The organism is Candidatus Amarolinea dominans, assembly GCA_016719785.1.
GTDB classification, from domain to species: Bacteria; Chloroflexota; Anaerolineae; order SSC4; family Amarolineaceae; genus Amarolinea; species Amarolinea dominans.
The window spans coordinates 1-57,671 of the sequence record JADJYJ010000017.1 but is presented as its reverse complement, the minus strand read 5'-3'; the positions used below and the strand labels follow the sequence as shown (position 1 = coordinate 57,671).

Below are 57,671 nucleotides of genomic sequence, written 5' to 3'. Positions count from 1 at the left end.
CGCGTGGGGAGGACCCACAGGCTGAGCAGCCCGGCTACCAGGCCGGCGATCAGGGGGCCGATGATCAGCAGGCGCCAGGATTGGCGCAAGAGTCGAATGAGTTCAGGAAAAGGCACTGGCGGTAATCCCTGTCATGACAAACGGTTAGCGTTTTTGCGGCGCTCAGGCAGCGGGTCGAAACGTTTGAGGCCGGTCTTTTGCAGCATCAGATTCCAAAGAAAGAGCGGGTTGAAGAGAAGATAGCGACGCCAGAGGCGGCGCGGCTCTTGAAAGAGGCGCCAACACCATTCCAGGCCGCTGCGTCGCATCCACAGCGGCGCCTGGCGCAGACGACCGGAGAGGATGTTGAAGGCGGCGCCGACGGCTACCAGCACAGGCGCCTCGAGTTGGTCGCGGTGTTCGGACAGCCAGCGGTCCTGCTTGGGCGTTCCCAGGGCCACCCAGACCACATCGGGGTGCGCGGCATTGATGCGCGCAATCTCTTCGTGCTCCCGCTCAGGTGTGGGGGGGGTGAACGGCGGCGAATAGGCGCCGACCACGCGCAGCCCCGGATAATCCTGGCTCAAGCGCAGAGCCAGGGCTTCAGGCACCCCGGGCGCGCCGCCGTAGAAGAAATGGCGGTAGCCGGCCGGCGCGGAGCGTTGACAGAAGGCCTGCATCAGGTCAGGCCCGTAAACGCGCCGCACATGGCGATACCCTGCCCAGCGCCCCAGCCAGACCAGGGGCATGCCGTCAGGCGTCGCCAGGTCGGCGTAGTTGACCATGTCGCGCAGCCCTGGGTTGTACTGGCATTCCATCACCGTATGCACGGTACAGACGCAGACGTAGGCGCGCTGCCTGGCGGCGATCCAATGTTCCATCAACGCCAGCGCGTTCTCCATGTCAATCATGCTGATGCCGACGCTCAGGACATTCAATCGTTCGATGAGCTGTTCATCAATGAGCCGTTCTGAAGAATCCATACTGCCTATGGTAAACCATAATTCGCAAAACGAAAAACGGGTGAGGCGCGCTGTGTGAGCCGGCCGCAAGCTCAAGCCGTTCGGTGCAAAACGGCCTGCATGGCCTGTTCTGTCTTGGCGGCCAGGGCGTCCCAGGTGAAATGCGCCTGTACTTTGGCGAAACCGGCCTGGCCCATGCGCGCTGCAAGACCCGGCTGCGCCAGCAGAAGGTTGAGATATTCGGCGATGAGCGCCGGGTCCTGCGCCACGACGAAGCCGTCGGCGCCGGGGGTGATGACCTCACGCACCGCGGGCGCCGGGCCGCCAATCACCGGTTTGTGCAAGGCCCAGGCTTCGGTGAAGACGCCGCCGAAGCTCTCCTGACTGGAAGGGACGCAGAGCACGGTGCAGTCGGCCAGCGCGGCCGTTTTTTCTGCCAGGCTGACTGCGCCCATCTCAACCAGGCGCGGGTCGGAGACCTGATGGAAGAGGCGTTCGGAAAACCGCGTACGCGGCCCCACGAAGGCGAACCAGGCCTCCGGGTGCTGCTGCCAGACCAGGGGCGCGGCCGCCAGCAGGGCTTCCAGCCCCTTGTAGCGGTACTTCTGCGCCAGGAAGAGGATCAAGGGGCCTGGCGCGCTCCGCGCTGGGGCATAGCGACCGGCAAAGGCGCCGGCTGGCGGCGGCGGCGTAGCCAGTACCGGCGCGTTGCCGGTGACAAAGATGCGCTGCGGCTGCACGCCCAGCTCGATCAGGGTTTGCTGTTCATGGTCGGTGAGGGTCATCACGGCATCGGCCTGGCGATAGAGATCAAGGTACTGGCGGTAGTTCCAGCCCACCCAGCGCGGGTGGTGATAGGGAACCAGGAGGAAGGGCACATCACGCTGCCGGGCCAGCGCCAGCGAGGCAAAGGCAAGGCTCTCGCGGCCGATGCGCGCATGGTAAACCAGGTCACAGGTGGGCGCCACAGCCGCCAGCTTGGGCAGCAGGCGTCTACTGATGACCGCGATAGCCTGCGTCTTGAGCGCATAGTAGACGCATAGCAGGGGCAGAAGACGCCAGCGCTCGTCTCGACGCCACGTCACCTGCTGAACCGAGACGCCGTCCAGGGTATAGGATCGAGGTTGCAGGGGCGCGGTCAATGTGGTGCCCAGCAGCCAATCGGTGCGATTGCGATCCCAAAATGAGGCGACCGTGACCCGGTGTCGTTGGGCCAGGCGGCGCATCAACTCATGGGTGTGACTCTGTGCGCCGCCGATGGCGGGAGGGTACGAGGTGATGGTGCAGAGAATGTTCCAGGACGTCATGCTCAGCCTGTTTTCGACATAGAACAGATGTTTCCATACAACAGCTTGTGGTCATTGGCAAATCGCGCACAACCTGTAGGAACAGTCCTGTTTTCGCTCAAACGTTCTACGCGACGGCTTGTGGCAAGTGCCTGATGACCTACTACCCATTGGGGTGTCGAAAACAGGCTCAGCGCGACTGCGCTTTGCGAACGGTCAGACGCCACACCGCGGTGTCATGTCCACCCAGGCGGTACTTGTAGATTTCGTTGCCCTGCATAAAATCAAAAACCCGGAAGCCAGTCTCGATGGCGTGTTCGATGCAGCGCGCCAGCAGCACGACGCCCGTGCTGAGTTCCTTGAAGTTGCGCGGATCATAGCCGGAGTTATACAGAAGCCACTGATCCTGCCAGGTGAAGCTGAACAAAGCCGCGGCCGGACGCTCATCAACGCTCAACAAGGCCAGTCCCAGCCAACCCCGGGCCGCCATGACCTGTGCAACGTCCCGGAAGAAGTCTTTCATCGCTTCGGTCATGAAATCGTCCTTGTCCGCGCTGCTCAGTTGATGCAGGGCGATGAAATCTTCGACGTCGCGGGCCAGGTTGTCCGGCGTACTGAACCACCAGCGCACTGTGGGGACCTGCTCGATCTTGCGCAGCTTACGGCGCACCTCGTGGCGCTGATGCTTGTCGAGCAGGTTGAGGTACGACTCCCAGTCGGCGGGCAGGCGGATCAAGGGGCAGACATCTTCCTGGCGGGCAACCGCCGACCACTGCGGCGGTAGATGCGTGGGAAAGGCAGCCAGTGTGGGCGAGGCGGCCGGCAGATTGACCAGTTCGAAGAGGTCCCAGGCCGGCGCCGCCGCACTGACCAGCCAGGCGGCCAGGCTGGCGTAGACGGCCGCGGCATGCACTGGCGTCACGATGATGTCAAGGTAATCGCTCACCTCGATGCCGCCCACCAACAGGAGGCGGCGTTGGCCGTCATCTGTTCTATCCAAAAACAAGGGCGCCAGGCCCAGCAGGCGCCCGGTCTCCTCGTCGTGCCAGTGCAGAAGATAGAGTTCGTCTGTCCCCCAGTGGCGCCACCAGGTGGTTTGCCATTCCCAACTGAGAAAGATGGTGTTGGTCTGGCTCTGCAGCAGCAGCTCGTTCCACGCGTCGCACAGAGTGTCGAACCCACTGGCATCTCGCTCGATGATTAGCTTCAAGCGATCCTCGATTTTCGATGTTCGTTTTTCGATTTTCGGTCTCCCGCTCTCCGCTCTCAGTTCTCCGACCCCTTCGCGCCCTTCGCGCTTCGTGTCTTCGCGCCCTTCGCGCTTCGTGTCTTCGCAACCTTCGCGTCTCCGTGCTCCGCTCTCCGCTCTCAGTCCATGGTCGGGTTCGTGGGAGGTGGTTGGCGTGACCTGAGCCAGAAGACCAGGGCAGCCACGAGCAGGATGGGCGCCAGCAGCAGCAGCGGATTCTTGAGCAGAAAACGCAGGATGCGTGCAGGGAGGTCGGTGGTGAGCGCCTCCGCGGCGCGTTCAGTCGGATCCTGCAGGTCGGGCAGAATCACCTCTGGCGCCGCGGGAATCAGCAGCGCGGTCGGGGTGATGGTGGCGGTGGGCGGCGCCGGCGGTACCGGCGTGTTGGTCGGTGCGGGCGTGGGTGTAGGCGGGATTGGCGTTGGCACGCAGACCATGAGCTTGACGTCGTCCAGGTACATCGAACGCCGCTTGCCGTTGCCATTGTTGTAAACGTTGAAGTAGATCACCACATGCGAGCCGGCATGGAGCTTGAGATCGGCCTTGCGTTCCTTCCAGGTATCGGTGACCTCACGATTGCGCGGCCACAGCTCGCGGATGATTTGATGGCGCAAGGGATGCTCCGACGGCGTCAGCAGCAGCAGCTGCTGATAGTCTCCCTGGTCGTTCGGGTCGTCCGCTTTGGCCCAGTAGAACCAGGTCAGTTCTACGCTGGTGGCGTTGATTGGAATGATGACATCCTGGCGCACGGAAGAAAAGGAGACCGCGTCTTTTTCATTCGTGCCCAGGCGCACCGACCAGTTGCCTTCGCGCTTGGGATCGGTAACGCGCTGCGGCGGCAGAGGCTCGCCGTAGTAGTACCAGGCTGGGTCTGCGCGCTGCAGCTCATCCTCGAAACTGGAATTCTCAAGCCAGTTCGTGCAGCCGCCCGGCAAGGGTGTGTAGGTGGGTGGCGGCGTTAGCGTGGGGGGCACCGGTGTAAACGTGCCGGTGGGCGGAATGGGCGTGGCCGTCGGCGTGAACGTGGGCGGGCCGGGCGGCGTCCAGGTGGGCGTCGCCGTGATGATGACCGGGCCTGGCGTGGGGGTGTTGGTGACGACGATCGGCGTCCAGGTGGGCGTGGCCGTCGGTGGTCCGGTCGGCGTGGGGGTGTTCGTCACCACGATCGGCGTCCAGGTGGGCGTAGCCGTGATGATATTGGGGGTAGGGGTGTTGGTGGCCACCACGATGGGGGTCAGGCCGAAGTTGACGACCTGATTGGTGGCATTGACGGTAATGGCAACGCTCGGCGGCGAGGTGACCGCGTAGCCCGGCGGCGGCGTGATGCTCACGGTGTAATTGCCCGCGGCCTGCGCGCCAAAGGTGTAGGCGCCGGCCCCGTCTGTCAGCACCGAACCGCCGGGAGCCAGGCTGACCGGCAGGCTGGGGTAACCGGTCTCACCCAAGTCGTACAGCCCGTTCAGGTTGTTATCAATGTAGACGCGGCCATCAACGACCGCGCCGGGGCCAGGCGTGGGCGTATCGGCCAGGCAGACCACCAGGGAAACATCGTCCAGATACATGCCGGCGTAACTGCCGACGCCGTCGTTGCGCACATTGACGAACAGGCGCAGGTTCTGCCCTTTGTACGCCAGCACGTCACGCGTCAGCGGCACCCAGGCGCGGTCGTTGCGCTGGTCACGCCAGAGGACAACCACCGTGCTGCTGGTGGCGGCATCCTGCAGGATGACCTCCTGGTAATCGTCCTCACCGCTGGTCGCCAGGAAAGGCCAGGCGGACCAAGTGAGCGTGGCGCTGGTCGCGGCGGCCGGGATGGTCAGCATTTGCTGGATGCCGGAGAAACCGAAGGCGTTGGCGCCGCTGATGATGCCCAGGCGCATACTGCGGGTGGGGCTGAGCGCCTGTGCGCTGTCATAGTCGGCCGCCGGCGGGCCGCCGGTGATCTGCCAACCGCCGGTGCTTTCCATGTTGCCGTTGGCAATCAGGTCGAAGCAACTGGCGGCCGCCACTCGCTCCGGCGTCGTCAGCAGAGCCGGCGTCAGGATCAAGCCGGTCAGCAGAAGAAGATGAAACCACCTGATTCGTTTCATGACCATTGTGCTTTCTCGCTTATCTTGCGCATCCTCATGTCCCCGAGCAACATAAGCGCAGTATACCACAAGTTTTGTTTGTACACAATGCTGTCAGGCGAGAAGACGCTGCTACCCTTTTTGCCCGCTTTGTGGCATAATGGGCCGCAGCCAGACGAAACCAGCTATAAAGGATCAGGGGATGCCTGAAAAGAATCTAGGCGCCAGCGCGGAGGCGATTGTCATTCTCGATTTCGGTTCGCAATACAGTCAGTTGATTGCGCGCCGGGTGCGCGAAGCGCATGTGTACTGCGAACTGCTGCCCTGGGATGCGCCAGCGGCCGCGTTCGAACGCCTGCAGCCAAAGGGCTTCATCTTGTCAGGCGGCCCGGCCAGCGTCTACGAAGCGGGCGCGCCCCGGCTGCCTGATTACGTGCTGGCGAGCGGTCGGCCCGTGCTCGGCATCTGCTATGGGATGCAACTGCTCACCCAGGCGTTGGGCGGACAGGTGGGGGCGGCGCGGCGACGCGAGTATGGCCCGGCCGAGGTTCGCACCGGCGAGGTCAGCAGCCCTCTGTTTGCCAACCTGCCGACGCGCCACACCGTGTGGATGTCGCACGGCGACCGTATCGAGGCGCTGCCGCCGGGCTTCGAGGCCATTGCCAGCAGCGACAACTCACCGCTGGCCGCCATGGGCCACGCGGCCCGTGGCATCTATGGTCTGCAATTTCACCCGGAAGTGTCACACACCCGCAACGGCCCGGCCATCCTGCGCAATTTCCTGGTGGACGTCTGCGGCTGCCATGGCACCTGGACACCGCTCAATTTCATCGAAGAGAGCCTGGCGGCCATTCGTGCCGAGGTCGGCAGCGGCCATGTGCTGTGTGGGCTGAGCGGCGGCGTTGATTCCGCGGTGGCCGCGGCGCTGCTGCACAAAGCCATTGGCGATCAATTGACCTGCGTGTTCGTGGATCACGGTCTGCTGCGCCGCGGGGAGGCGGAACAAGTGCTGGAGACCTTCCAGCGTGAGATGCAGGTGCGGCTTATTGCGGTCAATGCCAGCGAGGAGTTCCTGGCCGATCTGGCCGGGATCAGCGACCCGGAACACAAGCGCCGGTTGATCGGCAACCGTTTCGTGCGCGTGTTCGAACAGGAAGCGACGCGCCTGGCCTCGACGTGGGGCGAAGCGCGTTTCCTGGCGCAGGGCACCCTTTACCCGGACCGCATCGAGAGCGCGGGCGCAGGGCGCAGCGCGGCCACGATCAAGACGCATCACAACGTCGGTGGTTTGCCGGCCGACATGCAGTTCAAGCTGATCGAGCCGCTGCGCTGGCTGTTCAAGGACGAGGTGCGGGCGGTGGGCATTGCGTTGGGGCTGCCGGAGGAGATCGTCTGGCGGCATCCGTTCCCCGGGCCAGGCCTGGCGATTCGGGTGCTCGGCCCTGTCACCTGGGAGCGCCTGGAAATTCTACGCCACGCCGACGCCGTATTTCTGGAAGAATTGCGCGCGGCCGGCCTCTATCGCCCCACCGCGCAGGCCTTTGCCGTGCTGCTGCCGGTGCGTTCCGTCGGCGTCATGGGCGACGGCCGCACCTACGAAAATGTCGTGGCGCTGCGCGCGGTCAACAGCGAAGACTACATGACCGCCGACTGGTCACGATTGCCCTACGATCTGCTGGCCCAGATCAGCAGCCGCATCGTCAACGAAGTGCGCGGCGTCAACCGCGTGGTGTACGACGTGACATCGAAACCGCCGGGAACCATCGAGTGGGAATAGACTCGTTGATTCGAGAAGACCCTCTGTACACGACTGATTTTGGCGCGGCCTACCTTGGCGACTCTTTGAGCTACATGCGTCAGATTGAATCGAACTCTGTGGATTTGATTATGACATCGCCTCCGTTCGCCCTGAAGCGCAAGAAGGAGTATGGCAACGTCAGTGACGAGGAGTATGTGGCATGGTTCATGGACTTCGCGCGTGAGTTCAAACGCGTGCTGAAAGACCAGGGGAGTCTGGTAGTTGACATTGGCGGCACGTGGGTGAACGGACAGGCCACGCGTTCCTTGTACCATTTTGAGCTCGTGATTGCCCTGTGCAAAACGCTCGACTTCCACCTGGCGCAGGAGTTCTATTGGTATAATCCGTCCAAGTTGCCTTCTCCCGCCGAATGGGTGACGGTCCGGCGGACTCGTGTCAAAGACGCAATTGACCCGGTGTGGTGGTTGTCGAAGACCCCGGAGCCGAAAGCCAGCAACTGGCGCGTGCTGAAACCATACAGTGATTCCATGCGCAAGCTCCTTGACAATGGCTACAAGGCCAAGCTGCGTCCATCAGGGCACGAGATTTCGGAGAACTTCTCACGCGATAACCAAGGAGCCATTCCGCCCAATTTACTGACCCTGGCCAATACCGACTCTAACAGCACGTATCTGCGCCAATGCCGCGAACATGGCATCAAGCCACATCCGGCGCGTTTTCCGCACGGCTTACCCGAGTTCTTCATCAAGTTTCTAACCGAACCCGGGGACCTGGTTATTGACCCCTTCGCCGGTAGCAACATCACCGGCGAGGTGGCGGAGCGCTTGCAGAGACGGTGGTTGGCGTTTGAACTCGCGCCCCATTACCTGGAAGGATCGAAGTTCCGATTTCCGAGCCTCAGAGAGGCGTCCTTGTTCAGCAAGGGTTTCGGCGCGTCTACCGCTGAGGAAGATGTTCCTGAGCACTTGACCGCCAACTCCACGACCAACATGTCGCAGTTAGTATTATTAGAGGAACCGGCCTCTTTCGATACAGAGGGTTCTTGAGGTTCAGCAGGATGAAGCGCAGAATAAGGCAAATCATCGTTTTGCTGCTGCTGGCTGCGGCCGCGGCCTTTGTGGCGCCGCAAGCTTATTGGTACGCGGAGGCGCAGGGGCCGGTGCCGCCGGGCGTGCGCCTGGCTGGGTTGGACCTGGGCGCCAGCGATGCGGCGACGATTGACGCGTCGCTGCAATACGCGTTCAGCCAACCGGTCGCGGTCTACTATGACCAGAAGCGCCTGATCCTGCAGCCGCGTGAGATTGGGTTACGCGTCAAGACCGCAGACATGCTGGCCGCGGCCGACGCGCAAACGCGGGGCCTGGGGCGCTGGCGGGGATTCGTCTATCACCTGATGGGACGCGTCACACCGCCGATTACCGTGACCCTGCAATACGCGGTGGACAGCGGCGCGCTGGCAACCTGGCTGGATGACGTGGCCGCGCAGTATGACCGTCCGCCGGAACCGGCGCACGCGCTGCCGCTGGTCAGCGGCAAGATTCCGACCGACACCTTGCCCTTTGTGGCCGGCAAGCCTGGCCTCAGCCTGGCCGCGCAGGAGTCGGTGGCCGGCATCATGGTCGCGTTGAGTTCAGCGGACAAGCGTGAGACGCACCTGGTCCTGGTGGAAACGCCCGCGCCGCCGCCCGGCATCGGCGCGTTACAAGAACTGCTCAGCGCGCGCGCCGAGCACTGGCCGGGCATTGCCACCGTGTTTGTGCGCGATATCGGCCGCGGGCAGGAGGTCAACGTTAATTCCGATGTGGCCTTCGCGGGCATGAGCACTATGAAGCTGGCGATCCTGGTCGAGGTCTTTCGTCACCTGGACAGGCCGCCCAACATCGAGGAGACCAAGCTGCTGACGCAGACGCTGGGCCTGAGTGGCAATTTCAGCGCCAATCTGCTCCTGCGCGTGGTCGGCGATGGCAGCGCGCAGGCCGGGGTTGAGGTGCTGACCGCGTCCATGCGCAAGCTGGGCCTGGTCAACACCTTCATGGCGACGCCCTATGACGTGGAAGCGCAGAGTTTTCGCATCACCACGCCGGCCAACAGCCGCACCGATCTGACGACCAATCCCGATATTCACATGCAGACCACGGCCAGGGACATGGGCCTGCTGGCCGAAATGATTGTGCAGTGTTCCGAAGGCGGAGGCACCCTGCTGGCCGCGTACGCGCCGGACATCACGCAGGCCGAGTGCCAGAAGATGATCGAGATCATCGCGTTGAACAAACTGGAGGCGCTGATTCCCGGTGGCCTGCCCGCAGGCACACGCGTGGTGCATAAGCACGGTTACATCAACGACAGCCATGCGGACGTGGCGATCGTGTGGGGACCGTCGGGGCCTTACGTGCTGAGCATTTTTATCTTCATGCCGCGCTGGGTTTTGTGGGAATTCAGCGATGGCTTCATGGGCGAAGTGAGCCGCGCGACCTGGGACTACTTTACCTGGGCTGCCAGCGCGCCGCGGTGACCGTGCGCGTGTTACGATCGCACCATTCTGGCCGTCCAATGTGACAGGCGGGACGCACAAAAAGCAGGAAACCGCCAAGACGCGAAGATCGCCAAGTCCTATGCGGTATTCTTTGCGGCCTTTGCGCCTTGGCGGTTCCACATTTCTGTTTGGTTCCGGCTTGTCCCGGTTAGATTTCAGAAAGAAGTAAGAGGAAGAGTACAAGGAGAAGCAACATGAACAAGGACACCCTGCGTCAACTCGTCAACGTGATCGCCCTCGTCGGCGCGCTGATCGTCAACGGCCTGGCGAACGCCCTGCCCCTCAACGGCAAGCAGACCGGTGAAATTTCGGACAGCTTTGCTGTCTTTTTTGTACCGGCCGGCTATGTTTTCGCCATTTGGGGTATCATTTACATCGGATTGATCGCTTTCGGCATCTACCAGGCGCTGCCCAGCCAGCGTGAGAACCCGCGGCTGCGCAGCCTGGGTTACTGGTTTGCGCTGAGCTGCCTGGCAAACGGCATCTGGATCTTCCTCTGGCACTACGAGTTGTTCCCGCTGACCCTGGTCGTTATGCTGATCCTGCTCGTCTCGCTGCTGGTCATCTACCAGCGGCTGCGCATTGGACAGGCGCCGGTCAGCGCGGTGGAGCGCTGGGCGGTCCACGTGCCGTTCAGCATCTACCTGGGCTGGATCACCGTGGCGACCATTGCCAATGTGACCGATCTGCTGGAATACTGGGGGTGGAACGGCTTTGGCATCAGCGGACCGGTTTGGGCGGTCATCATGCTGGCCGTGGCCTCAGCCGTGGCCTACCTGATGGCGCAGACGCGCCGCGATGTCGCGTATCTGCTCGTACTCGTGTGGGCCTTCATCGGCATTGCCGTCAAACAGGCCGGCACGCCCCTGGTCAACATCAGCGCCTGGGTCGCGACCGCGCTGGTCGTCGGCTGCGTGGCGCTGGCGCTGCTGACGCGGCGTTCGGCAGGGGGCATGGCTGCGGCGTAGGGGGCGGTGTTTCGAGAGCCGATACGTTGCAGATCGGACATTCCGCTTCCGCAACACTCTCCTGCCTTGCCGGGCGAGTTTTGTGTAAATCGGATCCGACAGTGCTGTCTTTAGAATAGGCATGGGGAGCGCAATACGTGTTGCGCTCCCCATGTTTTTGCAAGCACTGGTTTCACACGATCAGATTAACGCAATTACTGATAGGTCACGCTGACGGCCACGTAATCCAAGCTGAAGTCGCGATCCAGCGCGCCGGCGACCGAGGTGAGGCGAACTCGAAAACCCACGTTGTTGAGATCGGCGGTTGTCCAACTACGCCCCCATGTGTCGGCAACACCGCCAAGTGTGTGGGTTGTCTCGACCGTGTTGAGCGTGGATGTTGCTTTGGCTAACGTCCAGTTGAGACCACCATCACCTGACAGTTCAACACACAATTTGGGTGCGCCGACGGTGCTGTCTGCGTTAGCATCAAGCCGCACCTGGATACCTCTGATAACCGCACTGGCAGGTAGCGGCAGGTTGAAATTATAATACGCATGCCGATCTTTGCGGGCTGAGCCGCAACTGGTGCTGGTTCCTGTGCCGCTATCTATGTCAGCCGCGGACACACCGCCATCGGCGTAGGCACCGGCAGGATTGACCTCGAAGCCGTTGCCGTCGCCGCCACCGACCGGCAGATTCGTCGAAGGGCCTGCAAAACCGGTATTGAGTACCGGTGCCGTAGGAGTTGCGGTCGGCCCGTTCGTAGATGTGGGCGTTACGGTTGGAGATAGCACAAGCGTAGGCGTTTTTGTTGGCTTTCGCGTCCTTGTGGGCGTCGGAGTAAACGTCGGTGACGGCCCGCCCGTTGGTATCAGGGTGGGCGTCGGCGACGGGCCACTTGTTGGCGTGACCGTCGCAGTCGGTGTGGGCGCCGGCGTAAAGGTCTTTGTCGGTTTTGGCGTGCGCGTCGGCGTATTCGTGGGAATCTGCGTTCCCTGGGTTGGTGTCCGCGTGGCCGTAATTGTCGGCGTGAAGGTCAACGTAGAGCTGGAAGTTGGTGTACGGGTGGGTGTTGAGGTTGCTATCCATGTAGGCGTGTTGGTGGGCGTTGGGGTGGGCGTCGCCACGGAAGCCCAAAATCCACTGATTACCTGGTAATCGGTGGACTGTAGGCGAGCTGCACCGAAAACCTGACCACTTGTACCCATCTGCTGGTAGCCGACTGATGTCTTGACTCCGCCGCTCATCGCCAGCACGCTACGGGCGAGCACGTAACTGGTTGATTCCGGACGGCGGCTATCCGGAGTGGCCTCGGGGGCAGGCAACTGGGCGACAGCCCGTTGTGGTGTACTGGTGAAAAACAGAGATGAGCCCCTGGTCAAGGGCTTTGATTCTGACGTGAGCGGTGCGAGAACCAGATGGGAGTTTATTCCAGCCTGTGTTGACAGATTACGCGTCGACTCCTGGTCAGAACTGCGTACCGTCTCTCGGCTGAGGTGAAAAATCACTGGGTGGGCCAGCGAGGGGGCCGGAGTTGCTACTGGCAATAGGGAGGTTGCTGATGCCATGAGCGTCGGCGGTACAGCAGTTAGCCTCAATCCCGTTGCAATGTCGGTCACTGGAATACCCAATGCAAGATATCCTAGGTCGACCGACGCCTCAGTGGCTTCTGACAGCCTGCCGGCAAAGCTTACGTTGATCGTGGTATCGGTCAACGCATAGCCTAAGTTAGCTGCAGACTGGGAAGGTGACAGTGCCCGACACGCGCCGCAGCACATGCCGCTGCATGCGGCGTATGAGAGGTCGTTCGTGTTGGGGTTTCCTCCCTGTTGTGCGTAAAACGTTTTGACGTTTGTTTCCCAATCTGCGCAACCCGACCCGCAATAGACAACGCCGATATCATGGATTGTATTGCGCCCCTGGTCAAGATACACCTGGCGCAAGCCCTGGGTCACCCGTCGAACGCCGGCATCCCAGGTCGTCAAGTCCCAGCAGTTGGGCCAGCCGCCACCCCAACCCCAGGCGTTGTGGTTCTGGGTGGCACAACTGCCATTCGTGCCGAAGCTCGACTCTGCCCCCGCGATCGCCACGATGAGGCGGGGATCAACGTTCCAATCTGCTGCAGCAGCAACAAAGGTAGCGCCATAGCCAGAAAGGGGCGAATCTGCCCGCTTGCAGGCCACGTATCCCGCAATCTGATCTGCACCACAACCACCTGCGCAAGTATCGAGACGAACAGAGTCGGTTGCTGCTGCGTGCCGATTTACCGAATGTGTCTTATCGGCTGGCTGAGCGGCCTGGCGCGCCGCCGGCTCGATAGTTACTACCGATGGGGCGTCTTGCGTCAATCCTATTGGGACGGGCGTTGCGCTTGTCGGCGTAGTAGCCGGGAGAGGGGAAAGAGATCGGTCGACATTGAACGGGGAGCCATCTGAGATCAACGGCAAAGCTGCCAGTTTGAGCCCGAGCGACGCCTTCCGTGATGGATCGACCGCAAGAGAATGAATCAGGCTACAACCGCAGCAGGCACCGACGCCATCATTAGTCACCCAACTGTAGGGATACTTGATTATCCCGTCTCGCTCGATGTAGCCATCCCCGTAGTTCCCTGAGCCCGGATGCACAACCCAGCGGGATAATCTTACATCGTCAAGATCCACATAACTACCATTGAACAACAGGCTGAAGTGGACGTGAGGCGCCGAAGCCGATCCTCCCGCACACGTCTCACAGCCAACCGCGCCAACGTTGCCGTTGCGGCCGATAGCACCACCCGCTATCGTGTTGAGAATGTGGTAATAACTGGTGGTCCAGCCGCCACCGTGATCAACCCGAATCCAGCAACTGTAGCCACTGGGGTGATAGGCATTACCTCCGGCTGCTGCGACCGCCCATCGGTTGGGAGGGTTATTACAACTGCCTTCTGACGTCAGAAAATCCATCGATGACCAGGGGCGTGGACCGCCGCCACCATTCCAATTATGCATGCCATTGAATTTCCATGTTTCACCAAGTGGAAATGGAAACTGGAGCAAATCAGCCGGCGGCAGGTCGGTTGGATTGATCTGGTTCGTCTCACTCAACGGATCATTGGCAGGGAACAGGCGCTCGTACGTGGCTAGAAAACCCGTCGGCGAGCGCGGAGAGACCTTGGTCTGCCATTCGGTCGTTGTGGTTGACTGCGCGGCCAGGATGGCCGCCACCGCGTAGGTGCTGGAACTGGCAGGATTGGCTAACTCGATAACTTCTCCCGTTGCCAATGTGACAACCGGCGGATGGGCCGTGGGTGAGACTTTGGCTCGGGTTCCATACAGGTAAAGATGATCGTAGAATGCCTCTGCCATGTCCACCGTGCTTTGCTCAATGGTAACTGCAATCGTATCGGGAACAGCCTGGTTGGGCTGTGTCACCAGGTGATCCGTCATTTCGAGCACCGTGAGTACAACGCGCGGATTCACACTGGCGTACGCTGTCCAGTTGGCGATTGTATCGCTGACTGCAACCAAAGGACTGTCGAGATCGCGCAAATACCGTTCGATGTCAAAATCACCGACATTCGGGCCGTAGACAAACTCGCCGTCCGAGAGAATGGGTGCAATCTGACTTTCGGTACGCTGCACCACCATCTGGGGATTGTGCAATATCGCGGCAGTCGCCGGGTAGGCAGCGAGAATCAAGATCGCCCATACGCCGACCGACCAAACATGGTGCTGAATTCTTGTGCCGTGCATAAGGCCTCCTCAACGTGTATCACAAGACAAGCTGCCGAGGAACCAGTTCACCACTTGCGGATCATCGCCTTGATGATCGCGCACGCCATCAAAACCCTCCAGCGCCTGGGCAATAACACTACCCGGTTTAGGATTGTTGTTGACCATCGCATAGCCTGGTACGCTCGATGCCACCAGGATATCACCACGCTGTACTGGTCCTAACACTTTGATCTTTTCGGCACCGATAATTATTGGTTTACCCAACGTGCTGGCAACCGCCTGTACGAGACGGTCATCAGCCATCGTGCAGTGTTCGAGTTGACCCAAACCCCAGCAGAGAACGTCCCCTTCTTCAAAGCGATCGATGCGACTATTTTCTTGTTCGGCCTCTGTTTGCAGATTTGTCTCCACCAACCCGCCGCACGAGACTTGCCCTTTGAGTCGAATACCGCCAGCAAAATCGTTATCGTAATTGATGGTCAGTGTATCGTTGAGATCATTCACCATGGCTCGACCACCGCCGCGTCCCCGTACTCCTCCATGATGAAATCGGTTCCCTGCAACCTCAAGAAGTGGCCTGCAGTGAGATCGCTTTGGCTCTTGACATCGCCAGCCGGAGAAACTGTAAAATAGACTAATCCATCGTGATGAAGTCTGAATTGACCGCGATTGTTGTCGACAGTCCAACTATTGCCAGAATCGCCGGCTCGTAATGTAATTTCACCACCCTCACCGCTATTAGGCGGGCCGATCGCCGCGTTGCCATCGACCGTCAGATTGCCGGTGACCGTATCGCCGCTAACGTTGAAAAAGCGGGAGTCGCTCTCACCTTTTGTGTAGTAGAACGCATCGTGGTTGTGCGTGGCTGGAGCAAAGGCGGATGAGTCCAGATTATCCAGTTTATCGGCATCGCGTGCCTTGAATGAATCAGCGATATCGCTTTCATCCACGGTGTTGTCTGTGATATCGGCGCTACTGACCTGCCCGTCCTGGATCTTGGCCGTCGTGACGGCGCCGTCCGCGATCTTGATCGTCGTGACGGCGCCGTCCGCGATCTTGATCGTCGTGACAGCGCCATTTGACACAGTCTGCGCCTCCACCGCGAATGCCACGCTGGCTAACTGTTCGCGTGGAGTGAGTGTTTCCCCGTTGACGATCAGCTCCAGATAGGCATCACCTGTGAGGCAAGCCGTGTTCATGGTCGTGACCCGCCCAAGCAGCACCTGGAAATGGCCGGTCTGCACGTTGACGGCATTAGCGCCTGTGCGGTCTTCTGTCCAGCAGGCCGTGCCCCCGGTGACCATCGTATAGAGTTTGAATGTCATCGGCATGGCCGGGTTGCTGATCGGGTTGCCGTTACTGTCCAATAAATTGCCCTGGTAGCTGAACATAATGCTACTTGGAGCGTCGGGACTGACGGGCGCAATGCCAGGATTCCCTGGCGGCTCATCGCCCTGACCGACCGGTCGAGCCGCGGCGCTCTGTACGAGCAGCACTAGGATCAGCAGTAAGAAAAGCGTCACGTTTAGCACGTGCATGGGTTTTCGAGTAAGCATGAGTTGTTCCTCCTGGATTCAAGATGGGTCAAGCGAAAGAAATGCGCAGCGCTGTTTCGACGCAGCCGATAAGCATCTCGGTGTTGGTCTGTAACAGAATTCCGACAGTTGCATTGAGCAGACGTCTACGGACTGCCCTGCCCACAGCTTGGGCATGTGTTGTACTGGCTCATACGCTGCCAGCAAGCCAAACAGGCTGTCCAGCCGCAGTGCTTACACGCGTGCAGGTCGTGTAAGTAGCCGCACTGCGGGCATGCGTCGCGTCCGCGGCTGTAGGTCAGCAGCGTGGCCGCCGCGGTCAATACACCCGCCCCTAACGTGATCATCCACTTCATAGTCTTACCGATGTGCATTTTGTCCTCCATATCCTTGACGTTGATACGCCTCTAATCAGGCTTTTGACCTCTGGGTTCAAAACCATCATTCCGGCTCCTACTGTCGAACGCGCTTCCCACCGCCTGCGGCTAAGCTGTCGTAGCGCCAGCCGATTTGACCCCAAAAGCCCAAGTATGATAAAATGAAATCAGTCTCAGGGAGAGGCTGGAGCCGATGATTGTTGGTTCAACATACCAGATCGGCTCTTGAAATTGTGGAAAAAGTTGCCAGTTCGCTTGCCAAAACGCTTATGCCCGATCCAGATGCTAGTCTTCTCGTGCAGGAAATTGGTCAGTACATCCGTTGGCTACGTCTGCGCCAGGGTCTGTCGGCCCAGGAGTTGGCATGCCAGCTCGATTATGACCCTTCGGTTGTGTCCAAAGTAGAACGCGGCCAGCACATCAGCCCAACCTTCATTGATAAACTGCTGACGTCCGATGCCCTCAGTCTCGATGATGATATGCGCGCACATCTGCGCACCTATCGCCAGGCGCTGATCGAGGCCAAGCGCTTCCACCGCCAGCAGGGGTTGGATCTGATCCCAAGACCAGGCCCGGAAGCACCCGACGCCGCCACGCCCAATGCGTTGCCAGCCTCGATCACGGCAGCGGCCTCTGAACCGGCGCCGGCCGAATCGCCCCCTCCCTTGCCGGTCGCCACGGTCGCACTGCTACCTCCCGCGCTGGTCGCCATCACGCGGGCACGGTGGTATCCTGCCTGGCAAACATATCAGCCTGCATTGCGCAGTCGTCGTGTTCTAGCGTTGGTAATAAGCAGCGGGTTGATTCTGTTGTTCAGCGTGGCTCTACTGCGAAGTTACAATCCGTTCGGGCGCTACGTGCTGGGTGCATTGAATTTCGACCTGGCCTGCCAGCAACAGTTTCCTGGCCTGACAGACGGCAGGTCAGCAGTTCTCTTGAATCCACACAACCCCTTCAGTTGGCGCTGTCCCTATCAATTCACGATGGGTGAAATGACCCGTGAGGGCGACATGGACACCAACGTCGCCTGCCGGGAACAGTATGGTTCCCTGTCGGCCTGGTCAGAGCTCCGTGATCAGCAGGACGCCCGCTCGTGGTACTGCGCTGATTCCTTGCCTCCGAAAGGGAGTGTTGCAGCGCAGAAGTGATCCTGCTGAGGTAGCCGGACGCATATCCAATAAAAGACGGTCATTTTGCAAAAGCAAAATGACCGTCTTTCCTGCCATTCGAATGAATCGCTTGCCCTGTGACAACTTCATTTGATCGCTAATACAATAGCCAGTGCTTTCGCGATCAGCTGTTGCTGCAACGGGAGTTGGCGGAACTCGTTCAAGATCTGTCCTTGAGTCATGTTTCCTCCGCATGCTCTCACCAAGGCGGTGTCCCCGCTCTATCCCTAACAGCGACACTCATGATACCCTCCATGAAGAAGTATTCGACCACAAGGAACGCAGAGATCACAAAGAAACGGCAGATTAGCCGCATATCGGCAACGTCTCTGTGCTCTTTGTGATCTCTGCGGTCAAAAACCCGCCCCCTACGCCTCGGTGATGGTGACGCTCGACATCACGTCGCCCTGACGAATGGCGTTGACGACGTCCATGCCTTTGACGACCTTGCCGAAGACGGTATGCATGCCGTTCAGGTGCGACTGCGGCGAGTGCGTGATGAAGAACTGGCTGCCGTTGGTGTTCGGCCCCGCATTCGCCATCGAGATGACGCCGGTCTCGTGCTTGAGTGGGTTGCCGCGCGTTTCATCCTCGAAGCGGTAACCCGGCCCGCCACTCCCGCTGCCGGTGGGATCGCCGCCCTGGATCATGAAATTGCTGATGACCCGGTGAAACGAGACGCCATCATAAAAACCGTCGCGCGCCAGGAAAACGAAATTGTTGACCGTCTTAGGCGCGTACTGCGCGGACAGGGCTACCTCGATCGTGCCCCGGTTGGTGACGATGGTTGCCGTGTAATTTTTCTTGACATCAATCTTCATCGCCGGGGGGGTGCTCCACTGCTTCGCCATATTTTTTGCTGATCCTCTCTTGATTTGTGTACCTGCGGCATAGCATCTGCCGAACAGGCAACCTATTATACCACACGGGGTCTTGGATTGGAGACGGGCGACGCAGAGCGTCACGGGCGGGGAGTGCGGGTGTCTCGCCCGCCGCTCCTGTCCCCAACGTGTGACGTTCGCGGTGACGCGAATCACACCTGCGAGTTTTCCTTGAGGAACGCCACGATCTCCTGCAGATAGCCAAAGGCCAGCCCGGTGACGGTGTCGGCCGCGCCATAATAAATGGCGACCCGGCCAGTGGCCGCGTCGGTCAGCGCGGCGCAGGGAAAAACGACATTCCAGCAGACGCGGGGATCGTAGCGGTAGGCCAGCGCGCCGATCTCGGTATCATGGCAGCGGAATGCGATCGGCTGCGGGTTGATGCGCCAATGGATGCCGTCAGCGCTGAAGCCGGCATGGATGTTCATGCGGCGGGCGCGGTCGTCGCAGCGAAAGACGCCCGCGAAGCCGTCACCGAAGGGCACGACCGCGCTGTTGAAGATGCTGTTGGCGGTCGGAATGGCGTCGCGGGCAATGATGGGGTTGCGGCTGAAACGCCAGACAACGTCCGCACAGGCGGGCGGCCGCTCTTCCCAGGGGATGTTCGGCTGCGGCGAACCGGCGATCATCAGCGAAGATGAGCTACGGGGCAACGTCCTCGTTAGGCAAAGGATCAGACGGCATAGGCCTCCTCTTTTCTTCTGCAATCAGGGCTACTCCTTCTGCAGCCGATAGTGTACCTGCGTCCCGCCCGGCGCGGGAAGGCGCAGGAGGTCGGTGGCGATGTAGCCGCGGCCCAGGTAGGTCTCGAAGACGAGGCGCGTCTGCAGGCGCCAGTCCAACGCCAGGGCCAGGTCGGCCCGCTTGAGGGCCTGGATGTCGGCCGGAATCTCCACATGCACCACGTCCGTCTCCAGGCCCAGGTCGGTGCGCAAGATGCGCCGGCCCAGGCCGTCGCCGGCGCAGGGGTTGGCCTGCGGCCCGGCCAACGGTTCGGCATACAGAATTGCGCCCGCGGCCAGGCGGTTGACGCGCTCGCTGTTGATCCACCACATGGCCTGCAAGCGGTCGCTGGGCAGGCCGCGGCCCAGTTCGCCGAAGTCCTCGCCAAACAGGTTGCGGAAGTACGTTGCCACCGTGGCGCCCAGGGTGTGCAGATTCAGGCGCGCGTTGGGCGCCTCCAACGGGTCGAACGTCCAGGTGATCAGTTCGATGCCCAGGGCCAACATGCGCTGGCGCTGCGCCCATTTCAGGCTGGCGGCCACCCCCCGCCCGCGGTGCTCCGGCAGGACGCCCATCGTCTGCGAGCAGAGCTTCAGGCGCCGGCCCTCGTGCAGCCCCAGGAAGCCGAACAGAAACCCGATCATCTGGCTGCCGTCGAACGCGCCCAACACCGTGCCGCCGCTGGTTGCCGCCGTGTTCAGCAGCGGCACATACAGCCCTTCGCCCTGGCTGAAACCCCAACAGCGCTGTTGAATCTGGCGCACCTGCACAAATTCGTCGTAGGTCGTCAGGTCGCGAATCGTGATGCTCATGCGGTCACCTGTTGATAAACCGCCAGGGTCGCCTGCGCGCAGCGTTCCCAGGTAAAGGTCGCGGCCCGCTGCATCCCCTGCTCACGCAGATGCGCGGCCAGCGCCTGATCGCCCAGCGCCTGCTCCAAAGCCTCCGCCAGCGCATCCACACGGGTCGGATCGGCCAGCAGCGCCGCGCCGCCGGCCACTTCGGCCATCGCGCCGCGATCGCTGGTGACCACCACCGCGCCGCACGCCTGCGCCTCCAGGATGGGCAGGCCAAAACCTTCGGCCAGCGATGGAAAGGCAAAGGCCGCGGCGCCGCTGTAGAGCGCAGCCAGTTCGCCATCCGTCACCGCAGGCAGCCAGGTCACGGGGTCATGCAGGTCGAGCCGGGCGCTGGTCTGCTGCACGCGCAGGCTGGCGTTGCCGGGCGGGCCGACCAGCACCAGGGTCAGGCCCGACCGCCCGCGCCCGCGCCGCACCTGCGCAAACGCCTCCAGCAGGCGCACCAGGTTCTTGCGCTCCACCTGCGCGCCCACGTTCAGGATGAACGGCGCACGCACCCCCAGGCGCGTCAACACGGCCGCGATGCCCTCTGCGGCCACAGGCCGGAAGATGGGGTTGCAGCCGTGCGGGATGACGTGCAGATGCGCCGCGCCCACGCCGTAGACTCGGGCCAGATCGCGCGCCGCCTGCTGTGAGGGGGTCAGGATGGCTGCAGCCTGGCGCAGACCCCGACGCAGGGACAGGCGGTGAAACAGGCGCCAGGCCGGGTGGAACGCCTGCCAGCCATCCTCCAGGATCGTGTCATGACAGGTGATGACCAGGCGACAGCCCAGGGGCAGCAGCGGCGCAATAAACGCCGGTGCGTGCAGCAGGTCAGGGCGGCGTCGCCACAGGTGCAGAGGCAACCCCAGCTCGACGCCGGCCATGAAAGCCGCGCCATCGGCCAGTTTGCGCAGCATGTCCGGCTTCGAGGCGGGGCCGGCCGCGCAGAATTCTTCGATCTCGAATTCAGGTGGCGCCTCGCGACGCAGAGCGGCCAGCAGCTCGCGACCGTAGACGCCCACGCCGCTGCGGTTACGCGCCGGAAAAGTCATATCGAAGACGATGTGCATCAGTCAAACCTCTGCCTGGGACACGGGCGGCGGTCTGGCCGGCCGCCGCGGTTCCAACCAACTGCGGGGGTCGCCGCGCACAAATCCAACCCGGCGCGCCAGGATCGCGAAGGCGCCGCCGCCGACCAGGATCAAAACCAGCAGGCGCAACAGCAGCGCGGGCAGCGTCGCGCCCAGCGCCGGCTGCAGCCACACTTCCGCCAGCCAGCCAGCCGCCAGGGCCGCCGCCGTCGCGGGCAGGAGCAGGCGCAGGTCGTGCAACAAGCGGCGCCAGGCCAGGGCCTGATGTCGCTGCACCAAAACCAGGGCGAGCAGGCTGGTCGAGATCAAGGCGGTGGTCGAAAGCGCCAGCGCCAATCCCAACGCGCCCCACGCGCGACTGCAAAGCGCGGCCAGGGCCAGGTAACAGGTCAGGCTGACGGCCGCCACCCACAGCGGCGAGCGCACATCCTGGCGCGCATGAAGAGCCTTGAGCAAAATAGCGCCCAACCCGGCCGGCGCCAGGCCCAGGGCGTAACCTTGCAGTAGAATGGCGGTCTGGGCGCCATCCTGCGCGGAAAAGAGGCCGTGCTGATACAGCAGCGTCACCAGAAGCTGGCTGCCGCTCATCAGCCAGGCGGTTGCCAACAGCAGCAGCGGCAGCGCCGTGCGCAGCCCGCTCGCCAGCGCCGCGCTGAAATCGGCCCGGTTGATCTGCAGCGCCGCCAGCCGGGGGAAGATGACGACGGCCAGCGAGCCGGCCACCAGGAAGAGCGGCAGTGACGCCAGCTTCTGCGCCAGGGTCAGCCGCGCGACCGCGCCCGTGCCCAGGTGCGAGGCAAACACCCGCTCGATCAAGGTCATGACCTGCGACAGGCTGACATAAGCGAACAGCGGCAGGCTGAGCATCAGCACCCGCCGCAGCGGTCTCGTGGGAGCGAACCGTACCGCGGGATTCATCCCGTCAACGGGTGCGGGCAGGGCATGGGGATTGCGGCCCGCCGCCCACAGGCCGGGCAGATGCAGCAGCAACTGCATCGCCATCCCCAGGGCCAACGCCAGCGCCAGTTCTGGCACGCTCACCGCAGGCCACAGCCACAGCACGATCAGCGCCAGCGCGCTGCCCAGGCCAGGCGTCAGCGCGGGCAGGACGAAATGATCGGCCGCGTTGAGCAGGCTGCCCGTCAGGCCGGCCAGGATCAGGCAGACCGCGCCAGGCCAGAAGGGGCGCAGCGCCTGCACCGTCAGCGCCTGGGTCGCGGCGTCGAAACCGGGAAAGAGCAGATTGACCAGCGCAGGCGTCAGGAACACAGCCAGCACGGCCAGGGGGATCAGACCCACGGCCACGCTGAGCAGCACCTGCCAGGTCAGGCGTCGGGCCTGGCTGGGGCTGTGGCCGGCCATCTCCAGGTAGACCGGCACCACGGCCGGCGCCAGGGTGCCAGCCACCAGCATCTGCTGCAGAATGGCGGGCAGCAGCAGCGCGCTGAAGATCGCATCACTGGCCGGGCTGGCGCCGAAGCGCGCCGCGAGCGCGGCATCGCGCAGGTAGTTCAACGCGTTGACGGTCAGCGTCAGCCCCAGCACCAGGGCTGCGGTCCGGCGCAGGTTAGCGGCCATGCGTCCCTCCGGCGTCATCCCGCGCTCGCACCCGCTGCGCCAGGCTGTGCCAACCGCGGCCGTTCCATGAGATCAGCAGGCGCGCCCAGAAGCGGACATGCGCCAGCCAGAAGAAGGGCGAGGCGCTCAACCGCGGGTAGAGCGCGGCCAGTTCGCCGCGCGAATGAAACAGCGTATGTCGCACGGCCAGCAGGCGTTCGCGCCGATTGCGCGGCCAGACGCGCAGCATCTCTCCGGGCGGCGCGGGCGCGTCGGCGCCGGTGGTGCGATTGGCAAGGCTGCTGGTCTCGATCCACGCGGCCAGCGGCGCATGAACCTGGGTTGCCAGCCGCGCGGCTGACGCAGCCAGCGGCCCGTCGGGCTGATAGTGCGCCAGCAAGCCCAGGGCCGGATAGAGGAAACGAGCGCCATCGGGCGAAAGCGGGGCCAGGTCAGGCGAATGACGCTGCGCCATCAAGCTGAGGTCAACCAGGTGGACCAGGCGCAGCAGGCGTTCCAGCATGGAGACCGAGGCATGGGCAACCAGGTGATGCAGCAAATCCGCGGTCGTGGGCACCCAGGCCGTCGTACCCAGGAACGGGCGCGGCCGGGCATGTTGCCAGAGCTGCGCGGTCAGGTCATAGCTGGCCCCGCGGAACTCCTCGCGCACATGGCTGTGCAGATCGAGGGGGCGGGGATTGTCCGGGTGATCCTGCGTCCAGGAGACGATGGCGGCCGCGCCGGGCGGATGCAGAACGATGTGGCGCCAGGTGCGATTTTCGATCCGATAGCCGAGCGTCTGCACCACCTGCGTCGCGCGGGCCAACTGCTCCGGCTGCACCAGGATGTCCAGATCGTGCAGGGCGCGCAGAGCGGGGTCAGGATAGAGGCGATTTTCGAGCAGGAGGCTGCCCTTGAGCGGCATGGCCGGGATGCCGGCCTGCGCCAGGCTGGTCAGCAGGCCGTTCAGTTCGTCGAGCAGACGCTGGTTGCGCCGCGCGTTGCTGCGATAGCCGGTCTCGATCACCGCCTGCACCGCGGGCGGCAGCTGCGAGCGCCAGGGCATGCCCCACAGCAGCGGCAGCACGCCCTGCAGATACGCGGTCAGGCCAAAGGTTTCCCAGGCCGCGGTCGGCCACGTGCTGACGATGGTCGGCGGCTGTTTTGGCTGCAGAACCCAGGCAGCCAGCGCTTCCACGGCCTGCGAGTACCAGACCTTGTGCGCGGCGGTCAGTGGTAGATCCAAACCCTAACTCCCTAACCTGAAAATGGCTTCGCGTCAAGACGCCAGGAAGCACACGGCCCTCAGTTTACACCTTTCCTCCCTGACCTGTCAATCTCTGCCAGCGGGACACAGCATCCGAACGCCGTTGCGCCCGGAATTCATTCGGCGGCGTTTTTGTAAGCAAAAATGCTGGAATCTCAGATTTTGATCGGTAGACAGGCGCGCCAAATGATGATACAATACGTCTGGTATCAGGGTACTAATGCCCATCGCCCCCCGTCGCACGCCCGCTCTTCTCGTCGTCCCTGGTGGGTGCTGCGCCTGCTTTGATTCTTCGTTGTTTACGGCCCCGCCGTGCTGATGACTGGCGCTAGCGCCATTATTGTCTGCCGGCGCTCAGGCCAATGGCGCACCAGCGCCATTGTGTTTTATGTGCAACCTGATGAGGAGGATCTGTCATGTCATTCGCAAGCTACCTATCTACCCCGAGGCGGCTGCGCCCACCCGCGACGCGTTTGGCGCTGCGCGGAGGGCCACTGCTTCTGTTGGCCGTCCTTGTATTCTGCAGCCTGTGGGTCATCAGCACCCCGTCGGCACAGGCGCAGCCTACCGAACCCCCATTTGAGGGGGGCACGGTGATTACACCGATCATGCCCGAACTGTGGCGCTTGCAGCCCACCGGGCCGGACGCCGCCGTCTGCGGGATCGCCACCTGGGTTGTTCCCACCAACAGCCCCAACCCCACCGTCGCCATTTCGGTCAATCTGCTCAAGAATGGCGTCCCCAAAATCCTCGACACCCCCCTCGCCAAACTCGATTTTGGTCAAAACAACATCGCCTACGGCTTCTGCACCGACATCTACCACTCGCGCGCCTTCAATCGCGGCTTCTGCCTGGACAGCAGCTTCTTCTCTGACTGGCGCGTCGCTTGGATGGTGGCCAACTACCCCCCCACCCTCAACGATGCCATCATGCAGGCCGCACGCCAGGCCGCGGTCTGGAGACTGACCGACGGCTGGCTCCTGAATCAGGCCGACGCCACCATCTACAACTCCACCTATGACAACGGCGTGCGCAACGCCTACAACGCCATCCTGGCCAGCATCCCGGCCACGCCGCCGGTGGAGTATCAACCGGGCAACGTGCAAATCGCTATCACCCCGGCCTCGGCCACCAACTTCTTGCCCTACCAGCCTGCGAATCCCTTCACCGTGCGCCTGACCAAGGGCGGATTTCCGCTGGCCGGCTACACCGTCACCGTCAGCGCCACGGCTGGTACGCTCGACCGCACCAGCGCGCTGACCGATGCCAACGGCGAGGCCGCCTTTGTCCTCACCAGCACAACCGCCGGCCATGCCAACATCACCGCCGCGGCCACCCTCGACCTGCCGGCTGGCTCACGCTTCGTGGATCAGCTCAGTCCGGATAGCTGGCAGCGCATCGTCTTGGGCCAAACCGTCCGCGTCTCCGTGCGCGCGTTGGCGTCGAAGGACTGGGTAGAGTCCGGCAACCTCATCATCGCCCACAAGTTCGAAGACCGAAACTTCGACGGCGTGCAGCAAGAGGACGAACCGAACCTGGCGGGTTGGACCTTCACCCTGGGGACGCCCGGCGGTCAGTTCACCGGCGTCACCGACAGCAACGGCAACGCCTTCTTCGCTGACCGCATCAGCGGCAACGGCGCCTATGTCCTCACCGAAACCCTGCAGAACGGCTGGATCAACAGCACCCCCCTGAGCCAGAGCCGTACCCGCAGCGCTGGCGACCCCTGGATGCAGTGGCGCGCAGACTTCGGCAACAGCCGCTATTCGGTCCTGCATGTCCTCAAGTTCCTGGACACGGACGGCGATGGCATCTGGGATGAAGGGCAGGAGCCTGGTTTGCCTGGCTGGCAATTTGCCCTCTACATCTGGCAGAACAACGACTGGGCGCAGTTCCGCGGCGGCACCTCCGGCGCGGACGGACGCCTGGCCTTTACCGAACTGCCCGGCGCGCGCTACAAGGTTGTCGAACAGGTCGCCAACCATCCCGGCTACACCAACACCACCCCGCTGGAGCAAGAAGTCATCCTGGCCTTCCCGGAGCAGCAGGAGCGGCGCTTCGGCAATCGCGGCGCCCTGGGCATCAGCGGCGTCAAATTCAACGACCTGAATGCCAACGGCGCCCGCGACGCTGGCGAGCCGACCCTGGCCGGCTGGACCATCCGCGCGGCCGGCGGGCCGCACGCGCTTGATCTCACCACCACCACCGCTGCCAACGGCGCCTATGCCTTTGCCAACCTGGAGCCGGGCACGTACAGTGTGACCGAAACCCCGCAGGCCGGCTGGGCGCAAACTTACCCCGGCGGCGCCGGCGCGCACAGCGTCACCTTGACGAACCAAACGGTGTCCGGCCGCGATTTTGGCAACACCCAGTTGAGCAGCATCGGCGACTTCGTTTGGCTGGATCAGAACCGCAACGGCATCCAGGACAGCGGCGAGGCCGGCGTCCCCGGCGTCACCGTCGAACTCTTCAAGCAGATCGGCGCCTCCTGGATCAGCCAGGGCACGGGGACCACCGACGCCAGCGGGCATTACTTGTTCGACAACCTGTTGACGGGCAGCTACTACGTCCGCTTTACGCCGCCGGCCACCTACCTGATCACCTTGCGCGATCAAGGCGGCGACGACACGGTGGACAGTGACGCGGATGTGACCACCGGCGCCACCGTCGCCATCAGCCTGGGCGCGGGCGACCATCAGCGGCAGTGGGACGCGGGGCTGTATCAGCCGCCGGCCATTGACGTTGAAAAATACGTTTCAGTGGACAATCAGGCCACCTGGCACGACGCTGATACGGCGCCAGGGCCACAGGCGGCCGTGGGCGCTAACGTCTACTTCCGCTTTGTCGTCACCAACAGCGGCAATGTGCCCCTGAGTAACGTCACCCTGACCGACAACGTCTACGCGCTGACCGCGTGCAGCCCCATCCCCAACCCGTTGGCGCCCGGCGCCAGCTACACCTGCATCTTCGGCCCCACGCCGGCGCAGGTCGGTCAGCACGCTAACACCGCCACCGCCAACGGCGCCTGGAGCGGCCTCACCGTCAGCGATTCTGACGACGCCCACTACACCGCGCCCGCGCAGCCGGCCATTGACCTGGAGAAGCACGTCTCCGTGGACGGTCAGGTCTCCTGGCAAGACGCCGACACCCCGCCCGGCCCGGGGACCACCGTCGGCAGCGCCGTCTACTTCCGCTTCATTGTCACCAACACCGGCAATGTGCCCCTCACTGCGGTCACCATCACCGATAACGTCTACACCCTGTCCGCCTGCTTCATCCCCTTCCCCCTGCAGCCCGGCCAGTCCTACAGTTGTATCCACGGCCCCACCGTCGCCGCCGTCGGCCAGCACACCAACACCGGTACAGCCAGCGGCAGCTACCAGGGCGCCACGGTGACCGATCAGGACGACGCCAATTACAACGTCCTCGCGCGGCCGCTCATTGACGTGGAAAAACTCGTCTCTGTGGATGGCGGCGCCACCTGGGCCGATGCCGACCTCCCGCCCGGCCCCACCGCCGCGGCCGGCGGCAGCGTCTACTTCCGCTTCGACGTCACCAACACCGGCAACGTGCCCCTGAATAACGTCACCCTGACCGACAACGTCTACAGCCTCAGCAACTGCAACGTCCCCAACCCGCTACATCCCGGCCAAAGTCACGCCTGCTGGCTCGGCCCCGTCCCCGCGCAGCCCGGTCAGCACACCAACACCGTCACCGCTGCCGGGGTCTACGGCGCCACCACCGTCAGCGATCAGGACGATGCCAACTACGTCGCACCGACGCCTACGCCGACCAACACCCCGACCGGCACCGCGACGACCACCTGGACGCCCACCCACACTCCGACCCACACGCCGACGGCCACCTGGACGCCGACGCCCACGAATACCCCGACCGCGACGTTCACCTGGACGCCGACCAACACCCCCACCAATACGCCGACGCCTATCCCGCAGGCGCCGCTGATTGACGTGGAGAAATTCGTCTCCGTGGACGGCCAGTTCACCTGGCAAGACGCTGACCTGCCGCCCGGCCCGCAGACCACCAGCGGCAGCCCGGTCTACTTCCGCTTCGAGGTCCGCAACATCGGCAACGTCACCCTCAGCAACGTCACCCTGGGCGACAATGTCTACAGCCTGAACAACTGCAACGCGCCCAGCATCCTCGTCCCCGGTCAAAGCTATGTCTGTTGGCATGGTCCGGTGACAGCCCAGCCCGGTCAGCACACCAACACCGCCACGGCCAGCGGCCAGTTCGCCAACACTACCGTCAGCGACACGGACGATGCCAACGTCATCGCGCCCGCGCAGCCGGCCATTGACGTGGAGAAGTACGTCTCCGTGGACGGCCAGGCCACCTGGCTCGATGCTGATAACTCGCCCGGCCCGCAGGCCACCGCCGACAGCGGCGTCTACTTCCGCTTCGTCGTAACCAACGTGGGCGACGTGCCCCTGAGCAACGTGACCTTGAGTGACAACGTCTACCTGCTGAACGGGTGCAGCCCTATTCCCGACCCGTTTGTACCTGGGGCCGGCTACGTCTGCATCTACGGGCCGGTTGCGGCCGAATTGGGTCAACACACTGACACCGCCACCGCCGTCGGCAGCTACAACGGCACGACGGTGCAAGACAGCGACGACGCCAATTACTACACCCCTTCACAGCCGGCCATTGACGTAGAGAAATATGTCTCTGTGGACGGCCAGGCGACCTGGTTCGATGCTGACACGCCGCCCGGCCCCCAGGCGACGGTGGGCGACGGCGTCTACTTCCGCTTCGAGGTGACGAACATCGGCAATGTGCCCCTGACTGATGTCACCTTGACCGATAACGTGTACACCTTGACCAACTGCAACGTGCCCAATCCGCTGCAGCCGGGCCAGGGCCACACCTGCTGGCTGGGACCTGTGACCGCGCAGGTCGGTCAACACACCAACAGGGCGACCGCGACCGGATTGTATGGCGCCATCACCGTCAGCGATGCGGACGATGCCAACTACAACGCGCCCCCCCCCACCCCCACGCCCACGCCGACCCAGTCGCCAACGGCCACGCTGACGCCCAGCCCCACGCCCACCAACACCCCCACCCCCACCTGGACGGCCACCTTCACCCCACCAACACCGCGACGCCCACGCGCACGCCCACGCCACCCCACCCACACACCGACGCCCATCCCGCTCGTGCCCGCGATTGATGTGGAGAAACTGGTCTCAGTGGACGGTCAGGTCACCTGGCAGGACGCGGACCTGCCGCCTGGCCCGCAGACCGTGGACGGCTTCGGCGTTTACTTCCGCTTCATCGTCACCAACATCGGCAACGTCCCCCTCACCAACGTCACCCTGACCGACAATGTGTATATCCTGAGCGGCTGCAACGCCCCCAGCGTGCTCGCCCCCGGTCAGAGCTACACCTGCTGGCATGGCCCCACGCCCGCCCAGGTCGGTCAGCACACCAACACCGCCACGGCTACGGGCATGTACGGCGCCACCACCGTCACCGACGCCGACGACGCCAACTACAACGTGCCGCCCCAGCCCGCCATCAACGTCGAGAAGTATGTCTCCGTGGACGGCCAGGCCACCTGGCATGACGCCGATGTCCCGCCTGGGCCCCAAACCATCGCCGGCCACAGCGTCTACTTCCGCTTTGTTGTCTCCAACGTCGGCAACGTCGCCCTCACCAACGTCACCCTGACCGACAGCCTCTATCCGCTGGCCGGCTGCGGCCCCATCCCGGCCCTGCTCCCGCCCACCGCCGCCTACATCTGCACCATCGGTCCCCTCCCGGCTGAGCTGGGTCAGCACACCGACACCGCCTATGCCACCGGCGCCGCCGGCAGCATCACCGTCAGCGACCAGGACGACGCCAACTACAACGCGCTGACCCGGCCGGCCATTGACATCGAAAAACTGGTCTCCGTGGATGCTCAGGCCACCTGGCAGGACGCGGATACGCCGCCAGGGCCGCAGGCCGCGCTCGGCAGTGCGGTCTTCTTCCGCTTCGTCATCACCAACATCGGCGACGTGCCCCTCAGCAATGTTACCCTGAGCGACAACGTCTATCCGCTGAACGGCTGCCCGGCCATCCCCAACCCCCTGCAGCCCGGCGCCAGCGCCACCTGCACCTACGGTCCGGTCACCGCCCAGGTCGGCCAGCACACTAACACCGCCTCCACCAGCGGCGTCTACCTTGACATCACCGTGCGCGACAACGACGACGCCAACTTCCACGTCGCCGCCCAACCCGCCATTGATGTCGAAAAGCACGTCTCCGTGGACGGCCAGCTCACCTGGCTCGACGCCGACTTCTCCCCCGGCCCCCAGACCCGCGTCGGCGATCCCGTCTTCTTCCGCTTCATCGTCACCAACGTCGGCAACGTCCCCCTGGCCAACGTCAGCCTGACCGACAATGTGTATGACCTGACCAGTTGCGGCCCCATCCCGAACCCGCTGCTGCCCGGCGCCTCCTTCACCTGCGTCCTCCAGTCGGTCGTCACCGACACGGAGAACTGCGTCCATACCAACACCGCGCTGGCGCAGGGCTACTACGGCAACACGCCCGTGCAGGACACGGACGACGCCAACTACTACGCCCCGGCCCGCCCCGCCATTGACGTGGAGAAACTCATCTCCGTGGACGGCCAGATCACCTGGCAGGATGCTGACGCCGCGCCTGGCCCGCAGGTGCTGCTGGGCAGCGAGGTGTACTACCGCATCGTCGTCGTCAATGTCGGTAACGTCGCCCTGGCTGACGTCACCCTCACCGACAGTCGCTACCCCCTGGCCGGCTGCGGCCTCCCGCCCAACCCCATGGCGCCCGGCCAGAGCTTCACCTGCAACTATGGCCCCGTCTCCGCCCAGGCCGGCCAGATCCTCAACCGCGCCACGGCAAGCGGCCTGCACGGCAGCACCGCCGTGCAGGACGCGGATGACGCCAACTACGAAGGCATCGTCGCCCGCTCGGTCATCGGCGACCTGGTCTGGCGTGACCTCGACCTGGACGGCATTCACGACGCCGGGGAGCCGGGCATTGACGGCGTGCTCGTCGAACTGCTCGATACCAGCAACAGCGTCATCGCCACCGATGTCACCACCAACGGCGGTCTCTACCTGTTCGAAGGCCTCGTGGCCGGCAGCTACCAGGTGCGCATCCCCGCCTCCAACTATGATCCCGGTCGCCCCCTGGCCGGCTTCGCCTTCACCAGCGCCGCTTACGGCCCCAATCCCTACCCGGTGACGCTGGGCGCCAATGACGCCTATCTCTTTGCCGACTTCGGCTTTGCCCGCGTGCGCGTCGTCATCAACAAACGCGCCAGCGCCGCCCAGGTCCTGCAAGGCCAGAGCGTCACCTACACCTACGAAGTGACCAACCTGGGCGACACCTGGCTCGGCAACCTCGTCGTCAGCGATGACGTGCTTGGAGCGATCTGCGCCAGTCCCGCCATCGGCCCGTTGGCCCCCGGCCAGCAGGCTACCTGCACCCGCACCGTCACCCCCACCGGTCGCACCTGCAACATCGGCTCTGTCACGGCGACCGCCACCACCCCCACCGGCGCTACTCTCCAGGTCAACACCCAGGCCAGCTCCCAGCGAGTCTGCGTGGATGTCGTGCAGGCCCTGCCGCGTGACTACGGCGACGCGCCCGACACCGGCCCTGGCGCCGGCGTCGGCAACTACCAGACCATCGCCGCGGACAACGGCCCCAGTCACATCGTCATCCCCGGTCTCCACCTCGGACGCCAGGCGCCCGACAGCGACAACGGCGCGCTGCAAAACCCGGACAGCAACGCCGACGACACCACCGGCCTGGATGACGAGGATGGCATTGCCATCCTCCCCATCATCTCCACCGCCTCCGGCGGTGTCAACCTGATGGTGTCAGCCCTCAATGCCACCGGCCAGCCCGCCACGGTGGCGTGCTGGCTTGACTTCAACCGTGACGGCGACTTCCTGGACGCCGGCGAGCGCACCGCGGCCGCCATCAACAGCAGTGTAAACCGGCAGTCGGTCAACCTGACGTTCAGCGGCTTCCCCGTGCCCACCCCAGGCGTTAGCTACCTGCGCTGCCGCATCGCCAACGCCGCGTCTGAGGTGGCTGCCCCCACCGGCCCGGCCAACAGCGGTGAAGTCGAAGACGCATGGATTACCATCCTCAACGTCGGCTCCTGCGGCCCGCGGCGCCCCGGCCAGCCCTTCGAGCCATGCCCGGCCGTGACGATCGGCGGTCTCACCTGGCAAGACACGACGCCTGACGGTAACTTCGACGATGAGCCAACGCTCAGCGACGTCACCCTCAGCATCACCAACAACCTGGGCGAACGCGTCGCCATCATCACCACCGGCCCCGACCACTTTCAGCCCGGCCGCTACCTGGTGCAAGATTTGCCGCCTGGCACTTACTTCGTCACCGTGGAGAGCTGGCCGGCCGGCTACGTCCCGCTGGAACCGCTGACGCGACGCCTGGTGTTGACCACCAGCGGCGAGAGCGGCAGCGCCGAATTCCCCTTCATGCAGGCACACCGGTTCTTCCTGCCGTCTGTCCTGCGCTGATTGTTGTGAAGAAACCCGGCTTCTACGAGAAGCCGGGTTTCTGCGAGAGAGGCATGAGAAACCCGGCTTCTGCGAGAAGCCGGGTTTCTGTGAGAGAGAAGCGAGAAACCCGGCTTCTGCGAGAAGCCGGGTTTTTGTGACTGCGATAAGTCCGGTTCGAGGAAACATCTATTATGAAGGTACGTCTGATTCTGTTTCATCTGCTTCTACTGGTCAGCCTGTTGTGGTCCAACACCGCACTGGCTACACCGCGCCTGGCGCCCGCCGGCACCAGCATCCTGGTCAATACGTTGACCGACGAACTGAACACCGACGGCGACTGCGCCCTGCGCGAGGCGATCCGCGCCGCCAACCTGGATCTGGCGGTGGACGCGTGTGCGGCCGGCAATGGCGCGGACACAATCACCCTGCAGGCCAATGTCACCTATACTCTGACCCGTGTGGGTGCGGATGACACCGCGGTGAACGGCGACCTGGACATCACCGACGACGTGACGATCGCCGGCAGCAACACCATCATTGACGCCAATGGGGCGACCACGCTCGACCGGGTTATCCAGGTGTTAGCCGGCAACATCGTCACGATTTCGAACGTCACGCTGCGCAACGGGCGCACCACCTCGTTTGGCGGCGGCATCCGCAGCGCGGGCACGTTGACGCTGCGTACTGTCACCCTCATCGCCAATCAAAGCACCGGCAACGCGGGCGGCGGCATCGCGAACGAAGCTGGCGCGCTGACGTTGATCAACACCACGATTACCAACAATACGGCATCCACCTTGGGCGGCGGCATTGCGCTGCTTGGGGGTACGCTCGAGGCCGTCAACCTTGGCTTGAACAACAACACCGCGACCAGCGACCGCGGCGGCGGCATGTGGAACGGTAGCAGCGCCTCGGCCACGCTGATCAACAGCACGATCAACAACAACAGCGCGGACACCAACGGCGGCGGCATCTACAACGAAAACAACCTGACCTTGCTTGGCAGCACCGTGCATACCAATCACGCGGGCACCTCTGGCGGCGGCGTGAGCGAGGTGGGCGGCGGCATCTACAACCAGGACACCCTGGTCATGAGCCACAGCACCGTGCGCAACAACACGGCGGACGACAGCGGCGGGATCTCCAACGACGGTGGCAGCATGACTATCCGCAACAGCACGATCAACAACAACACCGCGATCAGCGCGGCGGGCATGCGCAACGCCAACGCCGGCACAGCCGTGCTGATCAATAGCACGGTCAGCGGCAACTCGGCCAGCGCGGGGGCGGGCGGTATCGCCAACGGCAGCGGCGCGCTGCTGCAGCTCAGCAACGTCACCGTGGCCTTCAACGTGGCCGACTCCGACGCCAACAACTTCGGCGACGGCGGCGGTCTGAGCAACGCCGCCACCGCGATCGTGCGCAATAGCCTCATCGGCGAAAATGTTGACGCCTCAACCAGCGGCACGATCTTTCCCGACTGCTCCGGTGGCTTCACTTCCGACGGCTACAACCTGATCGAGAACACGACCGGCTGCGCCATTGGTGGCAACACGACCGGCAACATCACCGGCACAGACCCCAACCTGGCTGCCCTGGCCAGCAACGGCGGTCGCACCCAGACCAACGCCTTTCCCACCGGCTCCCCGCCTTTCAACGCCGGCAACCCCGCCGGCTGCGTTGACAATACCGGCGCGGCCGTGATCGCCGACCAGCGCGACGGTGCGCGGCTGACCCGCTGCGACATCGGCGCGTTCGAGTTTGCCGCGTGTCTGCTGATCGGCGACGTGGACGACGATGGTGACGTGGATGTGACCGACATCAGCGCCGTGGCTAATGCCTGGCTCGATCCGGCCCTCAATCCGGTGCTCGATATCACGATCAGCGGTTACATTGATGTCATTGACGCGACGGCTACCGCGTCACGGTTCGGCCTGGTCTGCTCATAGAAAACCAGGGATCGTTCAGCCTATGCGTCAAAGACCCGGCTTCAGCGAGAAGCCGGGTTTCTTTTTCTGCGCCATCCAGAGGAAGAACAGCCGCACCGTATGACGCACATCATATGCAGAGAAGTGCATACAAGAGTATCATATGCACATATTCGCATATTCGAGCCAGGAGTACACAAGCCGATGGAGATGTCGTACGAGGAGATTGCCAACCGTCTCAAACTGTTGTCGCACCCGGTGCGCCTGCAGATTCTGGACGCCCTGCGCCGCGAGGCGCGCTGCGTGTGCCATCTGGAGACGGTGCTGCAACGACCGCAGCCCTACATCTCACAGCAGTTGGCCGTGCTGCGCAGCGAGGGCCTGGTCACGGATCGCAAGGAAGGGCAAAATGTCTACTACCGGGTGACCGATCCCGCGCTGGCTGTCCTGCTGACCGCCGTGCTTGGCCCCGCCCCCAATGGCGATCAGCGTCCGTTGGCCGGCTGCCCCTGCCCCCAGTGCAGCACCATCGCGCCGATCACGTTGCATCTGCAAATGGCCCCGACAGCTTGAGCATTCCGCAGAACCCCAAAAAAGACAACAACCTATCATGTTCGAGGAGAAATGTTCTATGACGATCAACATCAAAGTTCTCGGCCCCGGCTGTAACAACTGCCACAAGGTGGAAGCCACCGCGCGTGCCGCCGTGACCCAAATGGGCATAGACGCCCACATCGAGAAGGTCACAGATTACGTCACCTTTGCGCGTTACGGCCTGCTGCACACCCCGGGCCTGGTCATCAACGAGAAGTTGGTCAGTGGCGGCCGCATCCCCACCGTGGCCGAGGTGCAGACCTGGCTGGCCAACGCGGCCCTGGCTGGTTGACGCGGCGCCCCTACCTGGTTGTATCACGCGGCATTCATGCCGTGCGCCGCCGGACGGGATGAATGCCGTGGTACGGGGGATCTGTTGCCAACGGCGTCGTCACGCCGGAGGCGTGACCTACGGGTCAAGTTGACCCCTTTCCTGCACTGGAGAACTGCATGATTACGCATCCTGATTCGCTCTACAACCGCATCGCGACGCGGCGCCCGCAGGCCGCGGCGTGGGCCGCCGTCATCCTGATCGCCATCGCCTGGATTCTGGCCTACCGCAGCCTGCAGCCGTTGGCGAACTGGCTCGCCTTCGATCTGATCGGGTTGACCCCCGGCTCGCACCTGGGCGAAGCGGTGGCCTTCTTCCTCTACGATGTGCCCAAAATTTTGCTGTTGCTCAGCGGCATCATCTTTCTGGTGACGATCCTGCGCTCCTTCTTCAGCCCTGAACAGACGCGCCGCCTGCTGGGCGGCAAGCGCCTGGGCTTGGGCAACACGCTGGCGGCCGGGCTGGGCGTCCTCACCCCCTTCTGCTCCTGCTCGGCCGTGCCGCTCTTCATCGGCTTCGTCGAGTCGGGCATTCCCCTGGGCGTCACCTTCTCGTTCCTGATCGCTGCGCCCATGGTCAATGAGGTCGCGGTCGTCATGCTGTTCGGCTTGTTCGGCTGGCAGGTGGCTGCGCTCTACATGGTGATGGGGCTGGTGATTGCCATCGTCGCCGGTCTGGTCATCGGCAGCCTGAAGTTGGAGCGCTTCGTCGAAGATTTCGTGTGGCAAATCCATGTTGGCGGCGCCGGCCTGGAGAGCGAACGCCTGACGTGGGTGGATCGCTTCGCTCGCGCCCGCCAGAGTACGGCCGAGATCGTGAGCAAGGTGTGGCCCTACGTGGTGGTGGGCATTGCCATCGGCGCGCTCATCCACGGTTTCGTGCCTGAGAACGCCCTTGCGGGCATCATGGGCCGCGACGCCTGGTGGTCTGTGCCGGCCGCAGTGGCATTGGGCGTGCCGATGTACTCTAACGCCGCGGGCATCATTCCGGTGGTGCATGCCCTGATGGGCAAAGGCGCGGCGCTTGGCACGGTGTTGGCCTTCATGATGAGCGTGGTGGCCTTGAGCCTGCCCGAAATGATCATCCTGCGCCGCGTGCTCAAACCGCAGCTCATCGGGGTCTTCATCGGCGTTGTCGCCACGGGCATCGTCCTCGTCGGCTATCTCTTCAACCTGGTCGTGTGAGCAATAAGCGGGATTGATGGTAACTGCTGGGCCTGCCTGGAATTCAGACAGGATTCACAGGATTGACAGGATATTCGAACTCTCGTGCCGATAGTTTTGCACACCACAGAGCAAGAATCCTGTACATCCTGTTCATCCTGTCCAAATCGGCCTGCAGGGTGAGCAGTTGCGATTGATGGACGTTTGGATGTACTTCACCTCAATCGTTGGCTTGCGGATCGTCGCAGCTGGATAGTCACCCCGCCCGTTGGTACGCGGCTAACGTCCGTTCGCGCGCCGCGGCATGATCCACAATGGGCGCCGGGTAATCCTGCCCCAGCACGCAGCCGGCCTGGCGCTGTTCCAGCGGCGTCATCATCCACGGCTTGTGAATGAACGGCGCGGGCACATGCGCCAGCGCGGGCAGCCAGCGGCGCACAAAGTCGCCGTTGGGATCGAACTTCTCGCCTTGCAGCACCGGGTTGAAGATGCGGAAATAGGGCGCGGCGTCTGTGCCAACGCCGGCCGTCCACTGCCAGCCGCCGTTGTTCGAGGCCGGGTCGCCGTCCACCAGGTGCTGCATGAAGAAGCGTTCGCCCCAGCGCCAGTCAATCAGCAGGTCTTTGACCAGGAACGAGGCTACGATCATGCGGGCGCGGTTGTGCATCCAGCCGGTCTGCACCAGTTGGAGCATGGCCGCGTCCACGATCGGATAGCCGGTGCGGCCCTCGCACCAGGCGGCGAAAAGCTCAGGGTTGTTGTCCCACGGGATGCTGCGCAGTTCGGGGCGGAACGCGGCGCGCAGCACGCCCGGAAAATGATAGAGGATGCTGGCGTTGAATTCGCGCCAGATCAGCTCGTTGAGCCAGACCTCTGCGCCGCGGCGGCCGGCTGCGTCGGTCGTCCCGTCGAGGATGGCGTAGGCCGCCGCGGCCGCCTGCCGCGGGGAGATCAGACCGAAGCGCAGGTAGGGCGACAACTGCGAGGTTCCGTCCAGGTCCGGGCGGTCGCGCAGCTCGTGGTAGCGCCGGATGGGCGCCTGCAAGCCGTCCGCAAAGGCCCGCAGACGGCGCTGCGCCTCCGCTTCGCTGGCCTCGAAGGGCACGTCGGGCGGCAAGGCGGGACTGGCCGGAATCCGGTCGCTCGCCAGGTCAACGGGAGTGGGAATGCGGCCGGGCGCGGGCAGCGGGGTCAGGTTGGGCGGCAGCGCCTTCCAGGCCCGGCTGAAGGGCGTGAAGACGGTGTAGGGCGACCCGTCTGCTTTGGTCACGACATCGGAGGGGAAGACGGTGACGCCTGGGGTGAGCTGCAAGGGCAGATGGGCGGCCGCCTCGGCGTCGCGGCGCCGCGCATACGGAGAAACATCGGCCTGGGCCACGATCGCGCCGGCGCCGGCGGCTGCGACCAAGTCGGCCAGCACCGCCTGCGGGTCGCCCTGGCGAAAGATCAAGCGACTGCCGCGGCGGGCCAGGTCCGCATCCAGGCTGCGCAGACCGTCCAGCAGGAAAGCCAGGCGTTTGGCGCCCGTGGTTGGGGCCTGGGCGAGGTGCGGATCGAGAATGAAGAGGGGAATGACCTGGTCGGCCATTGCCAGGGCGGCCGTCAGCGCCGGGTTGGCGGCCAGGCGCAAATCACGCCGAATCCACCAGATTGCCACACGCATGAGTGATTTTCCTCCAGGAAACGAATCTGGAGTTTCAGACGGACGGCGGCAGGCCGGCGTCACCGCTCAACGGTCGTTTATTTGGCCGATAAACTGCCGATATTGTGCCGATAACCATCCCCGCTCCATCGGTTCCGTTTGGCTGTGCGCGCTGCTCATGCTACAATCCAGTTTGCAGGGTGACCGTACGGGCCAGTGAGCTTTGTCGTCAACAGGTACCACCCTTCACCGCTTCCCAGGAGGTCCTCATGTCACGCCAATTGTCAACATCTCAACCGACGCTTCGACTGCAAACCAAGCAGTTGGGTACAGCCGTGAGGCGCACGCAGCGCAACCAGGTCAACGCCATGGTGCGCCTGGCCGATCGCCTGTTCAAAAAAGTAGATCAAGATGGGCTAGAGACGCTCATCGGCAAATTCAAGGATTTCGCCATCGAATACGCCACCACACTCGACAACGCCAATCAGTCGGGTCAGCTCTCGTTCTTGCTGCGGTCAGGCATCGAGCGTCTGCTGCAGGAGTGGAACATCCTCAGTCGCGCCTGCGAGCAGCGCCGCGAGACCAACCCCAAGTACATGAAGTCCGAAGACCGTCAAGAGAGCACGCGCTACTACCTGGAGCAGGCCGATGCCATGCTGGCCTCCTACTGCGCCCGTTGGAAATCGCCGGACGATCCTGTCTATGTGCCTTTACAGACGCCGGTGGTCTATTTCGAGAAGCTGTATCGCATTTCACGCGCGCTCTTTGCGCCCGACATTCCGGTCATCTCCATTCCACTTTCCGACTATGATGCGCCGGACCGCTGGCAGGCCCTCGCGCACGAGATAGGACACCACATTTTTTGAATGGCGTCACACTTGATGAGTTCGTTCCTCTCCAAAACCGTATGTGCCAAGCGGTAATGGACGCGCTATGTAGGAAACTGGGTGTAGATTTTAGCACGGCCGAAGAAGCGATAGTGGGACGTCTCAACCTGTGGAATCTGTGGATGGAGGAAGTCTTTGCTGACATCTGCGGTGTTCTGTTCGCCGGGCCGATGTTTGCGCTCTCAGCACAGGACCTGGCGGCAGTGTCTGTCTCCAAGGACACCGAATTGGTTGGCGTAAAGAACGATGCTCACCCCTCCCTGTATCTACGTCCTTTGATTGCGCTCCAGGTTGTGCGCGAAATCGCCGATCGAAGCTCGCACCCTTATTATCGTGATAAGTTGATGGCTTGGGCTGGCATGGGAGAAGAAGTGACACGCGGACGCGTCCCAAGTTACGAGGATCAGTTACGCATGCAAGCCGCACGTGAGGCGCGGAAATCTGTGGGCGGCGAGTATGACCTGCCAGTCAATCGGCCCTCGTTATCTGATCGCTGGTTGGCGTTTGCGCCCAAAATCGGCAAAGAGGAGTATCCAGGCGCGCACACCACGCTCGATGATTTGGCTGGCGACGTGCCGCTGATCGTTCACACTTTGCTCAATAAACCGGTGTGGCCCGGCGATAGATGCCTGTGGGATTTGATTTGTTGTCATGCGGGACAGGAGTGCAGGGATGATCACAGGCACAAGACGATTGATGATGACCTGGCGGATCTTGATCGGATGAGCTGGACTGAATTGCCAGATATCACCTCACCGATCTTCCCCGAGATTCCATCGGCGCCCTCTAGCCCGCACTCCGATTTCGAGAAAGTGCTTTCGCATCTCGTGACTACCATCATGGCTGCGGAGAAATTCGCTCCTGACGTCAAAGCCAAGCTCTTTTGGACGCTATTTGCAGCCATGGAAATCGAAGCCGATGCGGCAGCGTATCATACCCATGAAGCGGAGGATATTGTCAGTCATTCGCATCATGTTCCTGATCCTCCTATTAGAGGCAGACTGAGCGTCAGTGTGACCTGGAAGCACTCTCATGACGCAGCCGGTCGTCACGTATACTGGATTATCTAGTGTTGGGTGATCTACCGCCGCAATTCGGCCAGGAATTTGCGGTCTTGATTCAGGCAGGCGTGAAACTGCATCTGTTGTAAGAAACGCAGGTAGGCGCCTTGATCTTGGTACCAGACTGCCCGTAAAATTTGCAGTCGGGGAGGGTCATCTGTCTGCGGTGTTCCAAGATACTCAGCCATCTTGGCGTCAATCTGTGCGGGATTGGCGCCTGGTCTACCTGTAATAGCCAGGTAGTAGTAAGCCCAGCAGAGTCTCGTGAACACCGACTGACCGTCGAGCGTTTCCGCTCGCTGACAGGAAACTTTTGCCTTGTCGAAGTTGAAGATAGTGTGGCGCTGCAGGTTGCTGTAGTTTGCATGGGCCAACAATTCGATGTCGGTTTCTCCTTGTTTCGCCGCGAATCTGATTGCATCGTCCAGGTAATCTTCGCCCGAAGTCGCAAACACAGGCAGCTTTTGAGCTTTGCCGAACAAGGCCACCCCGAGATTGTGGACTGCAGCGCTCCAGCTTGGCTGTTGATCTTTTAGTGTGCGCAAGAGATCAATCGCGTCTTCATAGCGCTGGTCGAATAGCATGGCATTGGCGCAACAATCTCAGTTCGTGGGTTTGTACGTTCACCGGCAGTTCTGTAATTTGCTCGCTGGCTTGGGAGTAATCGCCATGTTGAAACACAGCCAGCGCAAGTCCCGCGCTGAGCACCTCGCTCACCGTTCCGCTGACCGTGATCTCAGGCGGTTGAAACAAGTCGTCTGCATTACGGATGGCCGACAATTCGAACGACACTGTGAGGCGGGCGGCGGACGTGTCGCTGTTACACGTACCACGCAATACCAGGTCAAAGCCGTCTGGTTGACGCCAGGTGCGCAGGGTGCTTGCCGTGGTTTGCGTCACGACAACGTTCACGGACGTCAGAGTGGCTTGCACGTTATCCTTGATCTCAGCCGGACAGTCAGTCAACGGTTGCAGCGCCACTCGCACAGGCTCCAGGGAAGCTTGACAGGTCGCAAATGAGGGCAGCGGCGGCAATTCCGGCGGCTGCATACTGCGCAGCAACATTCGGACGCCCCATCCCATCACGGCCAACACCACCAGCGCCGCTACCCCCATCGCCCAGCGCGGCCGCGCCTTCGCTGCGGCGGCCGGCGGCAGGCGCAGCACCTGGTCGGCGAAGGCGGTCACTTGCACAGGGTTGATTTCACGCACCAGGGCCAGCAGGCGCTCGGTCTCGCCGCGGCGTTCCACCTGTTCCAGCAGAATCTGGGTTTTTTGTTGGCGCGTCAGGCTTGCCGTGAAGTAGCTGTCGTAGATGTCACGAAAATGATCGAAGGCGAGGGTGTTCAAGCCGTCATCGGTCAGCGCCTGGTTGAGAAGATCGCGAATGGCAGCCGTGTTGTAACGCATGTTATGAGTGCTCCTGTGAACAGGCCCAGTATACCTGATGGCGCCCGATTCGCCAACCTGCCTGAGACACGCGCCGGCGCCGCGTTCTCACGCCTTTCGATCGGTGGGGGCGCGCCATGAATTGACGAACCACCCGCTCTGCTCTATACTTACATCGTTCGTACCGCTGTCTACGTCATTCCCGGAGCCGTCCCATGGGACTCAAACCCAACGATTCGTTATTGAATGGCAAGTACCTCATCGAGGGCGTCCTCGGTCGAGGCGGTTTTGGTTTCGTCTACCTGGCTCGCGATTCACTCCTGGGCCGGCCGGTTGCGATCAAAGAGATGAACCCCACCCTGGCGCGGCGCCTGAGACACACCGGGGTATGCCTACGACGTCAGCGTGGTGGGCAGCTTGGTCTACGTGGCCGATGATCGTGGCGGGCTGCTGATTTTGCGCTGCACAGGTCAATCCATTCGGGGCCTGTGACGCCCTCACCTCACCCCCGGCCCCTCTCCTCTCCGCTCAGCGGAGAGGAGAGGGGGGAGAGGGGCAAGCCAACCTTGCGCAGGCCCGCGGGGTAAGGAGCCTTCGACGTGGTGCAACCACGTCGGGAAGAAAAGGACAAACGTAAAATTCGGAGAATCGCATGAGGTATGTACGCTGCCTGAACAACAAATCCTATGTTTATTTTCGTGGTCAGCCATTACGCGACGAAACGTTGGCCAGCCTTACGATCGGTCGCGTCTACAAGGCCTTGCCGCCAACCGAAGATGAACGGCGGTTGGGAGAATTGCGAATCATTGACAATGAGGGGGAGGATTATCTCTACCCCACCGAGTATTTCGAGACTGTGCTCTTTCCCACTACGCGTAAGTCGGACGAAACCGCAACGATTCATCTGGATGCGCTAACCAAAGCTATCCTATGGGCCGAAGCGACCGCGGCGCGGAAAAGCATCAGTGCCTTACTGCGCGATTGGATTGATGAACGACTCGATCTACCGGCCTGACAACCTGACCACGTCAGGTTGCGTTGGCCCCACCGAATGAATTCACGGGTGGTTCAGCTGTTGGGGCGGCGCGCTCAGTGACCAGCAACCCAAGTGCCTGGTTTAGCGTGCTGCGCAGCGCGCGCGTTCTCTCTGGCGTCAATGCAGGGAGTTGTTCTAAGCGTTGGTTGACGTCGGTTCCAGGCTTAACGCGCAACGCTTCGTTGTCTATCCGGCGCAGCAGTTCGTAGCGTCGCGCAGGCGGCAATTTTCTGAGCGCCTGAATCAAGACACTCTCCGGTAGTTCTAATGTCACTGTAGCTGTCATCGGACATTCCTCCATCCTGTACGCATTCCTGTATGCATTCCTATCTCGTCAGATCAAACACCCGAACAGATGAAAAACTGCGAATCCACATAATCCGCTCTTGTCACGGGCACAGTATACCACCGATTGTCCCTTTCTGCTCAGTGATGTCTGTTGTGGAAGATCCCCTGCTCCCAGGCCATGCCCGGCCTGCGATCGAAGATCACCAGGCGCGCCTCAGCGGCGGCGCAGCGGTCAGCATACTCCCAGGTCTGCGCCAACCCCCTCGGCCAGGGTCGCGTCCGGGGACTTGCAGAGCACCGGCAACCCGATCACCGCCCCCTGCACCCGGCGTTCGTCGTCGTTCAGCGGCCACAACACCAACAGCCCGGCCCGTTTACGCACCAGCTTGAGCAGTCTCATCATGCGTTTGTCGGGATTCTGTATCGGGTGTACAATAACCAGGCGTATCCGATACCGATAGGAGAAGAACGTGCTGGAATCACGCCTCTTGGCTCGCCTGAACCGCAAGAAAGCGCAGTTGGACGCTCTGCGGCCGCTGCCGCCCGCGGCGCTCCGTCGTCTGCAGGAACAACTGATGGTGGAGTGGATCTACCATTCCAACGCCATCGAGGGCAGCACCTTGACGCTGCGTGAGACACAGTTCATTCTGGAAACCGGGCTGACCATCGGCGGCAAGAGTCTGCGCGAGCACTTCGAGGTGATCAATCACAGGGATGCGATTGATTACGTCCAGATGCTGGCCGCTGGCGATGAACCGATCAACGCGTTTCACGCGCGGCAGATTCACAAGCTTGTGCTGACGCAGATTGATGATGCCAACGCCGGCCAATATCGCACGCTTCCGGTGCGGATTGGCGGGGCGCGTCATCAGCCGCCGGAGAGTTGGGACCTCCCATACCTGATGGCCGACTGGGCGGAGTGGCTCAACAGCACAGCCCTGTCCTTGCATCCGATCAGCCGGGCAGCCCTTGCCCATCATCGCCTGGCCGCGATTCATCCGTTCATAGATGGGAACGGCCGCACGGCTCGCCTGGTGATGAACCTCCTGCTCCTGCGCGATGGGTTTCCACCCACCATCATCTTGAGCGAAAACCGCGGCCAGTACTACCGCGTTCTGGCCCAGGCCGACGTGGGGAACGAACCGCCCATCGCCAACTTCGTGGGGCGGGCCGTTGAGCGCAGCCTGACCCTTTACCTCGAAGCCTGCACGTCCCGCGGCAGCATGCCTGACCCGGCAGAGCAGTGGATTCCACTGCGGCAGGCGGTCGAAGGGACGCCCTACAGCCAGGAATACCTGGGCTTGCTGGCGCGCAACGGCCGCCTGGAAGCAGTCAAGCGCGGCAAGGTGTGGTACACCACCAGGCAGGCCGTGGACGCCTACCGGCAGTCGGCAGGCTCGTAGCTCACCCCGGTGGCTGCGAGGTATCTCTGCGCAAATGAAGACGCGTCATGATCTCTTTCACATCCTCTTCCAACGCGCCAAAAGCAGGCAAAGCGCGCAAAGGCGAGAAATCTTCGATCAAGTCGGCCACACGGCGAGCCCGCTGGCCCACTGGAAAGCTTTGCAGGCGCCGCCCGTGTAAGCCACTGGCGCGTCGGAGACAATCATACAGCGCGGACTTGGGATCCGGCAGCAACTCCATGTCTTTGAGCATGGGAAGGTTGAGATTCTCACGAAAGGTGCGATTGCCGGCAGCGACCTTGATCGCCATCTCGTCGAACAGAAGCCACGCCTCCTGCATGCGTACCGGTACGACGCAAACGGCCGTCGGTTGGGGCGAGCTGGGCGGTAAACGATGCAATGCCTCTTGGATTTCGGCAACGCGCAGATCGCGTGGTTCGCGCTCGGCATCGCGGTGAATGAAGAGAAGTTCGCAAGGATACAGATCAAGAGCCAAGTGTATTCTCTCGCTCAGGGTAGCCCGACGAGGAAGATGCACCCGGCGCGTGTCCGCCCACCTTCCTTGCAGTGGCAGAGCCACTCCATTCGTCCGCAGCAACCAGGTGAGAATGGGCAACAGGACGACATCGGAACTTCCATCCGTCACGAGAGTGAAAGTCAGATCCCTCATCTCGGATGTTTCATCCCAGGCAGAAAGGGTTGAAAATCGGGCCGATCTACAAGGCGACGCGGCCTGGAAATGCCATTAGCAGGCGCACCTTGCTCGAATTGGTGGTCAGGGCGGCTCGCCGGATTGAGGTAGGCCAGCAGGATGCCGCGTGCCACAGGAGGTGTGTCTGGGTCGGCATCGCAGCGCCAAGTGTCGGGTAACCATCGAAATCGGGCCGCCTGCGCACGTTGCCCGGCCGTCATCACCTCTTGCAGTTCGGAAACCAGGAGGGCGTCGTCAGGCGCCTGGCTGACCACGCTGGGTGAGTGAGTGTTGACAATCACCTGTCGCAGCGGGTTGTCTGCACCGACCTCGTTCTCTATATCAACGGCGATTTCTTGCAGAAGCTGCAGCATCGCCGGGATGCGTTCGGGGTGGATGCCGTTCTCCGGTTCTTCCAGGCAGATCAGCCCTTCTTCACGCGGGTCGAGAGCCAGCACGGCCAACGCCAGAAAGCGCAGCGTCCCGTCAGACAGTGAACGGGCCGGTAACGAAGTACCGCTGCGGTCTGTCATTTCCAGTGTCAGAAGCTGCCGGCGATCATCTCGGTCAACATGGATCGTTTTGACGTGTTCGACAAGTTCAGAGAGACGTGCAGCCAGTTCATCCAGCATGGGCGACTCCCCGTTACTGCCGCCAGACTGATCTCCATTGTGAGCTGCACGCCTCAGATAGTCCAGGGTCGCCGGCATATGTGAGCCGTCAGCGCCCAAGCGAGGAAGGGCCGTGTATTCGTCAGGCTCGCGTAACGCGGAGGGTTCGAGTTGCAGCAGGCGCCAGGACTGCATCTCGCGCCGCGCCAGCAAGGCTGTTGGGCTCTCGATGGCATTGACCGCCGAAAGGACCGTGCGCGGCAGCGTGGCGGCGAGATATTCACGCGGACGCCCTGCCGTGCCCTCTTGATGCAGCTTGATGATGCATCTCCCCTCTTTTTCGACCGTCGAGATGAACTCGCCGACGCGCCGGCCTTTGACAACCGAACGTCGCCACGCCAGCTTGTGCGGAAAGCGGAGATGCCTGGCCGCATCAGTCACGTTGATGTGAGTCAGCTCCTCATGCAAGATTTCTAGTGAACCCAGGCTGGGAAGATTGCTGTCCGCCCGGTAGGCCAGGACAAGCCGGTAGCACAAGAGGGTAATGGACGCTTCAGCGCGCTGCCCCAAATCGTCAATTCCGGTGGATGGGACGATCATCTCTGCCTCGAGAGTCATCTGACCCGCGTAATTGTCGCCAATACGATGGAAGATGTTGCGTACATCGGCCGTGCGTCTACCTTCGGAACGCACCGCCAGGGCCGCGTTGAGCAACGTGTCACCGGCTAATTTACTGAGGAACTGAATCGCGTCAAACAAATTGGACTTGCCGGTACCATTGGCTCCGGCCACGCACGTGAACGGGCCAAAACGTAGGTCTGCGTCAACCAGGTTCTTGAACCCAGAGACCTTGAGTCGTGTCAGCATCGAAGCCTCTCCGCACTGTCCAAAACGGGGCAAAACTACTTGCGGCCCATTATCACGCGAGACACCCGATAAGTCAATCTGGCGACCGCCGGATGGGCCGCTGAATGAATTCGGCGCAACCTACGCGGGTGCGGCGGTCAGGGCGGCTTGCTCCTGGAAGATCTGGCTGATGATGGCTTCCACCGGCGGTTCCTGGATGGTGACGTCGTCCACCTGGAAGGCGGCCAGCAGGCGGGCGGCATATTCTGAGGTCCGCCCACGTGGGACGCGCAGCGTGGCTTCGATTTCATCCACCGATTCGACTTCGCCGAAGGTGAGCAGTTGCTCAGGACTGACCGATTGGCGAAAGATGACGTGCAGCAGCTTGTAGGGTGCAACCCGCTCCACCAGCCCGCGCAGGTCGCCATCGAAATAGTTGTACGCTGATTTGAGCCATGGATTCCCTATCGGGGTATCTGACGCTCGAAGGTGTAGCCCCGGAAGGCCAGTTCCTCGAAGCCCGCTTGAGGTAGAACGGCTTGCGCGGCCGCCTGTTGGTGTGTTGCATGCGCGATGATGGCCGCGAAGCCGCGCGCGCTGAACTCGTTGCACGCGCGCTGCAGGAGCCAGCGGCCGACCCCCTGGCGCTGCATTTCTTCCCGTACAGCCGCATGCAGCAGATAGGCGCGCGGTTTGCCATTCACGGCCAGCGCTTCAGGCAGCGTCTTGATCTGCACCTGGGCGCACGGCTGAGGCTCGCCGGGCAGAAACGCCGACAGCGACCAGGGCATGCCGATGGCGGGGCGCATGACGCAGCGCAGACGTCGGGCCGGCGTGTATTCGGGCATGGGTTGCCCCAAGTTGCATTGGTAACAGAGCACGCGCGTGGTCAACAGGTAGCCGGCTTCACTGAGCGCACTCAGGCCGTAGAAATCCTGTCCGTTGGAGATGCCGACGCCAGCATGGTAGAACGGATAACCGGCCTGCGGGTGCCAGGCGTACACGGTGCGCACACCGGCCGCGCGCAGGAATTTTTCTGCCGCGGCTAACAGGACGCCGCCCACATCGTTCCGGCCGGGCGGAAAAATCAGGAAGCGGATGAATCCAACCGGCGGCGCGGCGGCTGGGGCCGGGGGACCTTGCCCAACGAGGGATGGCGCGGCGGCATCGGGCAGGTAGCCAGTACAGGCATGAACAAAACCGAGCGTCGTGTTTCGGTCGCGCACCAGCAGCCAGCCCGCCGGGTCATTGTGCAGATCGAGCGGATAGAGCGTGCCCTGTTCATTCAACAGGCCCAGCCGGCGAAACGAGTCCGCGCTGACCGTCGCGCTGATCGGTACCTGGGTCAGCGCTTCGTTGACCAGGGCTGCGACCGCGGGCAGGTCGTCTTCTTGTATGGGTGTCGCGTTGATGTCGAACATTTTTTTGTTACCAGCACTTGTTGGGGGCAGAGCGACCTCACCTCATCCCCGGCCCTTCTCCTCTCCGCACAGCGGAGAGGAGAAGGGGGGAAGATAGCGGCGTCTGCGCGTAAAGACAGTTCTCCACCAGACTGAGCATCACCGCAGGCGGCGGATCGAAAGCAGGATGGCGCAAGCGGCCACAACCACGGCGGCCGCGACGACCAGCGCGCTGAAGATGGGGTTTTGCCAGAGCCGCGGCAGCAGCAGACCGACGCCGCCCAGGATCGCGCCGACCGGTAGCGCGGCCGTCAGCAGCAGGCGGATCGCCAATTGCCGCGACGACGGACGCTGCGCCTTGTCGTTGAGCAGGCGGGCGATGCGCATCAGCGCCAGCAGCGGGTAGGCCGCGCCGAGCAGGATCAATGCACTGCCGAGGACCGCGGGCAGGATCGTTCCCACAGGTTCCTATGCCTCCGCTTCTTCGAGGTGCGCGGTGTCGTTGTGCAGATCGAGATGAAAGCGCCCGTCGCGAAAGCGCAGGCGGCTGAGCGCAGTGTTCCCACCAATCCACAGGTTGTGCATGGTGAAGACGTCAAGCCCGAGCGCAGCCGAAATCAAGGCGCGAATGGCCGTCCCGTGCGACACCAGCAGGACGGCTTGCCCGTGATGGCGCGCCACCGCCTCCTGCGCGACGGCCCAGGTGCGACTACGCAGTTCGCTGTACGTTTCACCGCCGCCGCGGGCCACATCCGCACGCGCGTTCATGGCCGCCCATTCTTCGGGAAAACGGGCTTTGATCTCAGCCGAGGTCAGCCCGGTCCAGGCGCCGATGTCCGACTCGCGCAGACCCGCGTGCGGTGAGGGCGTCAGGTGCAGGTAGGAACCGACAACCTGCGCCGTCTCCAGCGCGCGCGTCGCGTCGCTGCTGATCAGATGCTCGATCTGGTAACGACGGAGCCGTTGCCCCACGCGGTGCGCCTGTTGGCGGCCCAGTTCGCTGAGCTGGATGTCGGCCTGTCCCTGCCAGCGCCCTTCATGATTCCACTGCGACTGTCCATGACGCAGCAGCCAGATGGTGGTGAGTTCAGATGACATTGGGCATTGGCTCAGGTTTTTGGTTTCTCGGATTCGATCTCGATATCGCCCGTGGCGACGAAATCGGGCGCCGGGAATGGTTCGTGCAGCCATTGGCTGAAGAGCGCCTGCTGCGCCTCCGTGACCGCCGCGGCCGGGCGCATTTGCAGGCGGTTGAACGGTCGCACGCCCAGCGTCACCTCAGCCTGGCGCAGCTCATCGCGGCGGAACAGCGTCAGCGTGACGCGATCGCCGGGGTGATAGCCGTCCAGGCGCCGATTGAGGGACGATGCAGTCACGCGCAGGCCATCGAGCGCCAGCAGCTCATCGCCAGGCGCCACGTCGGCCGCGGCGCCGGCGCCATCGGCAAAGACTGTGCTGATCAGCGAACGGCCGTCGGTCTCCTCCACGCGCAGGCCCAGCCCTGCCCTGCGCGCAGGCGGGGTGTCAGCCGCGCCGTTGGGCTTGTCATCCTGATAGCCGAAGCGCAGCTCCAGCCCGGCGTGGGCCAGGAGGTCATCGAAGGGCAGTTCGTCAACGCCGCGCACGAAACGCTCGAAGAAATCGGCCAGAGAGGCGCCGGCCACTGTCTCGACGACGGCCTGAAAATCGGCTTCGGGCAGGCCGCGGCCGACCAGGGCGTAGTCCTGCCAGCAGTGGCGCATGACATCGTCCAGGCAACGCTGACCGCCGCTCTGCCGGCGCAGATCGAGGTCGAGCAGCATGCCCAGCAGCGCACCCTTGTTGTAGTAGGAGATGCCCGTGTTCTGACTGTTTTCATCAGGGCGATAGAATTTGATCCAGGTGTCGAAGCTCGACATCTCGGCGCTCTGCAGCAGACGGCCGGGCGTTTGCTGCAAGCGCAGGATGCGCTGGGCCGTCTCTTCCAGCACAGCGCTGGCCGTCCACAGGCCGGCGCGGCGCAGAATGAGCAGCTCGAAATACGAAGTCCAGCCTTCCATGACCCACAGGAGTTTGGTGTAGTTTTCTTCGTCGTAGTCGAAGGCCAGGAAGCCTACGGGCACGATGCGCTTGACGTTCCAGACGTGGAAAAACTCGTGCGCCAGCAGGGCCAGGACTTGCTGACGGTACTCCTTGTCATCGCCAAAATTCCAGCGCACCACGCCGTTGCTGCTGGAATTGCGATGCTCCAGCCCGCCGCGCCGTCGTTCCGTGGCATGGATGATGAACAGATAATCGTCATAGGGCAGGCCGCCGAAGATGGCCCCGGCCGTCTCGACGATTTTCTGCGTGTCGGCCGTCAGGCGAGTCAGGTCTTCGTTGCCATGACCGTAAAAGGCGATGCGGTGCGGCTTGCCCAGCGCCTCGAATTCAATCACCTGGTGGGCGCCGATCTCGGTGGGGCTGTCAATCAGGTGGTCGAAGTTGTCGGCGTGATAGCGGTTGATCTCACCGGCCGCCGCGGGCAGCGGTGTGGAGATACGCCAGCCGGGGAAGGGCGTGATGACCAGGTCGCAGGGCAGATCGCGGCCGCCGTCCAGGCTCATGAAAACGGTGGCGCCATTGAAGTAGCCGTGCGTGCTGTCCAGGTGACTGGTGCGCACCGACAGTTCGCCCGCGTAGACCTGGTAGCTGAGAGTGACGCGGTCAACGCCGGCCGTTTCCACCAGCCAGCGGTTCTTGGCAATTTTGCGCCAGGGCCGGCCCTGACCCGCGCCATCCGCCGCCGCAAACCCTTGCACATGGCGTGCGTATTCGCGTACCAGGTAGGAGCCGGGCGTCCACACCGGCATGGCAAACTCAGCCGTCGGCTGCTCCAGGCCGGTCACGGTCAGGGTGACATGAAACAGATGGGTGACAGGGGTTGGCATCGCCAGGGTGTAGGTTAGCTGCATGGTTGCACGTCTCATCGAATTGGATTGGTCGGCCCGGCTGCCGCCGGCGCATCGCTTCAGTTGACGGCGATTGCAGGCCGTCAGGGCGACCATTCTACCCCAACCCCCCATGAACCGCAAAGCGCCGCTATTCAGCGATTGAAATCGCGCCCAAAGGGCGTACCGCCGGTCGGCGCAGGCCGACCTCGTGGCGGAACGCCCCTTCGCCCCGAATTCATTCGGCGGCGCTGCGTCGCCCCAGCAGCCAGGCGAGCAGCCGCTTACCCACGCTATCAGTACCGGCCGTAAAGCTGTCCACCACCAGCGCGGTGGGCGCTTGCCAGGTGACCGACAGCGGGCCGTGACGCTCGTGGGCGCCGCTGACCTCCACCACGTCGAGCCAGTAGTAATAGGTGGCGCCCATCACCAGGTTGTCCTGATCGAGCCAGGCATAGCTGAAACCCTGGCTACTGCCCGGCGCCTGCGAGGGGATGAGTTCAGCGTTGAGGCGCTGCGTGGGCGCGTCTGGCGTCATCCCGCGCCACAGGTCGAAGCCCAGCGTTCCCACTTCACTGGTGGTTTCCCAGGTCACGAGGATGCCTTGCTCCTGCGCCTGGACCGCGAAATCGGCCAGCCCCGCGGCCAGGGGTGCGTTGTTCTCGGCTGCCCAGTCCGAAAAAGCGGTTACGCCCTGGCGGGTCACACTGCTGGCGGTAAACGAGTTGAGCGCGCAGTCCCACGCCGATCCGGTGTAGCGACAGACCTGGTCGCCGTTGTCGGAGCTGAAGGTGGTTGGCAAGGTCAGGTTGACGGTGAAACCGCTGGCCGGGTCGCTGCTGGCGTTCAGCCCTTCGATCTCCCAGTAATAACCGGTTTGCAGGTTGGCCGTTGCCTGGGCGTGATGCTGATTGCGGCGCTGGATGTTGATGCGCGCCAGGTCGCCCGCGCTGGTCACGACCACGATGACGGGCAGGTTGTTGACATAAAAACTGTAGGTTCCGGCGCCGCTGATGGCCTGGCTGACCGCCGTGGTCCAGCGTGCGATGCTGTAAGCGGGTTTGTTTCCCGATGCGGTGAAAACACCGCCCACGTACAGACTGCCACGGTCGTCGAGTGCCAACGCGTAGGCGGCGCTGTCCAGGCCGCTGCCCAGGGCGTTCCAGGTGGCGCCGTTCCAGGCTGCGATGTAGCTGGCGCTGCCTCCGCCCGCGCTGGTGAACTCGCCGCCGACGATGAGGGCGCCGCTGCTGTTGTGCGCCAGCGCGTTGACGGCGCTGTTCATGCCGCTGCCCAGCGCGCTCCAACTGACGCCGTTCCAGACTGCGACATAGTTGGCGCTGGTCCCGCCGGCGTCTGTGAACCATCCTCCCGCCACCAGGTTGCCGCTGGCATCGAACGTGAGGGCGTTGACGGCGCCGTTCATGCCGGTTCCCAGCACGCTCCACGAGCTGCCATTCCACTTGGCGACGCGGTTGGCGCTGACGCCGCCGGCGTCGGTAAAGGCCCCGCCGGCGACCAGGCTGCCATCGGCGCCGAAGGCCAACGCGGACACGTAGCTGTTCATTCCCGTTCCCAGGACGCTCCAGGCGCTGCCGTTCCACTTGGCGACGCGATTGGCGCTGACACCGCCGGCGTCGGTAAAAGACCCGCCGGCATAGAGGTTGCCACTACCGTCGAAGGCCAGGGCATCCACCGAACCGTTCATGCCGCTGCCGAGCGCGCTCCAGGCTGTGCCGTTCCAGATCGCGACGCGGTTGGCGCTGACGCCGCCCGCGTCGGTGAAGGCTCCGCCGGCCACCAGGTTGCCGCTGCTGTCGAGGGCCAGGGCGTTGACCGAGCCGTTCATGCCGCTGCCGAGGCTGCTCCAGGCGCTGCCGTTCCATTGGGCGACGCGGTTGGCGCTCACACCGCCGGCGCTGGTGAAATAGCCGCCGACGAGGAGATTACCGTTCGTGTCCAGCGCAGCCGCGGTGATGGTGTTATTGACTCCGGCGCCGCTGACCCCCAGCGCGCTCCAGGCTGCGCCGTTCCAGCGGGCGATGCGGCTGGCGCTGCTGCCGCCGGCTGCGGTGAACCAACCTCCCGAATACAGCGTACCGTCGCCCTTGACGATCAAGGCGCTGACCGTGGCATCCATGCCGCTGCCCAACGCGCTCCAACTCGTGCCGTTCCAGGCCGCGATGCGACTGGCGCTGCTACCGCCGGCGTTGGCAAAACTGCCGCCGGCGTAAACAGTGCTGCCACTGATGGCTACAGCAGACACGGTTCCATCGGCGCCGCTGCCCAGCGCGGCCCAGGCCGTCCCGTTCCATTGCGCCACACGGCTGGCGCTGCTGCCGCCGGCCGTGCTGAAGGCGCCGCCGGCGACGACGTTGCTGCCCGAAACCGCCAGTGCGTAGACGCTGTTGTCCATGCCGGTTCCCAACGCGCTCCAGGATGAACCGTCCCAGCGGGCGATGCGGTTCGCGCTGCCGCCGCCGGCGTTCATGAACCAGCCGCCGGCGTAGAGATCGCCGCCAGCCGCGAACGCCAGGGCGTTGACCGATCCATCCATGCCGGCGCCCAGCGCGCTCCAGGCGGTGCCGTTCCATTGCGCAATGTAACTGGCGCTGCCGCCGCCGGCCGTGGTGAAGTTGCCGCCAGCAACCAACGTGCCGGAGGTGTTGACTGCCAGGGCGTACACCGTGCTATCCATGCCGGTTCCCAGCGCGCCCCAGGCCGCGCCATCCCAACGGGCGACATAGTTGGCGCTGGCGCCGCCCGCCTGGGTGAAACTGCCGCCGGCGTAGACGTTGCCGCTGCTGTCCACGGCCAGGGTATTGACCGATCCGTTCAAGCCGCTGCCCAGCGCGCTCCAGGATGAGCCGCTCCAGCGCGCAATGCGGCTGGCGCTGACGTCGCCGGCCGTGGTGAAATTGCCGCCTGCAAGGATATCGCCGTTGGCGGCGACAGCCAACGCGGTGACCGAGCCGTTCATGCCTGGCAGGTGAAAGCCGCTGCTCCAGTTTTCATCGCCGGGATTGCTCAAAGTTGGATTGAAATGGGTGACTGCCTGGGCTGTGGTGAGTGTCGAAGAGGCTGTCGTGGCCTTCAGTCTGGCGGCCTGGCCCGGCGCTGCGGCCAACAGACCGCCGATCAAAGCCAGCGCCATCACGATCCTGGAAACCTGCGCAGATATGCGCCGGCAGCGGAGGAACGAAGCATTATTTAGTGTCACGATCTACTCCTTGAAGTTGGGCACATCTCATTGATAGCCGCTTTCGCGTTCGATTTCCATAGAGAGATCGTACCATCTGGCGGAGAGAACGAGGAACGAGAGTTGCCAACTACACGAAAATTGGCAACTCGGCGCGCTGTGGTATAGTCACGCGTGGAGTCGGCCCTGGTTGGGCCTATGTCGCGTAGGCAAGTCGAGAGGTGGTAGCCATGCAGTTTTATGATCTTTCGCGCCCCCTGACGCCCCGCAGTGCGGTTTTCCCCGGCGATACCCCGGTTTCTTTGACGCACAATCTGCTGCTGCGGCAGGGAGACGCGTGCAATCTCAGTTCGATCACCCTGAGCGTTCATGCCGGCACGCATGTGGACGCGCCGCGCCACAACAGTGACGCCGGGCCGGGCATTGACCGCATTCCGCTCGATGTCCTGATTGGCCGGGCGCGCGTGGTCACGCTGCCGGTGACGAACGCCATCACCCTGGCCGACGTGCAGGCGCTCGATCTGGCCGGCGTGACGCGGCTGCTCGTTCACACACGCGACAGTGACGTGCCCGATGATGTCTTCGATCACGATCTGGTCTTTTTCACGCCCGACGCGGCGGCCTGGCTGGGCGATCAGGGCGTGCGCTTGATTGGCACCGACGCGCCGTCGGTGGACCCGGTCAGCAGCGCCGATCTCGCGGCGCATCGGGCATTTCTGCGCTGCGCTGTGGTGATTGTGGAGAATTTGTGCCTGCGGGCCGTGCCGGACGGCGATTACGAGGTGATGGCTCTGCCGTTGTGCATTGCCGAGAGCGACGGCGCGCCAGCGCGCGTGGTGCTGCGCACGCTGACGCTGTGAGAGGCGGGCGAGACGCCCGCGCTCCCAGCCGCGCAGGGGCCGATGCAGGTCAGGTAATGGCCGGGGCGCGATGCAGGTAGGTCAGGTCGGTGAGCTGCTTCAGTACGAACGCGGCCACATCGGCGCGGCTGACCTGGCCTGCGCTGATCTTGGGGTCGAGTCCTGCGCGGTAGCGGCCGGTGGCCGGGCCGTTGGTCAAACCGCCGGGCCGCACGATGGTCCAATCGAGGCTGCTGGCCTTGAGGAGCGCTTCCTGGCGTTCCTTGTCTTGCATGGGTTTTTTCAGCACACTCTTCATCAGGAGCTTGAAGGCAAAAGGCACCTGGTCCTTGCTCTCGCCCACGCCCAGGGAGCTGACGATGACGATGCGCTGCGGCCGGCCCAGGCGCTGCATCGCGCTGATGATGATCTGAGTGCCCTGTGAAACCACATCGTCGGGGTTGGAGTCGGTGTTACCCAGGGAAACCACCACGGCATCCGCTCCTTGCAGGGTTTCTTCTACTTCGATGGCGTCGAGCACGTTGCCGGCGACGATGGTCAGGTTGTCATTGGTCAGCGCCAGTTTGGCAGGGTTGCGAGCCAGCGCGCTGACCTGGTGGCCTGCAGCCAACGCCTGTTCCACCACCTGCCTGCCGGCGCCGCCGGTAGCGCCAAAAACTGCGATTTTCATACTTGTTCGAACCTCCACAGGCTTGGACGCCGGTTGCGAGGTTTGGTCACAGTAGCAGTTCTTGCAGGTGCTTTGCGAATGATTACCATTCTTTGCCTGTGTACCTCACCTGCCCGGCGCAGGCTGTGCGCCATCGCCCAGGAGGTGCAGATCGGGCCGGTAGAAGGGGGTTCTGCCGTTGGCCTGGGCGTCCTCTGCACCAGGCTTCGCCGCGCGCCAGCCAGTCAGCCACGGTCGCCGCCTCGGCCAGGGCCAGGGTGGCGTAGGTCGAGATGCATCTCGTCAACGCATAGGGCCAGCCGCGCGCGGCGCCTGGGCGTCACTGTCGTTAGCGGCGCGCTCGGTCACGACAGCCGCCAGCGCCTGATAGCGTGCGCGGGTGTCTTCCTGCAGTTGCTGCAAGAGGGCAATGATCTTCAGCACGAAACATCACGAGTGGCGCGACTGGCGCCAAAGTGGAGGATCATGGCCGCGCCGCCCAAGAGCCAACGCGTCAGCATCTGTGATCCCGGCTAGAACTGGAAGTCGCCGTCCAGCCAGGCACGCTCCTGTTGGATGTCGTGCGCCAGGTCGGGGTCATCGGCGCCGGCGAAGGGCAGTGCCTGCGCTTCAGCCTTGCGCGCAGCCTGGTTGGCTTTCATGCGCTCGTCTTCGATGCGCCAGCGCTCGTCAGAGCCTTCAGGATCGTACTCGTCCAGCAGGCTGGAGTCGGGCGCCAGGCCGAAGGACCAGCCGTGATCGTGGTCGGGACCGGCCGCCATACCCGCCTCGGCCTCAGCCCGCATGGCGGCGCAGACTGGACAGTCGTCTTCGAACATGTCGCCCAGTCTGTCGCCAGGTATTGTGTTGGCGATGCCCAACTCCTCGTTGCGAATCATCCGTTGCGGCGTCAGGCCGTAGAGGTCATTCTGCGGGGTGAAGAACCAGGCCCGAATCACGTCATCCAACGCGACGCGCTCAGATTCGATGCTGATGCCTTTCAACTGGGCCAACTGCTGCGCGCAGACGTCGCGCAGGCGCCTGACCAAATCGCCGTAAAGTGCTGCTTCTGCAATTGACATGCTTGCGTCCTCCCATCCTTTCGTTAACTCGTCAACGTTTGCTCGACGAATAGCTGCCACGCTTGGTCCCTTTTCACAGTTCCTCGCTCCTCCCAGCCCCAGCGCGCGCCCCCCGGCCACGATGGCGGCCGCGCGGCGCCGCCTGGGGCTGGTCGGCCCGCTCGGCCAACCCGCGCAGCACGTCCAGATCGACACGCTCCAGGTTCTGCAGGCGCAGCTCGGCCAGGTAGGTCGGTTCATCCCCGCCGGCGTGCAGGTGAACCAGGTCCAGCAGCGCTTTTTCCGGTGCGGCGACAAAGGCGCGTTGGCTGGGGCTGATCTCCGTCCAGCGATAGCCGAAGAACAAGCCCGTCTTCACATGGCGGTACTCGTAGACGCCGAGGGGCGTCTCCCAGCGGCCGGGCCGGCCGGTCGTCACGCTGGTCACCACCGGGGCCGCTTCGGGGATCAGGCCATAGTGGGCCAGCGCGGCCTGCTGACTGACGTAGGAGCCGCGCACCAGTCGGTTGGCCACGAGGAAGGGATGCGGCCTGACGCGCTGAAAAGGGGACGCCAGCGCGTAGAGGCCGCGGCGCAGTTGGTAGAGGCGACCGGCGCTCACCCAGCGCGAGAGCTGCCGGCGCACATCGTCCGCGTCCACAGCGCCGGCCAGCAGCAGGTCGGTGGCAAACACAGGCTCATCGCCGACGATTGCGAGCAGATGCGTGAATTCCATGCGGGTAGTATGCCACGAATGGCAAATTACTGCAACAATCTGACATACCCTCGATCACAAGGTGCGCAACGGCGCATCCGATTCCAACGCAAGGCGCGACTCCTCTGCAACCTCCGCGGTGAAGGATGTGGACGTGGATCATCTTCAGGACGGTCTTTCAGCCCCTCCTCCGCCAGGTTGCGCAGGTAGCGCGCCCGGTCGTCGCGGTCGTTGCGAAAGCGGGGAGACCGGTAGAGGGCGATGGCAGTCATTGGTTCACCTCGAAATGTCAGCCAATCCATAGCGCCGTCGCTCCGCGCCGGTGAACTGCGGCGGATCCCGCGAGATGAGCCGCCTGGCCTGATCCTGCAGATCCTGCAGGTCCACGGGCCAAATCTGCACTGAGGCGGCTCTCCCTCCGGCGCTGAACAGCACGCGGCCATCGCCGTTAAAACTCAACGCAGCGACCCCATTGGCTTCGAGGCGACCTATCCTTCCCCGTGGTCACGTCCCAGAGATAGATCAGTCCATC

Annotated in this window: 49 protein-coding genes (1 of these 49 running past the window's edge); 17 read left to right on the top strand and 32 right to left on the bottom strand. The window is 63.1% G+C overall.

Going from position 1 to position 57,671, the window contains the following annotated elements; genetic code table 11:
• From IPM84_17140 to IPM84_17120, 5 genes are all read right to left on the bottom strand, one after another.
• Positions 1 to 116, bottom strand: partial view of a hypothetical protein gene (locus tag IPM84_17140; GenBank protein MBK9094453.1) — the start only. The gene continues 1,279 nt to the left of window position 1, outside the view; the window shows 116 of its 1,395 coding nt (coding positions 1-116); it begins with the start codon at positions 114 to 116; the stop codon falls past the left edge of the window.
• Positions 117 to 131: 15 nt separating this feature from the next.
• A complete protein-coding gene (locus IPM84_17135) occupies positions 132 to 962 on the bottom strand; it encodes a WecB/TagA/CpsF family glycosyltransferase (GenBank protein ID MBK9094452.1) in 831 nt (276 codons plus the stop codon).
• 71 nt (positions 963 to 1,033) lie between these two features.
• Positions 1,034 to 2,248, bottom strand: coding sequence for a glycosyltransferase family 4 protein (locus tag IPM84_17130; GenBank protein ID MBK9094451.1), 1,215 nt, complete (start codon positions 2,246 to 2,248; stop codon positions 1,034 to 1,036).
• 169 nt (positions 2,249 to 2,417) lie between these two features.
• Complete coding sequence (locus IPM84_17125) at positions 2,418 to 3,437, bottom strand: GNAT family N-acetyltransferase (protein ID MBK9094450.1); 1,020 nt, start codon at positions 3,435 to 3,437, stop codon at positions 2,418 to 2,420.
• Between the two features lie 158 nt (positions 3,438 to 3,595).
• Entirely contained in the window at positions 3,596 to 5,566 is a 1,971-nt protein-coding gene (locus IPM84_17120; protein MBK9094449.1) for a hypothetical protein, read from the bottom strand.
• A gap of 181 nt (positions 5,567 to 5,747) precedes the next feature.
• Between IPM84_17120 and guaA the strand changes: the two genes are divergently transcribed.
• The 4 genes from guaA (at position 5,748) to IPM84_17100 (ending at position 10,805) form a co-directional block, all read left to right on the top strand.
• Positions 5,748 to 7,322: a glutamine-hydrolyzing GMP synthase gene (gene guaA, locus IPM84_17115; protein ID MBK9094448.1), complete on the top strand. Its 1,575-nt coding sequence runs from the start codon at positions 5,748 to 5,750 to the stop codon at positions 7,320 to 7,322.
• Between the two features lie 74 nt (positions 7,323 to 7,396).
• Positions 7,397 to 8,350, top strand: a complete 954-nt coding sequence (locus IPM84_17110; GenBank protein MBK9094447.1) for a site-specific DNA-methyltransferase — start codon at positions 7,397 to 7,399, stop codon at positions 8,348 to 8,350.
• An 11-nt stretch (positions 8,351 to 8,361) separates the two neighbouring features.
• Positions 8,362 to 9,816: a serine hydrolase gene (locus IPM84_17105; protein MBK9094446.1), complete on the top strand. Its 1,455-nt coding sequence runs from the start codon at positions 8,362 to 8,364 to the stop codon at positions 9,814 to 9,816.
• 215 nt (positions 9,817 to 10,031) lie between these two features.
• Positions 10,032 to 10,805, top strand: coding sequence for a tryptophan-rich sensory protein (locus tag IPM84_17100; protein MBK9094445.1), 774 nt, complete (start codon positions 10,032 to 10,034; stop codon positions 10,803 to 10,805).
• Positions 10,806 to 10,999: 194 nt separating this feature from the next.
• Here the strand turns inward: IPM84_17100 and IPM84_17095 are convergent, their stop codons facing one another.
• The 4 genes from IPM84_17095 to IPM84_17080 form a co-directional block, all read right to left on the bottom strand.
• Complete coding sequence (locus IPM84_17095; GenBank protein MBK9094444.1) at positions 11,000 to 14,518, bottom strand: M23 family metallopeptidase; 3,519 nt, start codon at positions 14,516 to 14,518, stop codon at positions 11,000 to 11,002.
• A 9-nt stretch (positions 14,519 to 14,527) separates the two neighbouring features.
• The gene (locus tag IPM84_17090; protein ID MBK9094443.1) at positions 14,528 to 15,007 is read right to left on the bottom strand and encodes a hypothetical protein; all 480 of its coding nucleotides are present in this window, start codon (positions 15,005 to 15,007) and stop codon (positions 14,528 to 14,530) included.
• A complete protein-coding gene (locus IPM84_17085) occupies positions 15,001 to 16,056 on the bottom strand; it encodes a hypothetical protein (GenBank protein ID MBK9094442.1) in 1,056 nt (351 codons plus the stop codon). The genes IPM84_17090 and IPM84_17085 overlap by 7 nt, the downstream gene beginning before the upstream one ends.
• Positions 16,057 to 16,181: 125 nt before the next feature.
• Positions 16,182 to 16,409 carry a hypothetical protein gene (locus tag IPM84_17080; protein ID MBK9094441.1) on the bottom strand — a complete coding sequence of 76 codons (228 nt, stop codon included), beginning with the start codon at positions 16,407 to 16,409 and terminating at the stop codon, positions 16,182 to 16,184.
• 272 nt (positions 16,410 to 16,681) lie between these two features.
• On the opposite strand from IPM84_17080, the gene IPM84_17075 reads away from it, so the two are divergent.
• On the top strand, positions 16,682 to 17,560 hold the full coding sequence (locus IPM84_17075; protein MBK9094440.1) for a helix-turn-helix domain-containing protein: 879 nt from the start codon (positions 16,682 to 16,684) through the stop codon (positions 17,558 to 17,560).
• Positions 17,561 to 17,949: 389 nt separating this feature from the next.
• On the opposite strand, the gene IPM84_17070 is transcribed toward IPM84_17075, so the two are convergent.
• The 6 genes from IPM84_17070 to IPM84_17045 all read right to left on the bottom strand — a co-directional run bounded on the left by IPM84_17070 (position 17,950) and on the right by IPM84_17045 (position 23,921).
• On the bottom strand, positions 17,950 to 18,432 hold the full coding sequence (locus IPM84_17070; GenBank protein ID MBK9094439.1) for a peptidylprolyl isomerase: 483 nt from the start codon (positions 18,430 to 18,432) through the stop codon (positions 17,950 to 17,952).
• Positions 18,433 to 18,614: 182 nt separating this feature from the next.
• A complete protein-coding gene (locus tag IPM84_17065) occupies positions 18,615 to 19,091 on the bottom strand; it encodes a hypothetical protein (protein MBK9094438.1) in 477 nt (158 codons plus the stop codon).
• 84 nt (positions 19,092 to 19,175) lie between these two features.
• Positions 19,176 to 19,997, bottom strand: a complete 822-nt coding sequence (locus tag IPM84_17060) for a hypothetical protein (protein MBK9094437.1) — start codon at positions 19,995 to 19,997, stop codon at positions 19,176 to 19,178.
• Entirely contained in the window at positions 19,994 to 21,097 is a 1,104-nt protein-coding gene (locus tag IPM84_17055) for a glycosyltransferase family 4 protein (protein ID MBK9094436.1), read from the bottom strand. Before IPM84_17055 ends, IPM84_17060 begins: the two co-directional genes overlap by 4 nt.
• Positions 21,098 to 21,100: 3 nt before the next feature.
• Entirely contained in the window at positions 21,101 to 22,696 is a 1,596-nt protein-coding gene (locus IPM84_17050) for a hypothetical protein (protein MBK9094435.1), read from the bottom strand.
• A complete protein-coding gene (locus IPM84_17045; GenBank protein ID MBK9094434.1) occupies positions 22,686 to 23,921 on the bottom strand; it encodes a nucleotidyltransferase family protein in 1,236 nt (411 codons plus the stop codon). The genes IPM84_17050 and IPM84_17045 overlap by 11 nt, the downstream gene beginning before the upstream one ends.
• 437 nt (positions 23,922 to 24,358) lie before the next feature.
• Here IPM84_17045 and IPM84_17040 point away from each other — a divergent pair, with 437 nt between their 5' ends.
• The 5 genes from IPM84_17040 (at position 24,359) to IPM84_17020 (ending at position 36,513) form a co-directional block, all read left to right on the top strand.
• Positions 24,359 to 32,494, top strand: a complete 8,136-nt coding sequence (locus IPM84_17040; GenBank protein MBK9094433.1) for an Ig-like domain-containing protein — start codon at positions 24,359 to 24,361, stop codon at positions 32,492 to 32,494.
• 173 nt (positions 32,495 to 32,667) lie between these two features.
• A complete protein-coding gene (locus IPM84_17035; GenBank protein MBK9094432.1) occupies positions 32,668 to 34,425 on the top strand; it encodes a CSLREA domain-containing protein in 1,758 nt (585 codons plus the stop codon).
• 183 nt (positions 34,426 to 34,608) lie between these two features.
• A complete protein-coding gene (locus tag IPM84_17030) occupies positions 34,609 to 34,977 on the top strand; it encodes a helix-turn-helix transcriptional regulator (protein MBK9094431.1) in 369 nt (122 codons plus the stop codon).
• Between the two features lie 58 nt (positions 34,978 to 35,035).
• The gene (locus tag IPM84_17025) at positions 35,036 to 35,290 is read left to right on the top strand and encodes a thioredoxin family protein (protein MBK9094430.1); all 255 of its coding nucleotides are present in this window, start codon (positions 35,036 to 35,038) and stop codon (positions 35,288 to 35,290) included.
• Between the two features lie 158 nt (positions 35,291 to 35,448).
• Positions 35,449 to 36,513 carry a permease gene (locus tag IPM84_17020; protein ID MBK9094429.1) on the top strand — a complete coding sequence of 355 codons (1,065 nt, stop codon included), beginning with the start codon at positions 35,449 to 35,451 and terminating at the stop codon, positions 36,511 to 36,513.
• Positions 36,514 to 36,748: 235 nt separating this feature from the next.
• On the opposite strand, the gene IPM84_17015 is transcribed toward IPM84_17020, so the two are convergent.
• The gene (locus tag IPM84_17015; protein MBK9094428.1) at positions 36,749 to 38,155 is read right to left on the bottom strand and encodes a deoxyribodipyrimidine photo-lyase; all 1,407 of its coding nucleotides are present in this window, start codon (positions 38,153 to 38,155) and stop codon (positions 36,749 to 36,751) included.
• Between the two features lie 248 nt (positions 38,156 to 38,403).
• Between IPM84_17015 and IPM84_17010 the strand changes: the two genes are divergently transcribed.
• Positions 38,404 to 39,000 carry a hypothetical protein gene (locus IPM84_17010; GenBank protein ID MBK9094427.1) on the top strand — a complete coding sequence of 199 codons (597 nt, stop codon included), beginning with the start codon at positions 38,404 to 38,406 and terminating at the stop codon, positions 38,998 to 39,000.
• Positions 38,997 to 40,091, top strand: a complete 1,095-nt coding sequence (locus IPM84_17005; GenBank protein MBK9094426.1) for a hypothetical protein — start codon at positions 38,997 to 38,999, stop codon at positions 40,089 to 40,091. The genes IPM84_17010 and IPM84_17005 overlap by 4 nt, the downstream gene beginning before the upstream one ends.
• Positions 40,092 to 40,102: 11 nt before the next feature.
• Here IPM84_17005 and IPM84_17000 read toward each other — a convergent pair whose 3' ends face one another.
• Together IPM84_17000 and IPM84_16995 are read right to left on the bottom strand one after the other, a co-directional pair.
• A complete protein-coding gene (locus tag IPM84_17000; GenBank protein ID MBK9094425.1) occupies positions 40,103 to 40,666 on the bottom strand; it encodes a hypothetical protein in 564 nt (187 codons plus the stop codon).
• The gene (locus IPM84_16995) at positions 40,644 to 41,492 is read right to left on the bottom strand and encodes a hypothetical protein (protein MBK9094424.1); all 849 of its coding nucleotides are present in this window, start codon (positions 41,490 to 41,492) and stop codon (positions 40,644 to 40,646) included. Before IPM84_16995 ends, IPM84_17000 begins: the two co-directional genes overlap by 23 nt.
• A gap of 194 nt (positions 41,493 to 41,686) precedes the next feature.
• On the opposite strand from IPM84_16995, the gene IPM84_16990 reads away from it, so the two are divergent.
• The 3 genes from IPM84_16990 (at position 41,687) to IPM84_16980 (ending at position 42,486) form a co-directional block, all read left to right on the top strand.
• Positions 41,687 to 41,908, top strand: coding sequence for a hypothetical protein (locus tag IPM84_16990; protein MBK9094423.1), 222 nt, complete (start codon positions 41,687 to 41,689; stop codon positions 41,906 to 41,908).
• Positions 41,877 to 41,963 (top strand): hypothetical protein, encoded by an 87-nt coding sequence (locus IPM84_16985; GenBank protein MBK9094422.1) that lies wholly within the window; start codon positions 41,877 to 41,879, stop codon positions 41,961 to 41,963. The genes IPM84_16990 and IPM84_16985 overlap by 32 nt, the downstream gene beginning before the upstream one ends.
• A gap of 160 nt (positions 41,964 to 42,123) precedes the next feature.
• Positions 42,124 to 42,486 carry a hypothetical protein gene (locus IPM84_16980; protein MBK9094421.1) on the top strand — a complete coding sequence of 121 codons (363 nt, stop codon included), beginning with the start codon at positions 42,124 to 42,126 and terminating at the stop codon, positions 42,484 to 42,486.
• A gap of 13 nt (positions 42,487 to 42,499) precedes the next feature.
• On the opposite strand, the gene IPM84_16975 is transcribed toward IPM84_16980, so the two are convergent.
• Both IPM84_16975 and IPM84_16970 read right to left on the bottom strand, forming a co-directional pair.
• Entirely contained in the window at positions 42,500 to 42,793 is a 294-nt protein-coding gene (locus IPM84_16975; GenBank protein MBK9094420.1) for a hypothetical protein, read from the bottom strand.
• Positions 42,794 to 43,027: 234 nt separating this feature from the next.
• Positions 43,028 to 43,198, bottom strand: a complete 171-nt coding sequence (locus IPM84_16970) for a hypothetical protein (protein ID MBK9094419.1) — start codon at positions 43,196 to 43,198, stop codon at positions 43,028 to 43,030.
• A 67-nt stretch (positions 43,199 to 43,265) separates the two neighbouring features.
• On the opposite strand from IPM84_16970, the gene IPM84_16965 reads away from it, so the two are divergent.
• Complete coding sequence (locus tag IPM84_16965; protein MBK9094418.1) at positions 43,266 to 44,198, top strand: Fic family protein; 933 nt, start codon at positions 43,266 to 43,268, stop codon at positions 44,196 to 44,198.
• Position 44,199: 1 nt separating this feature from the next.
• On the opposite strand, the gene IPM84_16960 is transcribed toward IPM84_16965, so the two are convergent.
• From IPM84_16960 to IPM84_16925, 8 genes are all read right to left on the bottom strand, one after another.
• Positions 44,200 to 44,868, bottom strand: a complete 669-nt coding sequence (locus tag IPM84_16960; protein ID MBK9094417.1) for a hypothetical protein — start codon at positions 44,866 to 44,868, stop codon at positions 44,200 to 44,202.
• Positions 44,865 to 46,367, bottom strand: coding sequence for an AAA family ATPase (locus IPM84_16955; protein MBK9094416.1), 1,503 nt, complete (start codon positions 46,365 to 46,367; stop codon positions 44,865 to 44,867). The genes IPM84_16960 and IPM84_16955 overlap by 4 nt, the downstream gene beginning before the upstream one ends.
• A gap of 120 nt (positions 46,368 to 46,487) precedes the next feature.
• Positions 46,488 to 46,754 carry a hypothetical protein gene (locus IPM84_16950; protein MBK9094415.1) on the bottom strand — a complete coding sequence of 89 codons (267 nt, stop codon included), beginning with the start codon at positions 46,752 to 46,754 and terminating at the stop codon, positions 46,488 to 46,490.
• A gap of 56 nt (positions 46,755 to 46,810) precedes the next feature.
• Positions 46,811 to 47,767 carry a GNAT family N-acetyltransferase gene (locus IPM84_16945; GenBank protein MBK9094414.1) on the bottom strand — a complete coding sequence of 319 codons (957 nt, stop codon included), beginning with the start codon at positions 47,765 to 47,767 and terminating at the stop codon, positions 46,811 to 46,813.
• A gap of 138 nt (positions 47,768 to 47,905) precedes the next feature.
• A complete protein-coding gene (locus IPM84_16940; GenBank protein ID MBK9094413.1) occupies positions 47,906 to 48,208 on the bottom strand; it encodes a hypothetical protein in 303 nt (100 codons plus the stop codon).
• Between the two features lie 6 nt (positions 48,209 to 48,214).
• Positions 48,215 to 48,844 carry a histidine phosphatase family protein gene (locus IPM84_16935; GenBank protein ID MBK9094412.1) on the bottom strand — a complete coding sequence of 210 codons (630 nt, stop codon included), beginning with the start codon at positions 48,842 to 48,844 and terminating at the stop codon, positions 48,215 to 48,217.
• Between the two features lie 11 nt (positions 48,845 to 48,855).
• A complete protein-coding gene (locus IPM84_16930; protein MBK9094411.1) occupies positions 48,856 to 50,679 on the bottom strand; it encodes a M61 family metallopeptidase in 1,824 nt (607 codons plus the stop codon).
• 214 nt (positions 50,680 to 50,893) lie between these two features.
• Positions 50,894 to 53,875 (bottom strand): hypothetical protein, encoded by a 2,982-nt coding sequence (locus tag IPM84_16925; GenBank protein MBK9094410.1) that lies wholly within the window; start codon positions 53,873 to 53,875, stop codon positions 50,894 to 50,896.
• A 209-nt stretch (positions 53,876 to 54,084) separates the two neighbouring features.
• Between IPM84_16925 and IPM84_16920 the strand changes: the two genes are divergently transcribed.
• Positions 54,085 to 54,714 carry a cyclase family protein gene (locus tag IPM84_16920; GenBank protein ID MBK9094409.1) on the top strand — a complete coding sequence of 210 codons (630 nt, stop codon included), beginning with the start codon at positions 54,085 to 54,087 and terminating at the stop codon, positions 54,712 to 54,714.
• Positions 54,715 to 54,763: 49 nt separating this feature from the next.
• On the opposite strand, the gene IPM84_16915 is transcribed toward IPM84_16920, so the two are convergent.
• The 4 genes from IPM84_16915 to IPM84_16900 all read right to left on the bottom strand — a co-directional run bounded on the left by IPM84_16915 (position 54,764) and on the right by IPM84_16900 (position 57,160).
• Positions 54,764 to 55,384, bottom strand: coding sequence for an SDR family oxidoreductase (locus IPM84_16915; protein MBK9094408.1), 621 nt, complete (start codon positions 55,382 to 55,384; stop codon positions 54,764 to 54,766).
• Positions 55,385 to 55,666: 282 nt separating this feature from the next.
• A complete protein-coding gene (locus IPM84_16910) occupies positions 55,667 to 55,807 on the bottom strand; it encodes a hypothetical protein (protein ID MBK9094407.1) in 141 nt (46 codons plus the stop codon).
• An 89-nt stretch (positions 55,808 to 55,896) separates the two neighbouring features.
• A complete protein-coding gene (locus IPM84_16905; protein ID MBK9094406.1) occupies positions 55,897 to 56,445 on the bottom strand; it encodes a hypothetical protein in 549 nt (182 codons plus the stop codon).
• Between the two features lie 73 nt (positions 56,446 to 56,518).
• Positions 56,519 to 57,160: a hypothetical protein gene (locus IPM84_16900; protein ID MBK9094405.1), complete on the bottom strand. Its 642-nt coding sequence runs from the start codon at positions 57,158 to 57,160 to the stop codon at positions 56,519 to 56,521.
• Positions 57,161 to 57,671: the final 511 nt, after the last annotated feature.

Excerpts from the sequence above, each read along its gene's own strand:
- IPM84_17135 (MBK9094452.1), bottom strand. The coding sequence starts at position 962 with ATGGATTCTTCAGAACGGCTCATTGATGAACAGCTCATCGAACGATTG.
- IPM84_17130 (MBK9094451.1), bottom strand. The coding sequence starts at position 2,248 with ATGACGTCCTGGAACATTCTCTGCACCATCACCTCGTACCCTCCCGCC.
- IPM84_17120 (MBK9094449.1), bottom strand. The coding sequence starts at position 5,566 with ATGAAACGAATCAGGTGGTTTCATCTTCTTCTGCTGACCGGCTTGATC.
- guaA (MBK9094448.1), top strand. The coding sequence starts at position 5,748 with ATGCCTGAAAAGAATCTAGGCGCCAGCGCGGAGGCGATTGTCATTCTC.
- IPM84_17110 (MBK9094447.1), top strand. The coding sequence starts at position 7,397 with ATGCGTCAGATTGAATCGAACTCTGTGGATTTGATTATGACATCGCCT.
- IPM84_17105 (MBK9094446.1), top strand. The coding sequence starts at position 8,362 with ATGAAGCGCAGAATAAGGCAAATCATCGTTTTGCTGCTGCTGGCTGCG.
- IPM84_17100 (MBK9094445.1), top strand. The coding sequence starts at position 10,032 with ATGAACAAGGACACCCTGCGTCAACTCGTCAACGTGATCGCCCTCGTC.
- IPM84_17095 (MBK9094444.1), bottom strand. The coding sequence starts at position 14,518 with ATGCACGGCACAAGAATTCAGCACCATGTTTGGTCGGTCGGCGTATGG.
- IPM84_17090 (MBK9094443.1), bottom strand. The coding sequence starts at position 15,007 with ATGGTGAATGATCTCAACGATACACTGACCATCAATTACGATAACGAT.
- IPM84_17085 (MBK9094442.1), bottom strand. The coding sequence starts at position 16,056 with ATGCTTACTCGAAAACCCATGCACGTGCTAAACGTGACGCTTTTCTTA.
- IPM84_17080 (MBK9094441.1), bottom strand. The coding sequence starts at position 16,409 with ATGCACATCGGTAAGACTATGAAGTGGATGATCACGTTAGGGGCGGGT.
- IPM84_17075 (MBK9094440.1), top strand. The coding sequence starts at position 16,682 with ATGCCCGATCCAGATGCTAGTCTTCTCGTGCAGGAAATTGGTCAGTAC.
- IPM84_17070 (MBK9094439.1), bottom strand. The coding sequence starts at position 18,432 with ATGGCGAAGCAGTGGAGCACCCCCCCGGCGATGAAGATTGATGTCAAG.
- IPM84_17065 (MBK9094438.1), bottom strand. The coding sequence starts at position 19,091 with ATGATCGCCGGTTCGCCGCAGCCGAACATCCCCTGGGAAGAGCGGCCG.
- IPM84_17060 (MBK9094437.1), bottom strand. The coding sequence starts at position 19,997 with ATGAGCATCACGATTCGCGACCTGACGACCTACGACGAATTTGTGCAG.
- IPM84_17055 (MBK9094436.1), bottom strand. The coding sequence starts at position 21,097 with ATGCACATCGTCTTCGATATGACTTTTCCGGCGCGTAACCGCAGCGGC.
- IPM84_17050 (MBK9094435.1), bottom strand. The coding sequence starts at position 22,696 with ATGGCCGCTAACCTGCGCCGGACCGCAGCCCTGGTGCTGGGGCTGACG.
- IPM84_17040 (MBK9094433.1), top strand. The coding sequence starts at position 24,359 with ATGTCATTCGCAAGCTACCTATCTACCCCGAGGCGGCTGCGCCCACCC.
- IPM84_17035 (MBK9094432.1), top strand. The coding sequence starts at position 32,668 with ATGAAGGTACGTCTGATTCTGTTTCATCTGCTTCTACTGGTCAGCCTG.
- IPM84_17030 (MBK9094431.1), top strand. The coding sequence starts at position 34,609 with ATGGAGATGTCGTACGAGGAGATTGCCAACCGTCTCAAACTGTTGTCG.
- IPM84_17025 (MBK9094430.1), top strand. The coding sequence starts at position 35,036 with ATGACGATCAACATCAAAGTTCTCGGCCCCGGCTGTAACAACTGCCAC.
- IPM84_17020 (MBK9094429.1), top strand. The coding sequence starts at position 35,449 with ATGATTACGCATCCTGATTCGCTCTACAACCGCATCGCGACGCGGCGC.
- IPM84_17015 (MBK9094428.1), bottom strand. The coding sequence starts at position 38,155 with ATGCGTGTGGCAATCTGGTGGATTCGGCGTGATTTGCGCCTGGCCGCC.
- IPM84_17010 (MBK9094427.1), top strand. The coding sequence starts at position 38,404 with ATGTCACGCCAATTGTCAACATCTCAACCGACGCTTCGACTGCAAACC.
- IPM84_17000 (MBK9094425.1), bottom strand. The coding sequence starts at position 40,666 with ATGCTATTCGACCAGCGCTATGAAGACGCGATTGATCTCTTGCGCACA.
- IPM84_16995 (MBK9094424.1), bottom strand. The coding sequence starts at position 41,492 with ATGCGTTACAACACGGCTGCCATTCGCGATCTTCTCAACCAGGCGCTG.
- IPM84_16990 (MBK9094423.1), top strand. The coding sequence starts at position 41,687 with ATGGGACTCAAACCCAACGATTCGTTATTGAATGGCAAGTACCTCATC.
- IPM84_16980 (MBK9094421.1), top strand. The coding sequence starts at position 42,124 with ATGAGGTATGTACGCTGCCTGAACAACAAATCCTATGTTTATTTTCGT.
- IPM84_16975 (MBK9094420.1), bottom strand. The coding sequence starts at position 42,793 with ATGACAGCTACAGTGACATTAGAACTACCGGAGAGTGTCTTGATTCAG.
- IPM84_16970 (MBK9094419.1), bottom strand. The coding sequence starts at position 43,198 with ATGATGAGACTGCTCAAGCTGGTGCGTAAACGGGCCGGGCTGTTGGTG.
- IPM84_16960 (MBK9094417.1), bottom strand. The coding sequence starts at position 44,868 with ATGAGGGATCTGACTTTCACTCTCGTGACGGATGGAAGTTCCGATGTC.
- IPM84_16955 (MBK9094416.1), bottom strand. The coding sequence starts at position 46,367 with ATGCTGACACGACTCAAGGTCTCTGGGTTCAAGAACCTGGTTGACGCA.
- IPM84_16945 (MBK9094414.1), bottom strand. The coding sequence starts at position 47,767 with ATGTTCGACATCAACGCGACACCCATACAAGAAGACGACCTGCCCGCG.
- IPM84_16935 (MBK9094412.1), bottom strand. The coding sequence starts at position 48,844 with ATGTCATCTGAACTCACCACCATCTGGCTGCTGCGTCATGGACAGTCG.
- IPM84_16930 (MBK9094411.1), bottom strand. The coding sequence starts at position 50,679 with ATGCAGCTAACCTACACCCTGGCGATGCCAACCCCTGTCACCCATCTG.
- IPM84_16920 (MBK9094409.1), top strand. The coding sequence starts at position 54,085 with ATGCAGTTTTATGATCTTTCGCGCCCCCTGACGCCCCGCAGTGCGGTT.
- IPM84_16915 (MBK9094408.1), bottom strand. The coding sequence starts at position 55,384 with ATGAAAATCGCAGTTTTTGGCGCTACCGGCGGCGCCGGCAGGCAGGTG.
- IPM84_16905 (MBK9094406.1), bottom strand. The coding sequence starts at position 56,445 with ATGTCAATTGCAGAAGCAGCACTTTACGGCGATTTGGTCAGGCGCCTG.
- IPM84_16900 (MBK9094405.1), bottom strand. The coding sequence starts at position 57,160 with ATGGAATTCACGCATCTGCTCGCAATCGTCGGCGATGAGCCTGTGTTT.